The 56,395-nt window shown below is 72.2% G+C and carries 55 protein-coding genes and 1 pseudogene (2 of these 56 only partly in view); 46 read left to right on the top strand and 10 right to left on the bottom strand.

All coding sequences use genetic code 11. The features are described from left to right. The 4 genes from KJS59_RS03245 to KJS59_RS03230 form a co-directional block, all read left to right on the top strand. A protein-coding gene (locus KJS59_RS03245) for an endonuclease/exonuclease/phosphatase family protein (RefSeq protein WP_213450708.1) crosses the window boundary here: on the top strand, positions 1–107 show its end. Its footprint begins 598 nt before the window's first position; 107 of the gene's 705 nt are visible here — the last part of the coding sequence; the start codon falls outside the window, past its left edge; its stop codon occupies positions 105–107. A 47-nt stretch (positions 108–154) separates the two neighbouring features. Beyond that, complete coding sequence (locus KJS59_RS03240; RefSeq protein WP_249713828.1) at positions 155–1,555, top strand: flavin-containing monooxygenase; 1,401 nt, start codon at positions 155–157, stop codon at positions 1,553–1,555. Beyond that, positions 1,552–2,364: an alpha/beta hydrolase gene (locus KJS59_RS03235; protein ID WP_213450706.1), complete on the top strand. Its 813-nt coding sequence runs from the start codon at positions 1,552–1,554 to the stop codon at positions 2,362–2,364. The genes KJS59_RS03240 and KJS59_RS03235 overlap by 4 nt, the downstream gene beginning before the upstream one ends. Before the next feature lie 85 nt (positions 2,365–2,449). Then, positions 2,450–2,914, top strand: a complete 465-nt coding sequence (locus tag KJS59_RS03230) for a hypothetical protein (protein ID WP_213450705.1) — start codon at positions 2,450–2,452, stop codon at positions 2,912–2,914. A gap of 104 nt (positions 2,915–3,018) precedes the next feature. On the opposite strand, the gene idi is transcribed toward KJS59_RS03230, so the two are convergent. Continuing rightward, entirely contained in the window at positions 3,019–3,555 is a 537-nt protein-coding gene (gene idi, locus KJS59_RS03225) for an isopentenyl-diphosphate Delta-isomerase (RefSeq protein ID WP_213450704.1), read from the bottom strand. A gap of 501 nt (positions 3,556–4,056) precedes the next feature. On the opposite strand from idi, the gene KJS59_RS03220 reads away from it, so the two are divergent. From KJS59_RS03220 to KJS59_RS03205, 4 genes are read left to right on the top strand one after another with little or no spacing between them, the layout of a single operon-like run. Continuing rightward, positions 4,057–6,450 (top strand): sensor histidine kinase, encoded by a 2,394-nt coding sequence (locus KJS59_RS03220; RefSeq protein ID WP_249713827.1) that lies wholly within the window; start codon positions 4,057–4,059, stop codon positions 6,448–6,450. Beyond that, positions 6,447–6,881, top strand: coding sequence for a roadblock/LC7 domain-containing protein (locus tag KJS59_RS03215; protein WP_249713826.1), 435 nt, complete (start codon positions 6,447–6,449; stop codon positions 6,879–6,881). Before KJS59_RS03220 ends, KJS59_RS03215 begins: the two co-directional genes overlap by 4 nt. Continuing rightward, a complete protein-coding gene (locus tag KJS59_RS03210) occupies positions 6,871–7,236 on the top strand; it encodes a DUF742 domain-containing protein (RefSeq protein WP_213450703.1) in 366 nt (121 codons plus the stop codon). Before KJS59_RS03215 ends, KJS59_RS03210 begins: the two co-directional genes overlap by 11 nt. Before the next feature lie 17 nt (positions 7,237–7,253). Continuing rightward, positions 7,254–7,805 carry a GTP-binding protein gene (locus KJS59_RS03205; RefSeq protein WP_213450702.1) on the top strand — a complete coding sequence of 184 codons (552 nt, stop codon included), beginning with the start codon at positions 7,254–7,256 and terminating at the stop codon, positions 7,803–7,805. Between the two features lie 108 nt (positions 7,806–7,913). On the opposite strand, the gene KJS59_RS03200 is transcribed toward KJS59_RS03205, so the two are convergent. Both KJS59_RS03200 and KJS59_RS03195 read right to left on the bottom strand, forming a co-directional pair. Next, a complete protein-coding gene (locus tag KJS59_RS03200; protein WP_213450701.1) occupies positions 7,914–9,323 on the bottom strand; it encodes a tryptophanase in 1,410 nt (469 codons plus the stop codon). 18 nt (positions 9,324–9,341) lie between these two features. Continuing rightward, positions 9,342–10,478, bottom strand: coding sequence for a tryptophan dimethylallyltransferase family protein (locus KJS59_RS03195; protein ID WP_213450700.1), 1,137 nt, complete (start codon positions 10,476–10,478; stop codon positions 9,342–9,344). A 513-nt stretch (positions 10,479–10,991) separates the two neighbouring features. Between KJS59_RS03195 and KJS59_RS03190 the strand changes: the two genes are divergently transcribed. Next, the gene (locus KJS59_RS03190) at positions 10,992–11,663 is read left to right on the top strand and encodes a hypothetical protein (protein WP_213450699.1); all 672 of its coding nucleotides are present in this window, start codon (positions 10,992–10,994) and stop codon (positions 11,661–11,663) included. An 83-nt stretch (positions 11,664–11,746) separates the two neighbouring features. Here the strand turns inward: KJS59_RS03190 and KJS59_RS03185 are convergent, their stop codons facing one another. Continuing rightward, complete coding sequence (locus tag KJS59_RS03185; protein ID WP_213450698.1) at positions 11,747–12,826, bottom strand: MMPL family transporter; 1,080 nt, start codon at positions 12,824–12,826, stop codon at positions 11,747–11,749. Between KJS59_RS03185 and KJS59_RS03180 the strand changes: the two genes are divergently transcribed. The 4 genes from KJS59_RS03180 to KJS59_RS03165 all read left to right on the top strand — a co-directional run bounded on the left by KJS59_RS03180 (position 12,801) and on the right by KJS59_RS03165 (position 16,097). Then, positions 12,801–13,376, top strand: coding sequence for a hypothetical protein (locus KJS59_RS03180; RefSeq protein ID WP_213450697.1), 576 nt, complete (start codon positions 12,801–12,803; stop codon positions 13,374–13,376). The two genes, KJS59_RS03185 and KJS59_RS03180, sit on opposite strands and share 26 nt — an antisense overlap. A gap of 95 nt (positions 13,377–13,471) precedes the next feature. Then, positions 13,472–14,596, top strand: a complete 1,125-nt coding sequence (locus KJS59_RS03175) for a sensor histidine kinase (RefSeq protein WP_213450696.1) — start codon at positions 13,472–13,474, stop codon at positions 14,594–14,596. Next, positions 14,584–15,234 carry a response regulator transcription factor gene (locus tag KJS59_RS03170; RefSeq protein ID WP_213450695.1) on the top strand — a complete coding sequence of 217 codons (651 nt, stop codon included), beginning with the start codon at positions 14,584–14,586 and terminating at the stop codon, positions 15,232–15,234. The genes KJS59_RS03175 and KJS59_RS03170 overlap by 13 nt, the downstream gene beginning before the upstream one ends. 83 nt (positions 15,235–15,317) lie before the next feature. Then, positions 15,318–16,097 (top strand): DUF4097 family beta strand repeat-containing protein, encoded by a 780-nt coding sequence (locus KJS59_RS03165; RefSeq protein ID WP_213450694.1) that lies wholly within the window; start codon positions 15,318–15,320, stop codon positions 16,095–16,097. A 22-nt stretch (positions 16,098–16,119) separates the two neighbouring features. On the opposite strand, the gene KJS59_RS03160 is transcribed toward KJS59_RS03165, so the two are convergent. Next, a complete protein-coding gene (locus tag KJS59_RS03160) occupies positions 16,120–16,842 on the bottom strand; it encodes an ABC transporter ATP-binding protein (protein WP_213450693.1) in 723 nt (240 codons plus the stop codon). A gap of 146 nt (positions 16,843–16,988) precedes the next feature. On the opposite strand from KJS59_RS03160, the gene KJS59_RS03155 reads away from it, so the two are divergent. The 4 genes from KJS59_RS03155 to KJS59_RS03140 are packed head-to-tail and all read left to right on the top strand — an operon-like array spanning position 16,989 to position 19,174. Beyond that, positions 16,989–17,498: a hypothetical protein gene (locus KJS59_RS03155; RefSeq protein ID WP_213450692.1), complete on the top strand. Its 510-nt coding sequence runs from the start codon at positions 16,989–16,991 to the stop codon at positions 17,496–17,498. A gap of 5 nt (positions 17,499–17,503) precedes the next feature. Next, positions 17,504–18,517 (top strand): ABC transporter permease, encoded by a 1,014-nt coding sequence (locus tag KJS59_RS03150; RefSeq protein ID WP_213450691.1) that lies wholly within the window; start codon positions 17,504–17,506, stop codon positions 18,515–18,517. Next, positions 18,411–18,755, top strand: a complete 345-nt coding sequence (locus KJS59_RS03145; RefSeq protein ID WP_213450690.1) for an FtsX-like permease family protein — start codon at positions 18,411–18,413, stop codon at positions 18,753–18,755. Before KJS59_RS03150 ends, KJS59_RS03145 begins: the two co-directional genes overlap by 107 nt. After that, the gene (locus KJS59_RS03140; RefSeq protein WP_213450689.1) at positions 18,755–19,174 is read left to right on the top strand and encodes a S26 family signal peptidase; all 420 of its coding nucleotides are present in this window, start codon (positions 18,755–18,757) and stop codon (positions 19,172–19,174) included. The genes KJS59_RS03145 and KJS59_RS03140 overlap by 1 nt, the downstream gene beginning before the upstream one ends. A gap of 51 nt (positions 19,175–19,225) precedes the next feature. Here KJS59_RS03140 and KJS59_RS03135 read toward each other — a convergent pair whose 3' ends face one another. After that, the gene (locus KJS59_RS03135; protein WP_249713825.1) at positions 19,226–20,275 is read right to left on the bottom strand and encodes a class I SAM-dependent methyltransferase; all 1,050 of its coding nucleotides are present in this window, start codon (positions 20,273–20,275) and stop codon (positions 19,226–19,228) included. Between the two features lie 103 nt (positions 20,276–20,378). Here KJS59_RS03135 and KJS59_RS03130 point away from each other — a divergent pair, with 103 nt between their 5' ends. The 21 genes from KJS59_RS03130 to KJS59_RS03030 all read left to right on the top strand — a co-directional run bounded on the left by KJS59_RS03130 (position 20,379) and on the right by KJS59_RS03030 (position 45,109). Then, complete coding sequence (locus tag KJS59_RS03130) at positions 20,379–20,804, top strand: TOBE domain-containing protein (RefSeq protein ID WP_213450688.1); 426 nt, start codon at positions 20,379–20,381, stop codon at positions 20,802–20,804. Positions 20,805–20,861: 57 nt separating this feature from the next. Further along, positions 20,862–21,629, top strand: a complete 768-nt coding sequence (modA, locus tag KJS59_RS03125) for a molybdate ABC transporter substrate-binding protein (protein WP_213450770.1) — start codon at positions 20,862–20,864, stop codon at positions 21,627–21,629. A gap of 7 nt (positions 21,630–21,636) precedes the next feature. Continuing rightward, positions 21,637–22,488 carry an ABC transporter permease gene (locus tag KJS59_RS03120; RefSeq protein WP_213450687.1) on the top strand — a complete coding sequence of 284 codons (852 nt, stop codon included), beginning with the start codon at positions 21,637–21,639 and terminating at the stop codon, positions 22,486–22,488. Then, positions 22,485–23,588: an ABC transporter ATP-binding protein gene (locus KJS59_RS03115; RefSeq protein WP_213450686.1), complete on the top strand. Its 1,104-nt coding sequence runs from the start codon at positions 22,485–22,487 to the stop codon at positions 23,586–23,588. The genes KJS59_RS03120 and KJS59_RS03115 overlap by 4 nt, the downstream gene beginning before the upstream one ends. 99 nt (positions 23,589–23,687) lie before the next feature. Continuing rightward, positions 23,688–24,425, top strand: a complete 738-nt coding sequence (locus KJS59_RS03110; protein ID WP_213450685.1) for a hypothetical protein — start codon at positions 23,688–23,690, stop codon at positions 24,423–24,425. 187 nt (positions 24,426–24,612) lie between these two features. Continuing rightward, positions 24,613–25,119, top strand: a complete 507-nt coding sequence (locus tag KJS59_RS03105) for a hypothetical protein (RefSeq protein WP_213450684.1) — start codon at positions 24,613–24,615, stop codon at positions 25,117–25,119. Further along, positions 25,119–26,159 carry a phosphate ABC transporter permease subunit PstC gene (gene pstC / locus KJS59_RS03100; RefSeq protein ID WP_213450769.1) on the top strand — a complete coding sequence of 347 codons (1,041 nt, stop codon included), beginning with the start codon at positions 25,119–25,121 and terminating at the stop codon, positions 26,157–26,159. Before KJS59_RS03105 ends, pstC begins: the two co-directional genes overlap by 1 nt. Beyond that, the gene (pstA, locus tag KJS59_RS03095) at positions 26,156–27,448 is read left to right on the top strand and encodes a phosphate ABC transporter permease PstA (protein WP_249713823.1); all 1,293 of its coding nucleotides are present in this window, start codon (positions 26,156–26,158) and stop codon (positions 27,446–27,448) included. The genes pstC and pstA overlap by 4 nt, the downstream gene beginning before the upstream one ends. Continuing rightward, entirely contained in the window at positions 27,441–29,147 is a 1,707-nt protein-coding gene (locus KJS59_RS03090; RefSeq protein WP_249713822.1) for a phosphate ABC transporter substrate-binding protein PstS, read from the top strand. The genes pstA and KJS59_RS03090 overlap by 8 nt, the downstream gene beginning before the upstream one ends. Beyond that, positions 29,144–31,753 (top strand): hypothetical protein, encoded by a 2,610-nt coding sequence (locus KJS59_RS03085; protein ID WP_213450683.1) that lies wholly within the window; start codon positions 29,144–29,146, stop codon positions 31,751–31,753. Before KJS59_RS03090 ends, KJS59_RS03085 begins: the two co-directional genes overlap by 4 nt. Positions 31,754–31,941: 188 nt before the next feature. Further along, the gene (locus tag KJS59_RS03080; protein ID WP_213450682.1) at positions 31,942–33,099 is read left to right on the top strand and encodes a hypothetical protein; all 1,158 of its coding nucleotides are present in this window, start codon (positions 31,942–31,944) and stop codon (positions 33,097–33,099) included. Between the two features lie 88 nt (positions 33,100–33,187). After that, a complete protein-coding gene (locus tag KJS59_RS03075; protein WP_213450681.1) occupies positions 33,188–34,855 on the top strand; it encodes an Ig-like domain-containing protein in 1,668 nt (555 codons plus the stop codon). 156 nt (positions 34,856–35,011) lie between these two features. Next, complete coding sequence (locus KJS59_RS03070; protein WP_213450680.1) at positions 35,012–35,899, top strand: sortase; 888 nt, start codon at positions 35,012–35,014, stop codon at positions 35,897–35,899. 67 nt (positions 35,900–35,966) lie between these two features. Further along, the gene (gene pstB / locus KJS59_RS03065) at positions 35,967–36,881 is read left to right on the top strand and encodes a phosphate ABC transporter ATP-binding protein PstB (RefSeq protein ID WP_249713821.1); all 915 of its coding nucleotides are present in this window, start codon (positions 35,967–35,969) and stop codon (positions 36,879–36,881) included. Positions 36,882–37,052: 171 nt separating this feature from the next. Next, a complete protein-coding gene (locus KJS59_RS03060) occupies positions 37,053–38,243 on the top strand; it encodes an Ig-like domain repeat protein (RefSeq protein WP_213450679.1) in 1,191 nt (396 codons plus the stop codon). A 121-nt stretch (positions 38,244–38,364) separates the two neighbouring features. Then, positions 38,365–39,390: a WxL protein peptidoglycan domain-containing protein gene (locus KJS59_RS03055; protein ID WP_213450678.1), complete on the top strand. Its 1,026-nt coding sequence runs from the start codon at positions 38,365–38,367 to the stop codon at positions 39,388–39,390. 606 nt (positions 39,391–39,996) lie between these two features. Beyond that, on the top strand, positions 39,997–41,043 hold the full coding sequence (locus KJS59_RS03050) for a multicopper oxidase family protein (protein WP_213450677.1): 1,047 nt from the start codon (positions 39,997–39,999) through the stop codon (positions 41,041–41,043). 116 nt (positions 41,044–41,159) lie between these two features. Next, positions 41,160–42,584: a multicopper oxidase domain-containing protein gene (locus KJS59_RS03045; RefSeq protein WP_213450676.1), complete on the top strand. Its 1,425-nt coding sequence runs from the start codon at positions 41,160–41,162 to the stop codon at positions 42,582–42,584. Then, entirely contained in the window at positions 42,581–43,048 is a 468-nt protein-coding gene (locus KJS59_RS03040) for a hypothetical protein (RefSeq protein ID WP_213450675.1), read from the top strand. Before KJS59_RS03045 ends, KJS59_RS03040 begins: the two co-directional genes overlap by 4 nt. Positions 43,049–43,066: 18 nt before the next feature. Continuing rightward, positions 43,067–43,759: a helix-turn-helix transcriptional regulator gene (locus tag KJS59_RS03035; protein WP_213450674.1), complete on the top strand. Its 693-nt coding sequence runs from the start codon at positions 43,067–43,069 to the stop codon at positions 43,757–43,759. 144 nt (positions 43,760–43,903) lie between these two features. Continuing rightward, complete coding sequence (locus KJS59_RS03030; protein ID WP_213450673.1) at positions 43,904–45,109, top strand: low temperature requirement protein A; 1,206 nt, start codon at positions 43,904–43,906, stop codon at positions 45,107–45,109. Positions 45,110–45,148: 39 nt separating this feature from the next. Here the strand turns inward: KJS59_RS03030 and KJS59_RS03025 are convergent, their stop codons facing one another. Continuing rightward, positions 45,149–45,988 carry a class I SAM-dependent methyltransferase gene (locus KJS59_RS03025; RefSeq protein ID WP_213450672.1) on the bottom strand — a complete coding sequence of 280 codons (840 nt, stop codon included), beginning with the start codon at positions 45,986–45,988 and terminating at the stop codon, positions 45,149–45,151. 136 nt (positions 45,989–46,124) lie between these two features. On the opposite strand from KJS59_RS03025, the gene KJS59_RS03020 reads away from it, so the two are divergent. From KJS59_RS03020 to KJS59_RS03010, 3 genes are all read left to right on the top strand, one after another. After that, complete coding sequence (locus KJS59_RS03020) at positions 46,125–46,823, top strand: winged helix-turn-helix transcriptional regulator (RefSeq protein ID WP_213450671.1); 699 nt, start codon at positions 46,125–46,127, stop codon at positions 46,821–46,823. A gap of 90 nt (positions 46,824–46,913) precedes the next feature. Next, the gene (locus tag KJS59_RS03015) at positions 46,914–48,518 is read left to right on the top strand and encodes a GMC family oxidoreductase (RefSeq protein ID WP_213450670.1); all 1,605 of its coding nucleotides are present in this window, start codon (positions 46,914–46,916) and stop codon (positions 48,516–48,518) included. Then, complete coding sequence (locus KJS59_RS03010; protein ID WP_213450669.1) at positions 48,515–48,997, top strand: hypothetical protein; 483 nt, start codon at positions 48,515–48,517, stop codon at positions 48,995–48,997. The genes KJS59_RS03015 and KJS59_RS03010 overlap by 4 nt, the downstream gene beginning before the upstream one ends. A gap of 71 nt (positions 48,998–49,068) precedes the next feature. On the opposite strand, the gene KJS59_RS03005 is transcribed toward KJS59_RS03010, so the two are convergent. Continuing rightward, the gene (locus KJS59_RS03005) at positions 49,069–50,016 is read right to left on the bottom strand and encodes an EamA family transporter (protein WP_249713820.1); all 948 of its coding nucleotides are present in this window, start codon (positions 50,014–50,016) and stop codon (positions 49,069–49,071) included. A 40-nt stretch (positions 50,017–50,056) separates the two neighbouring features. On the opposite strand from KJS59_RS03005, the pseudogene KJS59_RS32100 reads away from it, so the two are divergent. The 3 genes and pseudogenes from KJS59_RS32100 to KJS59_RS02990 all read left to right on the top strand — a co-directional run. Next, positions 50,057–50,335: pseudogene (locus KJS59_RS32100) on the top strand (LysR substrate-binding domain-containing protein); the annotation flags it as partial. Between the two features lie 277 nt (positions 50,336–50,612). Further along, the gene (locus tag KJS59_RS02995; protein ID WP_376771111.1) at positions 50,613–51,455 is read left to right on the top strand and encodes an SAM-dependent methyltransferase; all 843 of its coding nucleotides are present in this window, start codon (positions 50,613–50,615) and stop codon (positions 51,453–51,455) included. 292 nt (positions 51,456–51,747) lie between these two features. After that, positions 51,748–52,074 (top strand): DUF4190 domain-containing protein, encoded by a 327-nt coding sequence (locus tag KJS59_RS02990; protein ID WP_249713835.1) that lies wholly within the window; start codon positions 51,748–51,750, stop codon positions 52,072–52,074. A gap of 84 nt (positions 52,075–52,158) precedes the next feature. On the opposite strand, the gene KJS59_RS02985 is transcribed toward KJS59_RS02990, so the two are convergent. After that, positions 52,159–53,466, bottom strand: a complete 1,308-nt coding sequence (locus KJS59_RS02985) for an ABC transporter substrate-binding protein (protein WP_213450667.1) — start codon at positions 53,464–53,466, stop codon at positions 52,159–52,161. Between the two features lie 160 nt (positions 53,467–53,626). Beyond that, complete coding sequence (locus KJS59_RS02980) at positions 53,627–54,688, bottom strand: LacI family DNA-binding transcriptional regulator (protein WP_213450666.1); 1,062 nt, start codon at positions 54,686–54,688, stop codon at positions 53,627–53,629. Positions 54,689–54,859: 171 nt separating this feature from the next. Between KJS59_RS02980 and KJS59_RS02975 the strand changes: the two genes are divergently transcribed. Next, positions 54,860–55,810 (top strand): carbohydrate ABC transporter permease, encoded by a 951-nt coding sequence (locus KJS59_RS02975; RefSeq protein ID WP_213450665.1) that lies wholly within the window; start codon positions 54,860–54,862, stop codon positions 55,808–55,810. Positions 55,811–55,854: 44 nt separating this feature from the next. Continuing rightward, positions 55,855–56,395: the 5' portion of a carbohydrate ABC transporter permease gene (locus KJS59_RS02970; protein WP_249713819.1), read on the top strand. 353 nt of this gene lie beyond the right edge of the window; the window shows 541 of its 894 coding nt (coding positions 1–541); its start codon is at positions 55,855–55,857; its stop codon lies beyond the right edge, outside the window.

Raw genomic sequence — 56,395 nt, 5'->3', positions numbered from 1 at the left:
TGCGCGGCTACCGGGTGGTGGACACCCCGGCGGCCCGCCGGGCCAGCGACCACTTCGCGATCGTGGCCGATCTCACGCTGCCCGGCCCCGGCGCGAATCCGGCGTAACGGGAGGGGTGGACAACCGCGCGGCGGAACGGGAAGGATTCCGGTCCGTGAGTACGGACCCCGGGTACGACGCCAACGGAACCCTCCCGCTGACCCGGGACGGTCGCGCGGTCTCGGACCGCGGCGGCACCGTGTGCGTGATCGGCGCCGGCGCGAGCGGGCTGGCCGCCGTGAAGAACCTGCTCGAGCACGGCTTCGGGGTGGACTGCTACGAGCGGGAGACCGGCGTGGGCGGCGCCTGGAACTGGCGCCACGACCGCAGCCCGGTCTCCGCCGGCACCCACCTGATCTCGTCCAAGCCGATGAGCCAGTACCCGGATTTCCCGATGCCGGACGCCTGGCCGGACTACCCGGCGCACGGCCTGGTGCTGTCCTATCTGGAGCGGTACGCGGAGCATTTCGAACTCAAGCCGCACGTCTGGTTCGGCACCGAGGTGGTGCGCGTCGAGCCGGCCGGTGGCGACCGGTGGGACGTCACCACCCGCAGCACCGGGGGGTGCGGCTCCCAGCGCACCTCCCGGTACGCCGCGGTGGTGGTCGCCAACGGGCACAACTGGGCGCCGCGGATGCCCGCGTACGAGGGGCAGGAGAGCTACCGGGGCGAGATCATCCACGGGTCCGCCTACAAGGAGCCGAACCAGGTGCGCGGCCGCAAGGTTCTGGTCGTGGGCGGCGGCAACACCGGCTGCGACATCGCGGTCGAGGCGGCCACGCACGCGGCGCGCTGCTGGCACTCCACCCGCCGCGGCTACTGGTACGCGCCGAAGTACCTGATGGGCCGCCCCACCGACCAGGTCAACGCGGGCGTCCTGCGCTGGCGGCTGCCGCTGTGGCTGCGCCAGCGGCTGATGCACCGGGTGCTGCGGCTGGTGGTCGGCGACCTCACCCGGTTCGGGCTGCCCCGGCCGGACCACGGGGTGTTCCAGTCCCACCCGATCGTCAACGGCCAGCTGCTCCACCACGTGGGGCACGGCGGCATCCGGCCGGTGCCGGAGGTGGCCCGCTTCACCCGGCACTCGGTGATCCTCACCGACGGCCGCGAACTGGATCCGGACCTGGTGGTGATGGCGACCGGGTACGAGCCGAGGTTCGAGTTCCTCGACCCCGGCCTGCTGGACCGCGACGCGGACGGGCGCCCGCGCCTGTACCTGCACACCTTCCCGGCCGCCCAGCCGACGCTGGCGGTCGCCGGCCTGGTCCAACCGGACAGCGGGGTGCTGCCGCTGGCCCATTGGCAAAGCGTCGCGTTCGCCCGCTGGCTGCGGCTGCGGGAGGCCGCGCCGCAGCGGGCGGCCAGGTTCCGGGAGCGGGTCAGCGGCGGCGCCCGCGGCAGGTGGAAGGACGCCACCCCCACCGACTCGCCCCGGCACTGGTTCGAGGTGAGCCACGACGTGTACCTGCGCGAGTTGCAACGGGCCCTGGACGATCTGAAGGCGGTTCCGGCATGAGCGGCGGCACTCGGATCATCCGGTCCCGGGAGTGGGCGCGGCCCCCGGCGCCGGTCCGGCGGGAGGTGCGGCGCGCGCTGCCCGCCGGGGACGAGGGCAAGCCGCCCCTGTTGTTCGTCCCCGGCTTCGGTTCGGGCGCCGGCGCGTTCGCCGAGCACTGGCTCGACCACGCCGCCGGCCGGGGCTTTCCGGCGTACGCGGTCAGCCCGCGCGGGCACGGCCTGAGCGCGCCCGGTCCGGGGGCGACGCTGCGCGAGTACGCCCATGACGTGGTGCAGGAGGCGGCGGCCCTGCCGCGCCGCGCGGTGCTGGTGGGGCACGGCGCCGGCGCCCTGGTGGTGGCGTACGGGCTGGCTCGCTACCCGGCGCGGGCGGCGGTGCTGGTTTCCCCGGTGCTGGGCGGGTTCGGTCCGCTGCGCGCGGCGCTGGCCCGCAACCCGTTCGGTACGGTCCCGGCGCTGTTCGGCGGGCCGCTGCGGCTGTCACGCCGGCAGCTGTTCAGCCGCGAACTGCCCGAGCACCTGGCCGACGAGTACGCGGATCGTCGCGGTCGGGCCTCCGCCCGGGCGCAGTGGCAGTTGCTGCGGCACCGGCCGCCGGAGCCTGCCGTGGGTGACCCGCCGGTGCTGGTCGCCGGCAGCCCGGACGACCGGGTCGTCCCCGCGAAGGCGCTGACCGAGGCGGCCCGCCGTTACGGTGGTGCGCCGCTGCTGTTCCCCGGCATGGGCCACGAACTGATGCTCGACGCCCGCTGGCGGGAGCCGATCGACGCCATCCTGGACTGGCTGGACAAGGGGTCGGTCCTGTAGCGCGCGGCGCCGCGCTGCCGCACCGCAGGGAACCTACGGCCTCCATATTGGACGCCCGGAGCGCGGCGGGGGAGGGTGCGCCGATATGGGTGACCAACTGGTGGTCATGCGATGCGACGAAGCCGGTGGGCCGGGCACCGAGTTGCCGGTTGATGTCGTGGCCGGCAGATTGCGCGAGTTGTTCGGCGATGACCCCGAGTTGGACTTGCCGATGGTGGAAGGCGACATCGTCGAAGTCGAAGCGATGGGGGAGCGGACGAGCTTCGATGCGTTCGTCTACGCCGGGGTAAACGGAATCCAAAGAGTCGTCATCGAGTTCACCGACAACTCGTGGGATGAGCCGGTGCCCGAATTCCGGCACGAGATCGCGCGGGTGCTGGACGGGTTGGTCGCTCTTGCGCGCGAAACGGATGCGCGCCTGTTCGACGTCGCCGACCCCGACCGGTCCAACCTGACGGCGTCGCGGGCACTCGACCTGCTTGCGCCACCCGATTCGCCCGACGGGGTCGCGGCGCCGGGAGAAGTGCATCCCTCCACAATAGATAACTAAAGGCCGGAGAAGATCACCACTGCCGGTCCCCACGTATATCGCACCCGGGGTTTTGCCGCAAGGGTTCGGCGCGGCCTGAAGCACCGGGCCCGGGCGTCCGACGGTCATCGCGCGGATGACCGCCACGCGTCGAGGACCCCCGCCAGCCAGGGGGCGTAGCAGTCGGGACGGCGGGCGACCCGCGCGAACAGCTCCTCGGGGTCGACCCATTCGACGGTGGCCACCTCGGCGGGATCGATGGCGGGTGGCTCGCCGGCGAAGGTGCCGACCAGCACGTGGTCGTGCTCGAACTCCACCCGGCCGGTCGCGGGGTCCTCGGCCTGGTAGAGGTGCACGCCGACCTCGCGCAGGGGGACGCCCGTCACGCCCAGCTCCTCGGCCAGGCGCCGGGCGGCGGCGTCGGTGACCGTGTCGCCCGGCATGGGGTGGCCGCAGCAGGCGTTGGCCCAGCGCAGCGCGAAGCGGGTTTTCGTGGCGGCGCGCTGTTGCAGCAGCAGCCGGCCGTCGGGGGAGCGGAGCAGGACGGAGAAGGCCCGGTGCAGGCGCCCCGGCGCGCGGTGCGCGTCTTCGACGGTCATCTCGCCGATCGTGCTGCCATCGGCGCCGACGAGCTGGACGAGGTGGTGCTCCCGACTGTTCACGATGCTCCCGATTGTGCGCTTGTGGCGAGGCCGGTGAGGATCACAAGCACGGCGCCCCGCCAGTTGATCATCCAGGTGCTGACCATTGTGGGCCGGGGCGCCGCGGATCGGAAGGGGGCCCGCGCCTGTCCGACGAGGACGGCCGGCGCGGCCGCCGCATCCACAGCCGACAACCGAGCGTGAAGCGGGCCGGTGTCCGGATGGGAACCGAGGCGGCGTAACGACTTACCCGATGGGCTATGGTGCCATGCGGGTAGTGCTGAAAGCGGATGCAACGGTAGGGTCTGGACTCGCATCGGCGTTGGCCAGCAGTTGTCGCCGCCGGCTCCTTAGGCTGCTCTGATTGGATGAGTGTTGGTGCGAGAACAGCGCGACTCCGCGACCAAACAACGTGACCAAACTGACGGCGACCCGGCGTCGGCGTCGGGCCGCGGAGGCGGTCGACAGCGTTCCATCAAGCGGCGGGTCATCAGGCTGGTCCTCGTCCCCAGTGTCGTTGCCGTGGTCCTTTGGCTGCTGGCTTCCGGGTACCTCGTTTTCCAAGGGTTTTACAACCGGGAGGTCGCCAACGGGGTCCGCGAGGTATCCATTCCGGCGGTCTCCGCCCTGTCGTCGATCCAGCAGGAGCGGCGGCTGACGGTGGCCTACCTCAGCCAGTCCTCGCGGAGCATGCCCGAGCTGCTCGAACAGCGGCAGCAGACCGATCGGCGGGTGGCCGAGATGCGCACCGCCGCCGACGCCGTACTGGCCAGCGCTCCCGAATCCATCACCACCCGGTGGAAGGCCGTGGCGGACTACCTGGACCGGCTTCCGGGCGTCCGGAGCGGCGTCGACTCGAGGTCGTCCGGCCCGCTGGCCGCCTACGACTTCTACAACAAGCTGCTGGACGCGGCCAGCGCCCTGTTCGACACCCAGGCCCGGATCGTGCCCGACGCCGAGGCGACCAAGGGCGGCATCGCGGGGACCGAGGTGTGGCGGGCCAGCGACCGGATGTCGCGGGCCGGATCGACGATCGAGGCCGCGTTCGGCGCCCGCGCCTTCAGCCAGCAGGACCACCTCGCGTTCGTCAACCTGGTGGGCGCCTACCACATGGGCCTGACCACCGTCGCGCCACACCTCGAGCCGCAGGTCCGCCAGAAGTTCGAGAGCCTCACGGCGAGCGAGCCGTGGCGGCAACTCGTCGCCGCGGAGAACGCGATCATCAGCGAGGGCGCGTGGCACAACCGCGTCCCCCGTACCCTGTCGGTGGACGTCGCGCGCTGGCAGACGCTGACCCGCCAGGTGTCGGACGCGTTGATCGACCTGACCGTCACGCAGGCCGACCAGGTCTCGGCGCAGGCGCTGCGCACCGGTAACAACCAGCTGCTCATCGCGACGGTGGGCAGCCTGCTCGCGCTGGCCATCGCGGTCGCCGCGATCCTGTGGGCGGTCCGCCAGTCGCAGGTCCTGGTGGACCAGGCGCTGTCCGTCCGCCTGGCGCGGCTGGGTCGGGACGCCGCCGAAACGGTCGACCAGCGGCTGCCGGCCATGATGGACCGGCTGCGCCAGCGCGAACAGGTCGACATCGGGGTCGAGCTGCCGACCCGCGACTACGGAAGCGACGAGATCGGCCAGGTCGCCGAGGTCATCAACCGGTCGCTGCACGTCGCGGCGGGTGCGGCCGTCGACGAGGCCAGGACCCGGGCCGCCGGTCTCGCGATGCTGATGGGCGTGGCACGCCGCCCGCAGCGCCCGCTGCAGCGCGGCCTCAAGGTCGTGGAGGAGCTGCAGAACCGGATCGGCGACGACGAGCTGCTCCGGCAGCTGTTCGACATCAACCACCAGCTCAACCAGACCCGGCGCTTCCTGGAGAACCTGGTCATTCTGGCCGGTGGTCAGATCGGCCGTCGGTTCAAGAACCCGGTGCCGCTGCGCCGGGTGCTGCTGGCGTCGTTCGCGGAGACGCAGCATTACCAGCGGATCACGCTGCGGGGCGCTCCCGATGTGGCCCTGGTGGGGCCCTCGATCGCCGGAACCATCCACCTGCTGGCGGAGCTGCTGGACAACGCGCTCGCGTTCTCCCCGCCGAAGACGACGGTCTGGGTCACGTGCATGGAGGTCCGGCACGGCGTCGTCGTGGAGATCGAGGACGCCGGCGTGGGCATGAGCCCGGAGGCCGTGGAGCGCGCCAACAAGCTGCTGGCCACGGCGCCCACGCCGGACGTGACCGAGCTGAAGGGTGGCGCGCAGGTCGGCCTGTACGTCGTCGCGGAGCTGGCCAAGCGCGAGGGCGTTCAGGTGAGCCTGCGCAGGTCCGCCTACGGCGGCCTGCTGGCCATCGTGCTCCTGCCTGAGCGGGTGCTCGCCATCGAGCCGATCCAGCCCACCCAGCCCGAGTCCGTCGACTCCGCGCCCGTGCTTGCCGACAGCGAGCGGTTGGGCACCGGTCTGGTGGCTCCGCCCGCCCCGGCGACGCCGCCCGACGCCGCCCGGCGCGTTGCCACGGGGGTGGCGACCGTACCGAACGGGTCGGTCTCCGGGCTGCACGACATCCTCGCGGCGGGCCGCGGACCCGAACCTACGGGTGACACGATGAGCGAGCACCGCACCAACGGCAGCGCCCCGGTTGCCCGGCAACCGGACACCTCCGTCGCGCCCGCCGGCGGCGCCGACTCGCCCGTCCCGCAGGCCGACGGACGTCCGGCCCTGCCACACCGCCAGCCGCAACAGCACCTCGTGCCCGAGCTGCGCGAGGAGGACGCGCCGAGCGCCGGCACGCCGGAGGACGCGGCTCGCGCGAGGTCGCCGGAAGAGGCCCGGGATCGGTATGCGAGGTACCAACAGGGCCGGACCCACGGTCGGGGCGCGAACAACGACAGCGCACTAACGAGAGCTGATCAAGGCGGGAAAGCGTGAGCCACTCAACCCAGCACAACGATCTGGCCTGGATGCTAGATGGTCTCGTGGAGACTCCGCGGGTTGTCTTTGCGGTTGTCGTATCCACCGACGGGCTGATCGTTCAGAAGTCGACGTCGTTGCCCCAGGAGACCGCGGAGATCCTGGCGGCCGGCTCGTCCTCGATGTACAGCGTCGCCGCCGGAACGGGCCGGCGCATCGGCAGCGGAGCGGTGGAGCAGATCGTCGTCGAGTATCAGGACCAGATCCTGTTCCTCGCCGCCGCCGGGCAGCACGCGCGCCTGGCCGTCCTGTGCGAGCCGGGCGTCGACATGGGAACGGTCGCCTACGAGATGGGCCGGCTGGTGATCCGGATCGGTGAGTACCTCGGCACCGAGGCACGCCCGGCCCTGACCGGCAATGGCCAACCTGGCGGGGGCCATGGCGTATGACGTGTGGGACGGCGATGACGAGTTCGCGGCGGGGCGACTGGTCCCGCTGTACATTCTGGTCAACGGCCAGACCAGCCCGCGCAACACGAGCCTGGATCTGGCCACGCAGGTGGTCGCCCTCCCCCGTGACCTGAACCGGCTGGAGCCGGAGTACCAGGACATCGTCGGCCGGTGCGGCGCCTGGGTGTCCATCGCCGAGCTGTCTGCCTTCCTGCACCTCCCGCTCGCCATCATCAAGATCATGGTCGATGTGCTCCTCGAGCAGGGGTACCTGGGCATCGGTGCTCCGGCCCAACAGCAGATCCAGGATCTTCGGTTGCTGGAAACGGTTCTCGCCGGCCTGGAACGACTCTGAGCAAGGGGACTGACAACGTGGATCGTAAATCGGTCAAGGTCGTGGTGGCGGGCGGCTTCGGGACCGGCAAGACCACCCTGGTCGGATCGGTCAGCGAGATTCCGCCGTTGACGACGGAGGAGATCCTCACCCAGGCGAGCGTCGGTGTGGACGACGTGACCGGCGTGGAGGGCAAGACGAACACCACCGTCGCCCTGGACTTCGGCCGCATCACGATCAGTCCCGACGTGGTGCTCTACCTGTTCGGTACGCCCGGTCAGGACCGGTTCTGGTTCATGTGGGACGAGATCGCGCAGGGCGCGGTCGGTGCGATCGTGCTGGTCGACACCAGGCGACTGGGCACGAGCTTCCCCGCCGTCGACTACTTCGAACGGCGCGGCCTGCCGTTCGTCGTGGCCGTCAACCGGTTCTACGGTGAGTGCCTCTACAGCCAGGAGGAGATCCGCGGCGCCCTGGAACTGGATCCGTCGGTTCCGCTGCTGTGGTGTGACGCCCGGGACAGGGATTCGAGCAAGCAGGTGTTGATAACCCTGGTCCGGCGCGCGATGTCACGGCTGCCGGTCGGCTGATCGGCCGTTCCACGGGGCCCAGCGTCGTGCCCCGTGCGCCGCCGGTTGTTCAGGCGGCAGCGCACCGTGCGAGCGCGCTGCCCCCGAAGCAACCCGGGTGAGCGTCACTCAGGCGGACGTCACCCCGGGCCCCGCCGGCAACGGCTCCAGGCGCACCTTGAAATGGCGCAGCAGGGGCGGCGAGGAGAGGATCCGGTAGCCGCGGACCCGCTCGGGTGCCTTGGCGATGCCGGCGAGCACCGTGGCCACGTACTCGAAGTGCGCGTCGGTGTAGACCCGGCGGGGAATCGCCAACCGCACGAGTTCGAAGGGCGCGGGGGTCACGAGCTGGTTCTGGTCGTCCATGCCGCCTAGGTAGAGCGACCCCAGCTCGGCGCAGCGGATCCCACCGTCGAGATAGAGCTGGCACCCCAGCGAGTGCCCCGGGAACTCCCGCGGCGACAGGTGCGGCAGCAGCCTGCCGGCGTTGAGGTACAGCGCGTGGATGCCGGCCGGCTGGACGGTGTCCACGCCGACATCGTTGATCATCTGGGCCAGCCGCGCGGTGGACGCGGCGCGGGACCGCAGGTAGGCCGGATCGACCACCTCCCGCAGCCCCTGCGCGAGCCGTTCGAGGTCGTGGCCGGCCAGCCCGCCATAGGTGGAGAACCCTTCGGTGGCGATCAGGTTCGCCTCGCACGCCCCGTGCAGGGCGTCGTCCCGCAGGGCGATGAGCCCGCCGATGGCCGTCAGCCCGTCCTTCTTGAGGCTCACCACGCAGCCGTCGGCGAGCTGGAACGCGCGGGTGGCGATCTGCCGGGGGCTCCGGTGGCCGTAGCCGGGTTCCCGTTCGCGCACCAGCCAGGCGTTCTCGGCGAAACGCGCCGCGTCCAGGAAGAACGGCACGCCGTGGCGCCGGCACAGGCGGCCGGCGGCCTCGATGTTGGCCATGGAGACCGGCTGCGCGCCGAGGCCGTTGTTGGTGATGGTCATCAGGACCAGCCCCACCCGGTGCCCCTCGGGACCGGACAGGAGCCGGTCCAGCGCGACGAGGTCGATGTTGCCCTTGAACGGCGCCCGGCTGTCCAGGTCGGCCGCCTCGGGGCAGGGCAGGTCCCGCGGCTCGGCGCCGGTCAGCCGCACGTTCGCGTGGGTGGTGTCGAAGTGGGTGTTGCTGACGCAGATCTGGCCGGCTTTGAGCAGGCTGCCGAACAGGATGCGCTCGCCGGCCCGCCCCTGATGGACCGGCAGGATGTGCGGGTACCCGGTCAGGTCTCGGACCTCGTCGCGGAACCGGAACCACGATCGGGCCCCGGCATAGGATTCGTCGCCGAGGGCGGCGGCGGCCTCCTGCGCGGCCGAGGTGGCGCCCGTGCCCGAGTCGGACAGCAGGTCGATGGTGATCTGGTCGGCGCGGAGGTTGAACGGGTTGTAGCCGGCCTCGGCCAGGGCCTGCCGGCGTTCGTCGGCGCTCAGGAAGGGGATCGGCTCGACGACCTTGATGCGATACGGCGGCGGCGTGATCGGATCCAGCGACATGTTCGCTCCTCGAACGTCTCAGGTTAGGGCGGCGGTCCGGGCGGCCGAACCGGTGGCCGGGGCGGGGATCACCGGCGCCTGTCGTGGCAGCGGCGGGCTGACCTGGTACGCCTCGGAGGACAGGTAGACGGTCACGCCCGGCCGGGGCGCACCCAACCGGAGCGAGACGTGCGCGATCAGCCCGACCCCGGCGCGAAGCGGACGCCGCGTCACCGCGGTGATCGCGCGGTCGACCGCCGCGCCGTCGAATCCGTGCCGGTCAAGCAGGCTCGCCACCCGGTCCCGGGCCTCCTGGTCATCGTGGACGTAGCTTCTGATCGGAACGTAGAGGCTGTAGCCGACCGGCTGGTCGGCGCCCTCGGTCAGGGTGTAGCTCGCCACAAGCGGCCGGCGGTCGAAAACGCGGGTGTCGCCCCCGGCCGTCGCGCAGAACTCGGCGAGCGCGTCTGGGTCGACGCCGTCGACGACGCCGGCCGCCCGGGCGATGTCCTGAACCTCGGCTTCGTGATGGCTGAGGTAGAGCTTCACGCGGGCCTGCGGCTCGTCGTACAGGTCCAGGGCGAAGAACGTGAGCCGGTCCCGCCGTCCCAGCTCGCCGGGTCGGACCGCGTGGTCGAGCATCGTCCGGTACGACGCGCCCACCCCGAGCCGGTGCAGCGCCTCGGCCACCAGTTGCGGCGCCTGCGCGATCCCCTTGACCTCGGGATTGAAGTACACCTTGAACTCGGGCCGCCGGCGGGCGCGGAAGACCAGCGAGAACCACAGGGCGAACTCGCCCTGCGGGGCGTCGGTGGCGAAGACGTTCCGCACCCGGTCCAATCGGGACGTCGACAGGCCGGACCGGTGCGCCTGGGCGCGGAGCAACCGGTGCGCGGCGGACAGGTTCGCCCGGGCGCCGGGCGGTGCGCCCAGTGCCTCGCCCAGAATCCGCAGCGAGGGCGGCTCTGCGCGGTTGTAGGCGACGGAGAACTCGACGGGTGTGTGATCGTCCGCGATGTCGGACGGCCAAGCCGGCGGCTCGGACAGCCGGCGCGATCCGGTGGGGCCGAGCAGGTCCCGCAGCAGCTCGATGGGTGCGTCCGGATCGACTCCGACCACCTCGCACAAACGTGCCAACTGGCCATTCGTGTGTTCGAAGACAGATAAGGCGCCCATTCAGGCTTTCCTCCCGGGTTTGATCAGTCGACGGCTGCGGCGCACCGTCGCCGCACGGCGCCGGTGGCTTTCTCGATTGATCCCGTCTGCTGCTCTGGTGCTGCTACGCCAGGGGCGTCCCGTGGGGACCCAGCGGTGTAGGCGGTGGCTCGGCATCAACTCCGTCGACAGGAAAACGATCATCCTTCCCAACATCGTGGCCCATCGATTATCCGGAGTCGAGTGAGACATAGATCACACTGTGACACGCTGATATCGCGCAGAGTTACATCTAAAAATGTAAAGAATTAGATCAATAGTTGATCTTGTCGGGTTGAACTGCGGCAACGTGGCCAACAATGCGGCCCCGTACCAGCCCCGGACAGTGACCCCGACCGGCAGGTTCGCCCAGCCACGATGAGAAAAGCCGCGGTCGGCGCGGGCGGGATGCGTGAGCTAGCGTCCTGGTGGCCGCGCCGTGCGTTGTCGGCGCCCGGGGGCTGCCCCGGCAGCTGAGTGCGAGGAGCGCCAAAGATGGCATCTCGGGAGGGCGACCTTCTCGCGAAGGTTCTGCTGGTTGCGATCTTTGCCGGGGTAGGGCTCTTCTGCCTGGCCGCGGCGACGGTGCTCGCAGCGGCGGCCTACCGGAACGGGGTGTACGACGACGGGCGGTTCGTGGAGGCCCGGGTCCTGACGGTGGTGCACGGGAAACCCCGCGAGGCGCAGGTCGAGTACGTCGTCGACGGCGAACGCTACCGGCGGTGGGTCTCCTGCGACACCTCGTGCCCGAAGGTGGCCGAACTGTACCGGGTGGAATACTCTGCCAAGGATCCCGGGCGGGTGGTCCGCGACAGAACCGGGCCGCCCCCGAGGATCGCCGTCGCCGGCCTGGTCGCCACGGCGGTTGCCATTCCAACCTTCGCGTTGCTGCTGCGTCGACAAATCAGAACCACGCTGGCAAGAATCCATTCGACCCGCCCCGGGGCTGGTCGGCCCGCTGCTCAGCGCCCTCCTCGCCGCACCGACCTGGTCCGTTTCAGAAACGGGGCCGGATTGATCGCCGTCGCGTCCGGCATGGGCGGGGCGGTCACCATCGGCACTCGGGGGGCCGCGGTCCCGGGCATTGCGCTTCTGGGACTGTGCGCGATCTTCGTGGTGGGATTCTTTTGGCTCGCCTACCGGGTCGGCGGAGCGCCGAGGGAATAGTGCCGCCGCGGAACCCGTCGCGCGTGGACAGTGCACCGCGCGCCGCGGCCCACGGTTCACTGCCCACGCGATGGGAGTGGGGATCAGGCGGGGACGGGGGCTTCGCGGAGGCCGAACCGGGCGTGGGCGCGGCGCAGGAACGGCGGCGCCCACCAGTTCCAGCGCCCCAGCAGCGTCATCGTCGCCGGGACCAGCAGGCACCGCACGAGCGTCGCGTCGACGAACACGGCGACGAACAGCCCGAGCCCGATCTGCTCCAGGTCGCCGACCTTCGCGGAGGCGAAGAACCCGAACACGATCAGCATCAGCAGCGCGGCCGACGTGATCACGCGGCCACTGATCTGCAATCCGTTCCGGACGGCCGCATCGTTCGGCAGCCCGGCGTCGATGCCCTCCTTGATCCGGCTCAGCAGGAACACCTCGTAGTCCATCGACAGGCCGAAGCCGAACGCGTACACCAGCACGATGACGAACGGGCTCAGGCCGCCGACGGTCAGCGTGTCCAGCGGACCCGACAGCGTGCCGTGCTGGAAGACGGCGACGAGCACGCCGAACGTGGCGCCGAGCGAGACCACGTTCATCAGCAGCGCCTTGAGCGGCACCACGATCGAGCCGGTCATCAGGAACAACAGCACGAGCATCGCCAGCACGGCCACGCCGGCCGCCAGCGGCAGCCCGGCCTTCAGCTTCGCCGTCAGGTCGATCAGGACCGCGGCCTCGCCGGTCACGTACGAGCCCGGCTCGCGGTTCGCGCGTAGGTCCCGCACCAGCCGCTGGGCCGCCGCACCCTGCGGGTCACCGTCCACGGTGTACTGCCTGGTCGTGACCGTGCCGTCGGCGGACTCGGTGACGACCCTGACCGTCGACTCGCGAACCTGCCCGTAGCGGGACTCCATCGCCTGCGCGACGCGCACCGCTTCGATCGTCGTGGGCAGACCGGAGTCCTGCGGCAACCGGAGGTTGGCACCGAGCAGGGGTGCGCCCGCGCCGATGAGCACCGCGGCCACCCCGATCGTCACCAGGACCGCGTGCCGCTGGGTGAATCCGGCCAGCCGCGAGAAGAAGCCGTCCCGGGCGATCCGGCGGCGCGAGGGCCCGATGCGCCGGCGGGCGGCACCGAGCAGCGCGGCCGTCAGCGTGAGCGCGCTGAGCAATGCCATCATCGCGGCGGAGATGCCGGACGAGCGTCAGCGGCAGCGACTTCAGCTCGGCCCCGTTGAGGTCGGCGGCCACCGCCTCGTTGATCTGATCCCCTTCGACCGCGTCGCCGCCCAGGCTCACCCGCGTACCCGGAATCAGCGACGGGACGTCGCGGAGCAGCTCGGTCGCCGGGCGTACCGCGGCGTCGGAAAGCGTGACCACGAGCGCGACGCCGCGGCCGTCGACGGCCGCGACCTGGTCGACGGCCGTCACGCCCGGCACGGCCCGGACCCGGGCGCGGACCTGGTCCGCGGCGGACGTCCCCTCGACCTGGGCGATCAGGTGAACGTCCGGGTGCTGCCCGCGCAGCAGGGCGTTCGCGTGCCCGGATTCGGTGTCGCGGAGCTGGTCGCCGTCGCCCATGCCCTGGAAGACGGGCCCGGCGGCCAGCCCGCCGGCGACGACGGCGGCGAGCCAGAGGGTGAGCACCGTCCAACGGTGCCGGAAGCAGAATTGGCCCCAGCGAGAAATCATGGTGCCGAGCCTGGCGCCGCGGCCGGGCGAAGTCAGTAGCCCAGGGCGCCGGTGCCGGGGTGGTGCCAGCCTCACCACGAGGCCGGATCCGGGCCGGATCGCCAAGGGCGGCGGCCGGTACCTAGCGTGGTGTCATGCGTTTGCTGATGCGGATCTGGCGGTCGACGGTGCTGGCCGCCACCGGACCCGCGATCGGGCTGGCCGGCTGGATCGCGGTCCTCACCGCCGGCTGGATCGTTCCCGGTGCGGTCGCGTCGACGGTGTCGGGCTGGTACCGCTTCCGGTACGCCGACCTGCTGGACGAGCCGCTGGCCGTCCCCGCACCCGGCCGCGACCTGGCCCGGCAGTTCGCGTTCATCGGGCTGGCCGGCCTGCTGGCGCTGCTGTCGTTCGCCGTCGTGGTCGGCTGCTGGGCGTTCTCGATCGCCGGGTTCGGTTGGCTCTCCTTCGGCTGGGCCGCCCGCGACCAGTTGCTGACCTACGGCGACCCGGTCGCGATGAGCGTGACGCCGATCGCCGCGAGCCTGCTGATCCTGCTCGCCCTCGCGCTCCCGCTCCGCTTCGCCTCGTGGGAAATCGGTATGGCTCGCGCGCTGTTGCAGCCCAGCCGTACCGCGGAACTGTCGGAGCGCGTCGACGCGCTGACCGGCAGCAGGGCCGACGTGGTGGACGCGGCCGACGCCGAGCGGCGCCGGATTGAACGCGATCTGCACGACGGGGCGCAGCAGCGGCTGGTATCGCTGGCGATGAACCTCGGGCTGGCCCGCGCCACCCTCGCGGACACCGACCCCCGGGCGCTGGACGCCCTCACCGCCGCGCACGAAGAGGCGAAGCTCGCGCTCACCGAACTGCGGGATCTGGTCCGTGGGCTGCATCCGGCGGTTCTCGACGACCGGGGCCTCGATGCCGCCCTGTCCGGGGTCGCCGCCCGGTCTCCGGTGCCCGTAGAGCTGTCCGTATCGGTTCCCGAGCGTCCTTCCCGGACGGTCGAGGCCGTCGCGTACTTCGTGGTCGCCGAGGCACTGTCCAACATCGCCAAGCACGCCGGCGCGTCCGCTGCGACCGTCGCGGTGTCCGCCTTCCACGGACGGCTGCACGTGGTCGTCACCGACGACGGGTGCGGCGGTGCCGACCCGTCCCGGGGGACCGGGCTGCGCGGGCTGGCCCAGCGGGTCGGCTCGGTCGACGGGACACTGACCGTGTCGAGCCCCGAGGGCGGGCCGACCGAGATCCGGGTGGAGCTGCCATGCGAGTCGTGATCGGCGAGGACTCGGTCCTCCTGCGCGACGGCCTGGTCCGCCTGCTGACGGCGCACGACCTCGACGTCGTGGCCACCGCCGGGGACGCCGAGTCGTTCCTGCGCCTCGTTTCCGAGCACCGCCCGGACGTGGTGGTGCTGGACGTGCGGATGCCGCCGTCCTTCACCGACGAGGGCCTGCGGGCGGCCCTGGTGCTGCGCCGGCAGTACCCGGAGATCGCCGTCCTCCTCCTGTCGCAGTACGTCGAGGAGCGGTACGCCACCGAACTGCTGTCCGGGCCGCCGAGCAGGGTGGGCTACCTGCTCAAGGACCGCGTCGCCGACGTCGGGGACTTCGTCGAGGCGCTGCGGCGGGTCGCCTCGGGCGGCACGGCCCTGGACCCGGAGGTGGTGTCGCAACTGCTGCTGCGGCGCCGCCGCGATCCGCTCGAACGCTTGACGCCCCGGGAACGGGAGGTGCTCGGGCTGATGGCCGAGGGCCGCTCGAACTCGGCCATCGCCGTCGCGCTGTGCGTCACGGACAGCGCGGTCGGCAAGCACGTGAACAACATCTTCGCCAAGCTCGACCTGCCCCCTGCCGACAACGACCACCGGCGCGTCCTGGCAGTCCTGCGGTTTCTGGGCGTCGGCAAGGCGTGACGGCGCCGGGCGACTGGACCGCCCGCCGGCGCTGTCTCCGGCTCGCACCATGACGCTCGCACCTGACGGAGGATCGGTTCTTCATGCGTACCAATCGTTGGCTGCCCATCGGTGGTCTGCTGACCGTGCTCGTCGTGCTGGTCGGCGCGTTCGTCGCCTGGCGGATCATCGGCCGCCCCGCCTTCCACCACGAGACGCAGCACCAGACCTACAACCGGCAGATCTCACGGATCGTCTTCACCAACATGCGCAGCAACGACATCGTCCTCAAGGGACGGCCGAGCGGCTCCGGGGTCGCGGTGCAGCGGCGGCTGCGCTGGAGCGGCGCGGAGCCGGCCGTCCGCGAGGTGTGGCAGGGCGACACTCTCACGATCGACGTCAGCTGCCCGCGCTCGGGCCTGGGCCTCGGCTGCTCCGTCGACTTCACGGTGGACCTTCCGGCGAACGTCGCGGTCGACGCCACCGCCACCTCGGGCGACATCACGCTGGTGGGCATGGCCGGCGGGGCTCACGTCAGCACCACGTCGGGCAACGTCAAGACCCGGGGGCTGGACGGGGACTCGCTGGACGTCCGGTCGACCTCGGGCGACCTGGCCCTGGACGGGCTGTCGGTCACGACGTTGACGGCGACCGCCACCTCGGGGGAGATCGACGCGACGTTCAGCGCCCCACCCAGCACTGTGGACATCAGGGCGACCTCCGGTGACGTGACGATCGCCGTGCCGCGTGGCGGCATGACGTACCGGGTCCTGTTGCGGGCCTCGTCCGGCGCCATCAAGAGCGACATCAGCAGCACGGACTCCGGGCCCGGCGCCATCTCGGTCCGCACCACCTCCAGCGACATCACCCTCCACCCGGCGTAGCGCCCCCGCGTCTGACGCTCGGTCAGGACGCCGAGTCCTCGACCACCCGGCCGTCGCGCAGGCGTACCACCCGGTCGCAGCGCCGCGTCACCGCGTCCTCGTGCGTGGCGACGACGACGGTCATCGGATACCGCTGCCGGACGCCCTCGATCAGATCCATGATCTCGGTGCTGGTGGCGGAGTCCAGATTGCCCGTCGGCTCGTCGGCCAGCAACAGCGCGGGCCGGCTCAGCAGCGCCCGCGCGATGGCGACCCGCTGCTGCTGCCCGCCGGACAGGTGCGCCGGCAGCGAGCGCTCGCGTCCGGCGAGGCCGACGGCATCCAGCAGCTCCCGGGCGCGGGCGACACGGTCAAACCGAGTGTGATACGGCAACGTCGGGGCGATGACGTTGTCCAGCGCGGTCAGTGTCGGCAGCAGGTGGAAGCGCTGGAACACGAAGCCGATGCCGCGGCGGTAGTCGGCCAGCCGGGCGCTACGCTGCCCGGTGAGCTCCTGTCCGTCCACTGTGATCGAGCCCGCGTCCGGGATCTCGATCGCGCCGATCAGGTGCAACAGCGTCGACTTGCCGGAGCCGGAGGCACCGGTCAGCGCGGTCATCGCGCCCGGTTCGAACTCGAGACTGACACCGTCGGTCGCCGTGATCTCATCGGCGCCCAGGGAGAACCTCTTGTGCAGGTCGCGGACGACGATGTGGGCGCCCACCCGAGCGCCGGACCGCGGTGAGTCGGACAGCATCGACGTCATCGTGGTGCTCCTTGCAGAGTCGGTGGTGTGGATAGCTCGGCGTCGTCGGCCTTTCCGATTACCCGCCGAATGTCGCGGGACCAAAACATAAATACAACCTGGTCGCGGCCAAGCCGCAGATCGACCGGGAGCTCGACTACCGCGTCGTGCGGCTGGATCCCTCCGCCGCGGCGATCGTTGCCGCACGCGGGGACGCCGCGCAACTGGAGAACGCCGGCAACCTCTTCGACCGTCAGCTGCCGGAGTTCTTCAGCACCGGTGCGGTCGGCTACCTCCCGACCGGCAACGGCCTGGCCCCGCGGCGTGTCGACGTGGACCGAACCGCGGTCTGGAACAGCGGCGTCGAACGCGGCGCCGAGGGCTGGGCGGACATGCCGGAGGAGGCCGCCGACCCGATGTTCCGCGGCATCGTCGGCCACCGCGCCATCGCCGGCGAGAACGCGCAGCGGCGCAACGCGCTGCTGCTGTCGCCGGTCGGCCGCTTCGACGTGACCCGGCTACCGGCATGGAGCGAGCTGTCGGCGGTCCCGATGGAGACCTACTTCGCTGCCGGCGCCGCGCCCGGCGACGAGGCCGCCCGCACCGCCCTGCGCGGCCACGACCTGCTGCCCAACGCCAACTTCGGCGGCTTTCTGGGCCAGGCCCCAGCATCCTGACCACGATGGACGCGCTGCCGTCGTTCCTGGACGCGAGCCGGTTCACCAATATCGACCAGGCCTGGACCGCGGCCCCGATCAGCGTGATCCGGGTACGCCTGGCCGGTGAGCTCGGGCTCGATGACACGTCCCGGGAACGGGTGCGCCTGGTCGCCGAGCAGATCGCCACCAGCACCGGTCTCGAGGTCGACATCATGGTCGGCTCCTCGCCGACGCCGATGCCGATCGCGCTGGACGCCGGCACGCACGGCCGCCCCGCGCTCGCACTCACCCAGTCCTGGGCCAAGAAGGGTGTCGCGGTCAGCATCGTCAACGCCGTCGATCGCAAGAGCCTGCTGCTGTTCGTGCTGATTCTCGCGGTGTGCACGCTGTTCGTCACCAACGCCACCGCCGCCGCGGTCCAGTCGCGACGGCTGGAACTGGCCGTGCTGTCCTGCCTCGGTTGGCGTCCCGCCGCGCTCTACCGGCACATCATCGTCGAATCGGCGCTGTACGGCCTGGTGGCGAGCCTGCTCGGGGTAGCCGCCACGCTGCCGGTCGGGTCGCTGCTCGGGTTGCGTCCCGACCCGCGCTGGCTGCTGGTCACCGTGCCGGTCACCACCGCGCTGGCCGTCGTCGCCGCACTCGGCCCAGCGCGCCGAGCGGCGCGCAGCGACCCCGCAGCCGCCATCCGTCCCTCGGCGTTGGTGCCCCGCAGGTCTCGCCCGCCGCGCTCGGTCGCCGCGCTGGCGCTGGCCAACGTCACCCGGCTGCCGGGACGGACCCTGCTGGGTGCCGCCAGCCTCGCGATCGGGGTTTGTGCGCTGACCCTGCTCGCCGCGATTGCCGTCGCGTTCCAGGGGGCGGTCGTCGGCACCCTGCTCGGCGACGCCGTCTCGGTGCAGGCCCCGAGCCGGGGACTTCCTCGCCGCGGTGCTCACCGTCCTGCTCGGCACCGCCGCCGTCGCCGACGTCGTCTACCTCAACACCCGCGAGCGCGGCGCCGAGTTCGCTACGCTGCGCGCCTGCGGCTGGCGTGAACGCGAGCTGGCGCGGGTGGTGGTGTACGAGACGCTGCTGATCGGAGCGCTCGGCGCGGTCCTCGGCGTGGCGCTGGCGGTGGTGTTGCTGGCCGCGTTCACGGGCGTGCTGCTCGCCTCGGTGTGGCCGGTCGCGGTGCTCGTCGCCGCCGGCGGCATGGTGCTCACCGCGGTGGCCTCGGTTCTGCCGCTGGTCGCCGTACGTCGGTTGCCCACCGCGGCGCTATTGGGCGAGTAATGTTCGTCTATGCCGTACTGCTCGCAGCCACCGCGGTGGTGGCCCTGAGCTGGCTGGCCAGGCGGCTGCTGGTGGTGGTGACCGTCGACGGTCACAGCATGGCCCCGCAGTACCTGCCCGGCGACCGGCTGTTGGCGCTGCGCCGGGCCGGTCGGGCGGGGACCGGGGACGTGGTGGTGTTCGCCTGGCTCAGAGCCGGGGTGGGCCCGCTGGTCAAACGCGTCGCGGCGATGCCCGGCGAACCCGTGCCGCAGCCCGCCCGCGACGCCTGCGGGAGTACGCCGGTGCCGTCCGGGCACGCCGTGGTCATCGGTGACGGGCCGGGCAGCGTCGACTCGCGGGAGTGGGGGCTGTTGCCGCTGGACCGGATCACCGCCGTCGTCGTCATCCGGCTCGGTGGTCCGACGGACCCGCGCTGACCCGCGTCGGGGAGGAAACCAAACCCATGGCGCGAGCGTGTGACCCGTGGACTACTGGCGGGTGGCGGTGGCGAGAAAACGGTGTGGAGGGTCGTCGTAGCTGGTGAGGCGCCAGCCGGTGGCTTGCATCGCGAGGCGGAGGCGGGTTTCGCTGAGGGGTTCGTCGGGGCGCAGGGCGCGGCCGTGGCGGGCGGCGAGGGCGGCGCGGCCGGAGGGGTGGAACAGGACGAGCCGGCCGCCCGGTCGGGTGACGCGGGCGAGTTCGCGCAGGCCGTCGGCGGCGTCGGGCAGGTGCGTGATCAGGCCGGCGGCGAAGACGGCGTCCACGGCCGCGTCGGGCAGGGGGAGCCGGCGGGCGTCGGCGAGGATGAGGCCGGCGTGGGTGGCGTCGGCGCGGGGCCGGGCCACGTCGAGCATCTGTGGGGTGAGGTCGATGCCGAGGACGGTGCCGGTGGGGCCGACGGCGTCGCGGAGGGCGGGTAGGGCCCGGCCGGTGCCGCAGCCGACGTCGATGGCCACGCCGCCGCCGGGTATCGCGCTCTCGGCGATGGCGGCGGCGTAGGCGGGCAGGTCGTCGCCGAACCTGGTGTCCCAGGTGGCGGCGCGGTTGGCGAAGAACGCCTGGGCTTCGGTGCGGTACCAGGCGTTGGTGGGGGCGAACCACCCGTCGATGTGGCGGATGACCGGCCAGGTGGGGTCGTGCAGGTCGACGACGATGTCCGCGCCGTCACCCCGGTTACCGTTGCCGGTGCGGGTGGCGGCGCCGCGGACCCAGACGCGCAGCTGCCACTGCTCCGCCGGGAGGTGGTCGCGCCAGCGGGAGCCGTCGGCGATGACGACGGTGCCGGCGGCGCGGCCGTGGCGGGCGTCGGCGTGGGTGTTGCAGGTCGCCTCGGTGAGCCGCACGCAGGGGCGGCCGGCGTCGCGCAGGGTGGCGGCGAGCCGGTCGGCCACCAGCGCGGCACCGTGGTCGTGCCCCTCGACGAGCACGGACGGGGAGTCGGCCGGGATCGCGCTCGTCAGATAGCGCAGGACGGTGACCCATCGATGCCGCTGGTCGCCGGTCATGGTGGCCCAGTGGGCGGCCAGCTGCGCGGTCATCCTCTCATCATGCAGATGCGGCGCCTTCCTGGCTAGAGGTGTGGCACCCACGAGGTGAGGTGTCCATTTCCTGCCGCAGATGCGTGCCGCTATGGTGCTCGGTGTGACGGTGTTTCGGATCGGTGAGGCGGCGGAGCTGCTCGGGGTCAGCGCGGACACGGTGCGCCGCTGGGTGGACGCCGGCCGGCTGGTCGCCGGGCGGGACGAGCACGGGCACCGGGTGATCGACGGGGTCGACCTGGCCGGGTTCCTCCGCGCCCAGGCCGGTGAACCGGGCGCCGGGTCGGAGGAGTCCTCGGCGCGGAACCGGCTGCGCGGCATCGTCACCGCCGTGGTCAAGGACACGGTGATGGCGCAGGTGGACATCCAGGCCGGCCCGTTCCGGGTGGTGTCGCTGATGAGCCGGGAGGCGGCCGACGAGCTGGACCTGCGGGTCGGGTCGGTCGCGGTCGCGGTGATCAAGTCGACCACGGTGGTGGTGGAGCGATCCACCCCGGCGGTGGCGCACCGGGCGCGGGTCGGCGGGTAGGGCAAGTGGCGCGAACTGAAGGGAAGACACGTGGGTAGACGTTTCGTTCGGACCGCGATGGCCGGATTGACCGCCGTGGCGCTGGCCGGGCTGGTCGGCTGCGGCGGGACCGATGACACCGGCGGCAACGCCGCGCCGAGCGCGGAGGTGACCGGCGCGGTGACGGTGTTCGCGGCGGCATCGCTGACGGAGTCGTTCACCCAGATCGGCAAGGACTTCGAGGCCGCGCACCCCGGCTCGACCGTCACGTTCAACTTCGCCGGCAGCTCCGCCCTGGCCACACAGATCAACCAGGGTGCGCCGGCCGACGTGTTCGCCTCCGCCGCCCCGACCAACATGGCGACGGTCACCGACGCCGGCAACGGCGACGGCACGGCGACCACGTTCGTGCGGAACCAGCTCGTGATCGCGGTGCCCAAGGGCAACCCGAAGGGCGTCAAGGGGCTGGCCGACCTGACCGGGGCCGGGGTGAAGGTCGCCCTGTGCGCGGAGCAGGTGCCCTGCGGCGCGGCGGCGAAGAAGGCCCTGTCCGCGGCGAACGTGGCCATCACCCCGGTCACGCTGGAGCAGGACGTGAAGGCGGCCCTCGCGAAGGTGCGGCTCGGCGAGGTGGACGCCGCCCTGGTGTACCGTACCGACGCGCACGCCGCGGCCTCCGATGTGGACGGTGTGGAGTTCGCCGAGTCGGCCGGCGCGATCAACGACTACCCGATCGTCGTGCTGAAGAACGCGCCGAACCGGGCCGGCGCGCAGGCATTCGTCGCCTACGTGCTGTCCGACAAGGGCCAAGCGGTGCTCACCGCGGCCGGTTTCCAGGCCCCGTAGCAGGATCATGGTTCGGATCGACGAGCGGAACGCGGCGGTTGAGCCTCGACCGGCCCGGCCGCCGCGCCGCCGTCACACCCAGCGGGTACCGGTGGCGCTGCTGCTGCCGGCCGTGGCGGGGCTCGCGTTCCTCGTGCTGCCCCTGGCGGGCCTGGTCGTCCGGGCCCCGTGGGCGACCCTGTGGCAGCGGCTCACCGAACCCGGCGCGCTGACCGCGCTGCGGCTGTCGCTGCAGACCGCCACCGTCGCCACCCTGGTGTGCCTCGCGCTCGGCGTGCCCCTGGCCTGGCTGCTCGCCCGCGTCGAGTTCCCCGGCCGGCGGGTGGTCCGCGCGCTGGTCACCGTCCCGCTCGTGCTGCCGCCGGTGGTCGGCGGCGTGGCGCTGCTGCTCGTGTTCGGCCGCAAGGGTCTGCTCGGTACCTGGCTGGACGCCGCGGTCGGCGTCACCCTGCCGTTCACCACCACCGGGGTGGTCGTCGCCGAGGCGTTCGTGGCGATGCCGTTCCTGGTCATCGCCGTGGAAGGCGCGCTGCGCGGCGCGGACACCCGGTTCGAGGAGGCCGCCGCCACCCTGGGTGCGGGTCGGTGGACCACGTTCACCCACGTCACGCTGCCCCTGATCGCGCCGGGCATCGCCGCCGGCGGCGTGCTGTGCTGGGCCCGCGCGCTCGGCGAGTTCGGCGCCACCATCACGTTCGCCGGCAACTATCCCGGCATCACCCAGACCATGCCGCTGGCGGTCTATCAGACCATGGAGGGCGGCGACCTGTCCGGTGCGGTCGTGCTCAGCCTGATCCTGCTGATCGTGTCGGTTACGATCCTCGCCGCGCTGCGCGACAAGTGGATCACCAGCGGATGACCGCGACGCGCCCCGAACCCGCGACCGGCCCGGTCCTCGACGCGCACCTCGCCGTGGACCGGGGCACCTTCCGCCTCGACGTGCGGCTGCGCATCGGCGCTGGGGAGGTGGTCGCGCTGCTCGGTCCCAACGGCGCCGGCAAGACGACCGCCCTGCGCGCCCTGGCCGGGCTCCAGCCCCTGACCGCCGGGCACGTCACGCTCGCCGGGCGCGACCTCGACCGGTCCGACGGTCGCCTGCGGACGCCCACCGAGCGCCGCCCGATCGGCGTGGTGTTCCAGGACTACCTGCTCTTCCCGCACCTGACCGCGCTGGACAACGTCGCCTTCGGGCCCCGCCGGCACGGCGTTGACCGGCGCACCGCCCACCGGACGGCCGCCGAGTGGCTGCACCGGGTCGGCCTGGCCGAGCAGGCCCGCCGCAAGCCGCGGCAACTGTCCGGCGGGCAGGCCCAACGGGTCGCCCTGGCCCGCGCCCTCGCGCTCGACCCGGTCCTGTTGCTGCTCGATGAGCCGCTGGCGGCGCTGGACGCCGGTACCCGCCTGGACACCCGCGCCGAACTGCACCGCCACCTCGCCGCGCACCCCGGCGCCACCCTGCTGGTCACCCACGACCCGCTCGACGCGCTGGTCCTGGCCGACCGGCTGGTCATCATCGAACACGGCCGGGTCGTGCAGGAGGGCGACGCGGCCAGCATCACCGCCCAACCGCGCACCGACTACGTCGCCCGCCTCGTCGGGCTCAACCTCTACCGCGGCACCGCCGACGGCCACAGCGTCCGCATGGGCTCCGGCTTCGCCTTGACGGCCGCGGATCGGGTGCACGGTGACGCGTTCGTCGCGTTCCCGCCCTCGGCGGTCGCGCTGCACCCCCACCGGCCGGACGGCAGCCCCCGCAACACCTGGCCGGCCACCATCACCGGGCTGCAACGCCACGGCGACAACCTGCGCGTCCAGCTCGCCGGGCCGATCGGGGTGGCCGCCGACATCACCCCGGCCGCCGCCGCCCACCTGCACCTGACCACCGGGCAGCAGGTGTGGGTCGCGGTGAAGGCCGCCGAAACCCGTGCCTATCCCGCCGACACCCGCCCCACCACCTAGCGCGGGAGCGCCGGCGATCAGGTCCCGTTCATCTGCTGTACGTCCGTAGCGGGCGCCGGCGTGCGGCGGCCGTCGTCGCGGTCGCCTAAACCCGGTGGCGTGATCCGACACCGCACCTTGGCGGCCGCCGGCGCGGCCCTGTTGTCCGCCGCGACCGCGGCGATCCTTCCGCCGTCCCCGGCCGCCGCCGCGCCGCTGGGCACGATCAGCCTCACCCAGACCAGCGGCACCGTCGACGCGACGCCGATCTTCCGGGTCGCCACCACGGCGCGGCCCTGCCCCGCCGGCTACGGCGCCGACGCCCAGTTGCGCGTCGGGCGGCCGGGCGGGCCGTACAGCAACCTGGCCCGCCCGATGACCGCGGGCGGGTACGACAAGGCTCCGGTGACGGGCCAGCCCAACCGGTCGTTCGCGGCGGCGCTCGGCGGCGCCCCGGCGGACGGCGAGTGGTGGGTGGTGGTCGAGTGCCTCAGCCAGACCGAGGGCGTCCATCCGGACCGGTTCGTCACCGAGATCACCGTGTCCGGCCGGCAATGGCGGACCGGTCGGCCCGCCGGAGCGGCCCCGCCGGTGGACCCCGCGTCACCGCCCGACCCGGCCACGGCGACGGCCGGCGACCCGACCGGCACGCCGGGCGCGACGGCGCTGGGTGCGGCGCCCACCGCGTCGGCCGGTACCCGGCTGACCGGCGGTCTGCGCCTCGGATCCGCGTCGCTGGCGAACGTCTGGTGGATGCTCGGCCTGGTGGGCGTGCTGGCCGTCGTGGGGGTCGTCCACCTCGCCGCCGGGCGGCGGCGCGGCCGACGTGGCCGTCCGGCCGGGCGCCGGCAGGGATGAACGGCGACCCCGGGTAGCCGGATGGTGGATGAGCGGGCACGCGTTATTCAACTTCTGCATGTCTGGCGTGAGTGAACGGCTGCTCGTCGAGTCATCGTGCCTGCTGAGGCTGTTGTGGTCCGCCGAGATGGGTCGGCACCGGGAATGACGTGCACGGGCCTGGCGCACCGCACGGGAGGGGAGCACGGTGCAACGCCCCCGTTTTGTGTTCCTGACCGCACCGGCGCTGCGGGTGCCGGACCGGCCCGTCGGCGACGGGATCCTGTGGGTACTGGTCTCGCCGAACAACCGTCAGCTGGGGCGGGGCGCCGACCTGCACGGGACGTACGCCGCCTGCCGCCAGGCGGTTCTCGACCTTCGGGGCAGCTACCGGCGAGCCGTCGCCGTGGAGCTGACCCTGGGCACCACCGGCCAGTGGAGCTGGCGGGTCGAAGTGGACGGTGTGCCGGTCGCCGTCGCCAGTCGCCTGTACCTGCGCGGCCGGGAGTGTTCGTACAACCTGGAGCGGTTCCTGGAGGCGGTGCCGGCCGCCGACGTGACGGCCGGGGTCCGGATCGCCCGCCGGGGCCGGCCGCGGGCCGTCGAACCCGAGCCGATTTCCCGGACCAGGGCGACCGGCTCGGGGTCGTGGCGCCCCACCCCGGGGCCGCCGCGCCGGCAGCCGCGGACACCGCCCCATCAGGTCGGTCAGTGATGGCCCGGCACCGCACGGCCGCCGCCGCTTCGTCCGTCGACACGGACGCCCCGCGGCGGGCCCGGCAGCGCCGTACCCCGTCGGATCTGGTGTTCCGGGGAATGAGCCGGACCGCCGGGCTGATCGTGCTCGCGATCATGCTGGTGGTCGGCGTCTTCCTCGCCGTGCGCGCCACGCCGGCCCTGGACCTGATGGGGTGGCGGTTCCTCACCGCGCAGACCTGGGACCCGGGTGGCGGCGTCTTCGGCGTGGCGGGTGTGCTCACCGGCACGGTACTGATCGCCGCCGTGGCGATCTGCGTGTCGGTGCCGCTGGCCACCGGCGCCGCCCTGTACATCGCCGAGTACGCCCCGCGCCGGGTCGCGCCCGCGCTGGTGAACCTGGTCGACCTGATGGCGGCCGTGCCGAGCGTTGTCTACGGCATCTGGGGATTCTTCCTGTTGCAGCCGCATCTGCTGGTGGCCGGGGACGCGGGTGAGGGGTTGCCGCGCTGGCTGACCACCTACTTCGGCTGGATCCCACTGTTCAAGGTAGACGGTTACGACCCGCGGGATCCGATGGCCAACGCCACCGCGCTCACGTCGTCCACGTTCATCGCGGGCGTGATCGTCGCGATGATGGTGACGCCGATCATCGCCTCGGTCATGCGCGAGGTCTTCGCCCAGGCGCCGGTCGGCGAGCGCGAGGGTGCGTACGCCCTGGGGGCCACGAAGTGGGGAATGATCCGCACGGTCGTGCTGCCGTTCGGCCGGGGCGGAATGATCGGCGGCACCATGCTCGGGCTCGGCCGGGCCCTCGGCGAGACGATCGGCGTCTACCTGATCCTCTCCGTCGTCTTCGTCGTCCAACCGCACATCCTGCAGAACGGCGGCGGCTCGATCTCGGCGCTCATCGCCCTGCGGTACGGCGACTCGACGCCGATCGGCATCGCCGCCCTGATGGCGGCCGGGCTGGTGCTGTTCGCGATGACCCTGCTGGTGAACGTCATCGCCGGCATCGTGATCAGCCGGAGCCGGTCCGGCGCGGCGAGCGAGGCATGAGCATGTCCGTCGGCGTGGAGCGGATCGCGGAGTCGCGGCCGGCGGTGGCCGCGACCGGCGCGGAGCAGCGCACCACGGTGCCGGTACGCCCCACCGATCCGGGGCACGAGGCGCCCCGGGCGATCGTGACCGCCCGCCGGACCGACATCTTCGCGCTGCTCGGCGCCGCCGTCGCCGCCGTCTGCCTGACCAGCCTGCTGTTCACCCGGTTCCTGCCCTTCGACGGCGTCCTCGGCTTCGTGGCGTGCGCCTACCTGCTGTTCCTCGGGCTGTACGCCGCGCTCGTCGGGCTGGACGAGAGCGGGCCGGCGGTACGCGACCGGCTGGCCGCGGTGTTCGTGCACACCCTGGCGATCGCGATGCTGGTGGCGCTCGTGGTCGTGGTCGTCTTCACCTTCTGGCGCGGCCGGGACGCCCTCGCGATGGGCAACTTCTACTGGCAGGACATGCGGGACGCGGGCCCGTTGCAGCCGCTGAGCATCGGCGGCATCCGGCACGCGATCGGCGGCACGCTCGAACAGATCGCCATCGCGCTGGCCGTCACCGTGCCGCTCGGGCTGGTCTGCGCCGTCTTCCTCAGCGAGGTGCCGGGGCCGCTCAGCCGCGTCGTGCGGGTCGTCGTCGAGGCGATGACGGCGCTGCCGTCGATCGTGGCCGGCCTCTTCGTGTACGCCACGGTGATCCTGACCCTGGGCCTGCCCAAGTCGGGGTTCGCCGCCGGGCTGGCGATCAGCGTGATGATGCTGCCGATCGTGATCCGGGCCGCGGACGTGGTCCTGCGCCTGGTGCCGGGGACCCTGCGGGAGGCGTCCCTCGCGCTCGGCGCGTCCCAGTGGCGGACGGTCTGGCACGTCGTGCTGCCCACCGCCCGGTCCGGCATCACGACGGCGATCATCCTGGGCACCGCGCGTGGCGTCGGCGAGACCTCTCCGGTGCTGCTGACGGCGGGCTTCACCGCCATCACCAACCTGAACCCCGGCGAGGGCCCGCAGGTGTCGCTCCCGCTGTTCGTCTTCGACGCGGTCCGGCGGCCGGATCCGGCGATGATCGCGCGGGGGTTCGGCGCCGCGGCCGTGCTGATGGCCCTGGTGCTGCTGCTCTTCGTGCTCGCCCGGTTGGCCGGTGGGCGACCGGTCGGCCAGCTGAGCCGCGGCCAGCGGCGGCGCCGCGCGGCGGCGTCGCGCCGGGACGCGCGCCGGTTCGCCGCGGCGGCCCGGGAGCGGGCGGCGCGACGGGCGCGGCAGGACAGCGGGCAGATCCGACCCGATCCAGAGGTGGACCATGTGTAGACAGTGGACCCGCGAGCACCGCGGCGGCGTCCCCGGCCGGTCGGTGGTGCGCGGACTGGCCGCGTCGCTCGCCCTGCTCGTCGCGGTGCTCTCCGCGCCGGCTCCGGCGCTCGCGGCACCGCAGCTCGTGAAGATCAGCGGCGCCGGTTCGACCTGGAGCTCCAACGCCATCGACAACTGGCGGCGGAACATCCAGCAGCGCAAGATCTACGTCAGTTACGCCGCCACCGGATCGAGCGACGGGCGTACCCAGTTCACCAACGGCACCGTGGACTTCGGCGTCTCCGAGATCCCGTACGGCTTCCAGGACCGCTTCGCCGGGCCGGATCCGCGGCCGCCGCGCAGCTTCGCGTACATGCCGATCGTCGCCGGTGGCACGGCCTTCATGTACAACCTCAAGATCGGTGGCCGGCAGGTGACCAACCTGCGCCTCTCCGGCGAGGTGCTCACCAAGATCTTCACCGGGGTCGTCAAGCGATGGGACGACCCGGCGATCAAGGCCGACAACCCGGGCCTGGTGATGCCGGGCCGCCGGATCGTGCCGGTGGTCCGGCAGGACGGCTCGGGCACCAGCGCGCAGTTGACCCTGTGGATGAGCAAACAGCATCCGGGGCTGTGGGACGCCTACTGCGCGAAGTTCGGCAAGGCGGCGCCGTGCGGGGTCACCTCGAACTACCCGTACCGCTCGCAGGACGGCTTCGTCGGGCAGAGCGGGTCGACCGGGGTCGCCGGCTACGTCGGACAGTCCAATGCCGAGGGTGCGATCACCTACGTCGAGTACTCGTACGCGATAAACCAGCGGTTCCCCGTGGTGAAGGTGCTCAACGCCGGGGGCTACTACGTCGAACCCACCGCCAAGAACGTGGCGGTCGCCCTGACCAGGGCCCAGATCAACCAGGACCGGAACTCGCCGGACTACCTGACCCAGGTGCTCGACGAGGTGTACCGGTTCACCGACAGCCGGACGTACCCGCTGTCGTCGTACTCGTACATGATCATTCCGACCGCGGCCGAGCTGAACATCACCGAGGACAAGGGCTACACCCTCGCCCGGTTCGCCAACTACTTCCTCTGCGAGGGGCAGCAGCAGGCCGACGTGCTCGGCTACTCCCCGCTGCCGAAGAACCTGGTGGAGGCGGGGATGGCGCAGGTGCAGAAGATCCCCGGCGCGCCGAAGGCGGACATCGTCATCGCCAACTGCAACAACCCGACCTTCTCCCGGGACGGCACCAACACGCTGGCCAAGACGGCTCCCAAGCCGTCCGAATGCGATCGCAAGGGCAGCCGGCAGAGTAGCGCCGGAACGGGCGGCGCGACCCAGGCGACGCCGGTCGCCGCAGCCGCCCGATGCGCCGGTGAGCCGGCCGCCGGCGGTCCGACCGGGAGCAACACCGCGGGCGGCACCGGGAACGGCGGAACCGCGGCCGCCCCGTCCGCCGGTGCGGTTGTGGACCCGGACACCGGACAGGTGATCGGTCCGGACGGATCCGCGGCCGGCGGCGACGACGGCGCCGGCGGAGGCGGTGGGGAAGCGGTCGCCGCCGTGCCCGTGTCGCTGGCCGGGACCGGCGGCTGGCAGCTGCGCCACACGATCATGGTGATCGCCGCCGTGCTGCTGCTCGCGCTGGTGCTCGGGCCGCCGCTGCTGGCCCAGTCGCTGCGCCGGCGGCGGGGCGGCAACGGATGGGAGGCGTCATGACCGCCCGGGGGATCGGCCGGCGGCTGCTCAGCGGCTCCGCCGCGCTGCTGGCGGCCGGTGGGCTCCTGGTCCTGGCCCCCGCCGGGCCGGCCCGGGACCGGGTCGAGGCCGCCACGGCGACCGGCAGTGGTTCGGCGGTGACCGTGCACGGCGCCCAGCGCGGCAACGAGGACTTCTCCCAGTTGGCGATCACGGTCTCGCAGACCGGGCAACTGGTCAACCAGGCGATCACGATCTCCTGGACCGGCGGCGCGCCCACCCCCCGCAACCGCGAACTCGGCGTCGACTACCTGCAGATCATGCAGTGCTGGGGCGACCCACGCGACCCGGCCGACCCCGACGGCCTGCGGTTCCGGGAGACCTGCCAGTTCGGCCTCAACCTCGACATGCCGCGACCCGCGCAGCTGGGCAGCCCCAGCACGCACGCCGGCGACCGGGTGATCGCCACCCGGCAGCTCGGCGCCGGCTATCCCGACTGGGACCCGGGCGAGACGCTGCCCCGGGGGACGAACGACCAGCAGACCGTGCCGTTCCGCACGGTCGGCGGGGCGTACAGCAACGACGGCGGCCCGGACCGGCCGTACAAGCGGATCCCGCTGCCGAACAATCCACAGCAGACCCGCGAGGAGACGCCGACCGAGGCGCTGCTGCCGTACTTCGGCCCGCAGACGACCAACGAGTACCCGTACGCGCTGACGTCGGCCGACGGCACCGGCCGGGTCGCCTTCGAGGTGCAGAACGCGGCGCTCGCCCCGTACCTCGGCTGCGGCGCGCCGTACACCGACGCGAGCGGGGCGCAGCGACCCGCGCGGCCCTGCTCGCTGGTCATCGTCCCCCGTGGACACTTCCACCCGTACGCCGACCCGCCCAAGGACGTGCGTCCCAGCCAGCACGCGGTCGACGGGTCGCCGTTCCTGCCGGCGCTGTGGCAGCACCGCATCGTGGTGCCGCTGGACTTCGACCCGGTCGCCGGCTTCTGCCCGCAGGACGCCGAGGAGCGCCGCACGGCCGGGTCGGAGCTGATCGCCGAGGCCATCACGGCCTGGCAGCCGGCGCTGTGCGCGGGCAACGGGCCGGTCTACGGCTACTCCACCGTCGGCGACGCGGAGGCGAACCGCCAGGTCCTGCTCACCGATCCGGGCGCACCCGGGCTGGTGTTCACGGCCGATCCGGTGTCGCCGGCGGCCGGGCAGCCGAGGGTCGTGCACGCGCCGGTCGCGCTCAGCAGCGTGGTGCTCGCCCTCAACGTCGACGCCAACATCACCGATCCGTCCCTCGGCAGCGTGCCGCCGGAGATCCAGCAGGTGACCGGCTCGGCGCTGCGAACGGTCAAGCTGACCCCGCGGCTGGTGGCCAAGCTGCTCACCCAGAGCTACAAGCGGGACGCCAAGTCGCCGCTGCCGAGCACCAACCCGGACAGCGTCCGGTTCGACCGGGAGTTCCTCGATCTCAACCCGATCTTCGCGTACTGGGACACCAGGCTCTCGGCCACCCTCGACGGGCTGATGGTCTCGGCCGGCAGTTCCTCGGCGGCGCGGCAGGTCTGGCAGTGGATCCTCGCCGACCCGGAGGCGCGGGACTGGCTGACCGGCACGGCCGACCAGTACGGGATGGTGGTCAACCCGAGCTACAAGATCTTCGGCAGCGCCCCGGTGGACTACTTCCCCAAGGCGGACGCCTTCTGCACCACCACCACCTTCCAGGAGCGCGAGTACAAGCACTGCACCCTCGACTACCGGCCGTACCAGGGTTCCTTCGAGGAGGCGGCGCTGCAGACCCTGCGGGCCGACACGAAGGGCAGGGACCCGCTGCTCAACACCATCGACCTGGCGAACGGCCTGGCGCAGTACCCGCGCATCCCGCGCCGGACGCCCGGCTACCGGTTCGCCATGTCGGTGACCGCCTCCTCCTCGGCGGCCCGGTACGAGTTGTTCACGGCGGCGCTGTGCAAGCCGATCCGCGACTCGGCGGGCCGGTACCTGGACACCGACTGCCGGTCACCCGACCCGGCGGCGATCAGCGCCGCCGCGGCCACCGCGACGGCCGGTGCGGTTCCCGGCGTCCGCGCGATCGACCCGGCCAGGGCCTGGGCGGCCGGGGCGTACCCGCTCACCGTGCTCACGTACGCCGTGGCGAACACGGCGCAACCGGCCGACGCGCGCCGCGACTACGCCCGCCTCATCCGGCACGCCGCGGGCCCGGGGCAGGTGTCGGGACCGGCGGCGGGCCAGTTGCCGGCCGGGTACGTCCCGTTGCCGCAGGACCTGCGCAACCAGGCCCTCGCCGCCGCCACGACGCTGGAGAACTGGGTGACGCCGACCACCCCCGCGGCGAACGGTGGTGGCGCACCCCCGCCGGCCGCGCCGCCCGCCGCCGGTCCACCGGAGGCGCCGCCCTCGGCCGGCAGCGCGCCCTCCCCGGCGCCGCAGGCAACCTCGCCGCGGCCGCAGACGGTGGGCTCGACCACGCTGACCCCGGCGGACCGGCTGGGCGCGCTGCGCTACCTCCTCGTCGGTCTGCTCGGCGTCGGTTTGCTCAGCGGAATTGTCGGACCGGTCCTGCGGCGAATTGGTTCGGGGTCGCGGGCATCCGGCGGGGAATCATGACAATCGGGCGGCCCCGGCGGCGATTCGTCAATTTCCGTTCATCCGGCCTACGTGCGGGCGGAAGACAGCCGGCAGAAACGTTCGTTTCGGCGCGGTGTCGGCCGTCGCCAACCACCGGTGACGATGGCCGTGGCCCGTCGATTCTGCGGACGAGCCGGTTGTCATGCCTCGCGGAAAAGGGAGTAAGCATGCAGTTCCCGTCCCTCAGTAAAATCGCCGCGGCCGGGTTCGCCGCGCTGGTGGCGGTCGGCGTCTCGGCCGCGCCGGCCTCGGCCGATCCCGCCCCGGTCACCGACTACCGCGTGCTGGCGGGGGTCGGCTCCGACACCACCCAGGACGTCATGAACGGCATCAGCAACGTCGTCACCTCGGGTGGCAACAAGGTCATCGCCTCCTGGGACGCCCGGGGCAGCGACCTGATCAAGACCAGGTCCGCCGGCTGCCAGTTCAGCCGGCCGAACGGTTCGGGGAACGGCCGGAAGGCGCTGCGTGCCTCGGAGAACGAGAACACCGGCGAGGGCCCGGGCGTCTGGCAGGGCGTGAACGTGGCCAACTGCCTGGACTTCGCCCGCTCCTCCGCCTACGGCGGCACGTCGCCGTCGACCTCCGGGACCTACACCTACATCCCGCTCGGCGTGGACGCGGTGAGCCTGGCCATCAACAAGAACGGCGACCTGCCGACGAACATCTCGTTCGCCCAGGTGCAGCGGATCTACCGGTGCCTGGACAGCAGCGTCGGCGGCACGCCCGTGACCCCCCGCATGATCCAGGCGGGCTCGGGCAGCTGGGACTTCTGGCTCAGCAAGATGCAGATGACCGAGGTGGAAATCAACTTCGGTGACTACCCGTGCCTCGCCAAGATCCCGACCGGCGGCGACACGGCCGTGCCGAACCTGCCCCGGGTGCAGGAGCACGACGGCACCATCCTCAACGGCAACCTCTCCCACGTCGTGCCGTTGTCGGCGGCCCAGTTCATCGCGCAGAGCAACGTGGCCAGCATCAACGCCCTCACCGGGGTCGCGGTCGAGGACCGGCGCGGCGACGCCCGGCTCGTCGGCATGCGCCTGCCGGGCCAGGCGATCCAGCAGCCGATCGTCGGCGGCGTCCTGAACATCGACTTCCCGCTGCGCCGGGACGTCTACAACGTGGTGCCGACCGCGGACCTGGGTGTGCCGGTCGTGGCCACCACGTTCGTGGGGGCCAACTCGCAGGTCTGCACCGCCACGGTCAGCGACGGCGGCGTCCAGCGCGGCGTCATCGAGCTGTTCGGGTTCGGCAAGCGCACCACCACCGCGAACCTGCTCGAGGCCGCCTGTGGCGACCCCAGTCTCAAGGCGAACGGCTGACCAGGACACGACCCGGTGCCGGGTGGGCTTCCGGCCCGCCCGGCCCGCTCGTCGCCGACATCCGCCGACCATCCCGAACGGAGTGCAGATGAACAGCCCGAGACGCGTCCACGTCGCCGTGCTCGCCACGGTCTTCGTGCTGTCCGTGGTGGCGGTGGCCGGCGGGATGCTGGCGATCCTCGCCGGGCCCGCCGCCGCGGCGTCGCTCGGCGCGGTGGACGTCCGGGGCGCCGGCGGCGGGCCGCAGCAGGGCGGCCTGGTCACGGACAACCCCATGTTCGCCGAGGCGCGCAGCGCGGCCTGCCCGAAGGGCTACGGGGAGAACGCCAACCTTCGGGTGGGTCGTCCGGGTGGTCCGTACTCGAACCTGGCTCCGGTGTTGGGTGGTGGTGGTTACGACGAGGGGCCGGTGACGATCAACCCGAACCGTTCGTTCACGGCGGCGCTGGGTGGTGCTCCGGGCGAGGGTGAGTGGTGGATCGTGATGGAGTGCTACAGCCTCACCGAGGGTCGGCACGTCGACGAGTTCCGCACCTCGATCGTCGTCTGCGCGGACACCTGGCAGGCCCGCGCGACCTGCGGCCCGGAGGCGACGCCGACCACCACGAAGCTGCGCATCGAACCGTCCGGCTCGGTCGAGGTCGGCACCCCGGTCACCATCACCGCGACCGTCGAGCCGGCCGCCGCCGGAAAAGTGATCTTCAAGCGGCGCACGCCCGTGGTCAACGGCACCGAGACCGCCGACCTCGGCGAGGTGCCGGTCACCGACGGAACGGCGGTCCTGACCGTCTCGGACCTGCCGAGGAACATCGACGGCGCCAAGCACCAGATCCACGCGACGTTCGTGCCGGCCGACGAGGCGCACCTGGGTTCCTCCGCGGACCCGCCCGGCGAGATCAACGTGCGGGACGTGGGCGACGCGGTGGCCACCACGGTCACGGTCTCGCTGGACAAGCAGAGCCCCCAGCCGGCCGGCACGAAGGTCACGATCACCGCCGCGGTGGACCACACCGAGGCGGCCGGCACGATGCGCTTCGAGCTGGCCGACCAGGCGCCGGGTAAGCCGGTAGTCACGCTGGGTGAGGTCACGGTGAGCGCGGGCCCGGCCGAGTACACCACCGGGCCGCTGAGCTCCGGTTCGTACGTCTTCCGGGCGGCCTTCGTCCCTGACGACCCGACCGCGTACAAGCGGTCGGCGCCGGCCTCGACCCCGACCTTCCAGATCGGTACGGGTGCCGGGCCCGCCACGTCCACCACCACGACGCTCACCGTGTCCCCGGACGGGTCGCAGCAGGAGGGGACGCCGATCACCCTGACCGCGACGGTGTCGCCGGCGGCGGCCACCGGGGCGGTGCGCTTCCTCGACGGCGCCACGGAACTCGGCAGCACGCAGCTCAGCGGCGGTACGGCAACGCTGATCACGTCCACGCTCGCCGTCGGCGACCACCAACTCAAGGCGGTGTACGTGCCGCAGACCCCCGATCACGTCGCCTCCGAGTCGGCCGTCGCGTCGCTCCAGGTCACCGCGGCCGACGACGGTGACGATGACGGCGATGACGACGGCGATGATGACGACGACGGCGACGGCGGTGGGGGAGGCGGCGGCAAGCTCCCGCGCACCGGTGCCCCGCTGGTCGCGATCGGGTTCGTCGGGCTCGCCCTCGTGGGGGTCGGGACGGTCGCCATGGTGGCCGGTCGCCGCCGGTCGCCCGCCGAGCCCGTCGCCTGGCCGGACGCCGCCGGCAGCGGCACCTGAGGAAAGAGAGCCACGGACATGGCAACGGCGACGACCGAGCCCCGACCGGCGCCGCCGGATCCGCCGGCGGGACCGGTCCCGGCCCCCACCGGCGGATCCGGTCCACCGCCGGCCGCCGCACCGGTTCCGCCGTCGGACGGTGGATCCGACCCGCCGGTGCGGGCCGCCGGCGGTCCTCGGCTCGCCCTCGTGCTGCCCGGCGCGGCGGTGACCATCCTCGCCGTGCTCATCCTCGCGCTGGTGGCGCACCTGACGGTCATCTCGCAGTTGCAGTACCAGCGGACGCAACAGGTCGCGTACGCGGACTTCCGCGCCGAACTCGCCCGCGGCACGGCCCCGGTGGGGCAGACCCGGGTGGACTTCGCCACCGGACGGGAGAAGCTCGTCGACCCGGGTACCGCGGTCGCCGTGCTCGACGTGCCGGCCATCGGGCTGCACGCGGTCGTCTTCGAGGGAACCAGCGGGGACGTGCTCCGGTCCGGACCGGGGCACCGCCGGGACACCGTCCTACCCGGACAGGCCGGTGCCAGCGTCGTCATGGGTCGCCGGGCGGCGTACGGCGCCCCGTTCCGGGACCTGGACCTGCTGCTGCCCGGCGACCTGATCTTCGTGACCACCGGCCAAAGCGACGAGCGGCACCAGTATCGGGTCATCGGCCCGCGCCGGCCGGGTGATCCCGTCCCGCAGCCCCCGGCGGCGAACGCGGGCCGGCTGACCCTCATCACCGCGCTCGGGCCGGCCTTCATGCCGGAGGACAGCCTCCGCGTCGACGCGGACCTGGTGTCGCCGGTGCGGCCGGCCCCGCGCCGAGTCTTCGGCGCGGCGTCGCTGCCGGCCGCCGAGCAGGTGATGGGCACCGACCCGGGCGCCTGGACGCCGCTCATGCTGTGGGGCCAGGCGCTGCTGCTGGCCGCGCTCGGGCTCACCTACTTCCGGCTCCGGTGGGGCCGGTGGCAGACCTGGCTCGTGGGCGTGCCGGTGCTGGGGGCGCTCGCGCTGGCCGCCGCCGACCAGGCGGCCGGTCTCCTGCCGAACCTTCTCTGACCGCCGGACTTTGTCTGGGCATCGAACCCCTGTGGGCGTCGAAGCGAGTATCGAAGGGCAAGCCACCATGACCAGCGACACCGACGTGACCCCGCCGACACTGGCCGACCTGGCACCGGTCGGCGCGGCGACCCGCCCGCCGCCGACGGTCGGGGTGGCGGCCGCGACCGCCCCGGCCACCGCCGGGGCGGCGGCCGCGGCGACGCCGCCCGCCACGCTCGACGCCCGGTCGATCACCGCCTGGTTCGGTGACCGCAAGGTGCTGGACCGAGTTTCGCTGACCATGCCGGCCGGCCGGGTGACCGCGTTGATCGGCCCCTCGGGCTGCGGCAAGTCGACCTTCCTGCGGATCCTCAACCGGATGCACGAGCTGGTTCCGGGTGCGGCCCTGGCCGGTGCGGTGCTGCTGGACGACCGGGACCTGTACGCGCCGGAGCGGCGGATCACCGACGCCCGCCGGCAGGTCGGCATGGTGTTCCAGAAACCGAACCCGTTTCCCGCGATGTCCATCTACGACAACGTGGTGGCCGGCCTGAAACTGACCGGTACCAGGGTGACCCGGGCCCGGCGGGACGAACTGGTCGAGGAGACGCTGACCAAGGCGGGCCTGTGGAAGGAGGTCCGGGACCGGCTCCGGCAGCCCGGCGGCGCCCTCTCCGGTGGGCAGCAGCAGCGGCTGTGCATCGCCCGGGCGCTGGCGGTGCGCCCCCGGGTCCTGCTGATGGACGAGCCGTGTTCGGCCCTCGACCCGACGTCGACCCGCCGCATCGAGGAGACGATCGCCGAACTGGCCCCCGAGGTCACCATCGTGATCGTGACCCACAATATGCAACAGGCCGCCCGGGTATCCGACCGGTGCGCCTTTTTCCTGGCCGCCCACGGAACCCCCGGGGTAATTGTCGAACACGGCCCCACGGCGGCGCTCTTCGAGAACCCGCAGGATCAGCGGACCCACGATTACGTGACCGGACGGTTCGGGTGATGCGCCATTTCGCGCCGGCCATTCGGCCGACCCGCGAACACCGGAAATTCGCCTGCCGCACGTTCGGCGGAGGCATTGGCCTGCATGCCGGGTCATGGCCGGTCAGGAGCCTGTTTCCGGGTCGGGCCGTGCTGGCTCGGCCGGTATCACCCGCATAGAGGAGAGTGATCCATGAAGAAGCGTGCGCTCGCTCGCGCAGCAGCGCTGCTGGGGGCGGCCACGGTGTCGGCCGGGGTGCTGGTCGGTGTCGCCGCCCCGGCCATGGCCGCGTCGCTCGGCGATGTCGTGTTGAGCGAGACCAGCGGCTCGGTCAGCGCCAGTCCCATGTTCGCCGAGGCGCGCAGTTCGGCCTGTCCGCAGGGTTATGGCGAGAACGCCAACCTTCGGGTGGGTCGTCCGGGTGGTCCGTACTCGAACCTGGCTCCGGTGTTGGGTGGTGGCGGTTACGACGAGGGGCCGGTGACGATCAACCCGAACCGTTCGTTCACGGCGGCGCTGGGTGGTGCTCCGGGCGAGGGTGAGTGGTGGATCGTGATGGAGTGCTACAGCCTCACCGAGGGTCGGCACGTCGACGAGTTCCGCACCTCGATCGTCGTCTCCGGTGACACCTGGCGGGTGCCGGTGGCCGAGGAGACCGCCACCAGCCTCGCCGTCGCGCCGGCCGGCCCGGTCGACCAGGGCGCCGAGGTCACCCTCACCGCCACGGTGACCCCGGCCAACGCCGCCGGCACGGTGGAGTTCCGCCGCGGTGCCAACGTGCTCGGCTCGGCCCCGGTCAGCGACGGCGTGGCCACCTTCGCCACCACCGCGCTGCCGGTCGGCACGGTCAACCTGTCCGCCGCCTTCTCGCCGAGCGACGCCACCGCGTTCAAGGCGTCGGCGTCGGGCACCGTCCCGTTCACCGTCAACCAGCCCGCCGGCGCGATCAGCACCGATGTGGAGATCGTCGCTGACGTGGACCCGGGTGCGTTCTCGCTGGCCGTGGCCAGCCCGACCACCTCGCTCGCCGGCGGCACCGTCGGCGGCACCGCCACCGGCGCCCTGCCGGCGGCCACCGTCACCGACCTGCGGGGCACCAACCTCGGTTGGAACCTGACCGGCCAGCTGGCGGACTTCGCCAGCGCTGGCAACACGATCGCCAGCGGCAACCTCTCGTGGAACCCGTCCGCGGCCAAGACCAGCGGCTCCGGTGCGGTGACCGCGGGCGCGGCCGCCAACCTGGGCGACACCCGGACCCTGTGCTCGGCCACCTTGGGCACCAGCGCGGGCGTCTTCACCTGCGGCGCCGACCTCAGCCTGTCGATCCCGGACGACGTCCCGCCGGGTGAGTACGCGGCGACCCTGACCCTGACCCTGGCCTGATTCCAGGCGTGACCGGAGCCGGACCGATCCGGCTCCGGAGCCTGGGGCGGAGGTACCGCGGGATGGACTCCGCGGCACCTCCGCCACACCTCGTTCAGCGATCGACCCACCGGAGCCAACCATGACCCGTTCCCGCCGCACCTGGGCCGGCGCCCTGGCCGCCGCCGCCATGCTGGTCACCCTGGCCCCGGCCGCACCGGCCAGGGCGGCGCCCGCGGGTGACGAACTCAAGTGGAGCGTCGTGCCATCGAGCCCGAGCGGTCCCAGGGGGCGCCAGCAGTTCGACTACCAGCTCTCCCCGGGCGAGCAGATCACCGACTGGGTGTCGGTGCGCAACCTGGGCGGCAAGCCGCTGCGGCTGAACCTGTACGCCACGGACGCGTTCACCGCCACCGACGGCGGGTTCGCCCTGCTCCCCGCCGACCGGCGGCCGGCGGACGTGGGCACGTGGATCACGTTGCCGGCCAGGGAACTGGTCGTTCCCGCCGGCAAGCGGGCGGAGATCCCGTGGCAACTGGCCGTGCCCCGCAACGCGCCAGCCGGCGACCACATCGGCGGCCTGATCGCCTCGGCGACCGAGGACGCCGTCAACGAGAAGGGGCAGCGGGTGAGCGTCGAGCGACGCGTCGCGGCCCGGGTGTACCTGCGGATCCCCGGGAAGCTGTCGGCGGCCACCACCATCAGCGCCCTCGACGTGCGGTACGACAACCCGGTCGTACCGGTGCCGGGTGGCCGGATGACGGTGACCTACCGGATCGCCAACACCGGCAACATCCGGGTGGCCGGCTCGGCCCGGGTGCAGGTGACCGGTCCGTTCGGCGCGCGGGTGGCCAGTAGCGAGACGATCGACATCCCGGAGCTGCTGCCGGACTCCGAGGTGCGCCTCACCCGGACGCTCGACTCCGTGTTCCCGGCCGGCCGGCTGACCGTGGTGGTCAACTTCATTCCGCGCACCACCGACCGGGAGTTGGAGCCGGTGTCCCGGTCGGCGGGGGTGTGGGCGCCACCCTGGATGGTCCTCGCCGCCGTCGGACTGCTCCTGATCGGGCTGGTGGTGTGGCTGCTGCGGCGCCGCCTCAGGCGCGCGCCGGCCGAGCCCTCGGGCGGCCTGTGGACGGATGCCCCGGCCGCGGCGGTCGGGAGTTGACCGTGCCCGGGGGACCCGATGCCTGGGCAAGGCGGAGCACCCGACTGGCGGTGGCGGTGGGGTTGCTGCTTTCGGTCCTCGTGGTCGCCCCGCCGGCTCTCGGGGCACCGGGGCCGGCCGCCCAGCCCACCTCGTCCCGGGACGGGTCATCGGTCGAACTCAATGTGGTGATCGCCCCGTCGCCCGGCGGCACGCCACCGACCCCGTCCGCAACGCCGACCCGGACCGCGTCGTCGGCGCCGTCGCCGAGCCGGACGGAGCCGGAACCGACGCCGAGCGGCTCGCCCCCGGGTAAGCCTGGGGGCCCGTTGGCGCGGACCGGCACGGCCACGGTCCTCATCGTCCTGATCGGTGTCGCGTTGGTGGGCGCCGGCCTGGCGCTACGCCGCCTCGGCCGCCGGCGGTCTTCGCCCCGCTGAAACCGGCACTCGCATGGTGGCCGGGGTCCGACGCGTCGGACCCCGGCCACTCCCGTTGGGAAGCGGGACAGCACCGGTGGCGACCGTCCGGTGTGCGCGATGTGTGACATCCGCCTCCTTCACTTTTAACGATCGGCGTAGTAAAAACGAGCCGACTGGTTAAAACGCCACCAGAGAGGGTGTCATGGTGAGAAGACAGCTCTTGGCGATGGCGGTCGCCTTCGCCACCGCCCTCGCGGTCCCGGTCTGGCTCGCCCCGCGCGAGGCGACCGGCGCGTCCGGGGTGGCCGACACCGCCGCGGCGGCCGGCACCGAGTCGTCCTCGACGGCGGGAACCAACCACTCGGACCACGGCGGAGCCGTGGACTGGCAGACCATGGACGAGCAGATGGCCAAGCGGGACAGATCGTTCCCCGCGGCCACCCGGGGCGAGGGTGGCAAGGATCTCACGCCCACCGTGCTCGCCGACGGCACCAAGGAGTTCCACCTCACGGCCGCGCCGACGACCTGGGAGACCGAGCCGGGCAAGACCGTCGAGGCGTGGGCCTTCAACGCGACGGTGCCGGGCCCGACGATCCACCTGAACGTCGGCGACAAGGTCAAGATCGTGGTCGAGAACAAGCTGCCCGAGTCGACCAGCGTGCACTGGCACGGCATGCAGGTACCCAACGACATGGACGGTGTGTCGGGCATGACCCAGGACCCGATCCCGCCGGGCAAGAGCTACACGTACACCTGGGACGCCACCCGGCCGATGGTCACCTGGTACCACTCCCACCACGACGGCACCAAGCAGGTGACCAGCGGCCTGTACGGGGCCATCGAGGTGGGTGAGATCCAGACGCCGAACGACATCAAGCCGAAGCAGGTCGTGCTGATGCAGTTGCAGGACGCCGGCACGATGGGCATGACGATCAACGGGAAGTCGTTCCCGGCCACCAAGCCGGTCGACGCGCACCTCGGCGACTGGGTCGAGATCACGTACATCAACGTGGGCACCATGGAGCACCCGATGCACCTGCACGGGCTCGATCAACTGGTGATCGCCAAGGACGGGTTCCCGCTCCCGGCGCCGTACCGGGCGGACACCGTCCCGGTGTCGCCCGGCGAGCGCTACACGGTTCTGGTCAAGGCCGACGCCAAGGGCATCTGGGCCTTCCACTGCCACATCTTCCCGCACGCGGAAGGGTCGGAGGGAATGTTCGGCCTGGTCACCGCGATGCGCGTCTCCTGACCCCGCGGTACGGGTCCGTCGCTCCCCTTCCTCGTCCCCGCTGTTTCTTCGCTCCCACCGTGGCGTGGCGTGCGATTTGGAGGTCCACCGTGCTCAGCAACTCAGCAAACACTCCGGTGCCGGACTCCCCGGAACCGCCACCCCCAGGCCCGGCCGGTCGCGGTGGCATCGCGGCGTGGTTCGGCTCCCTGTTCCCGATGCTCACCGGCGGCGTCGCGCTCGGCCTGCTCGTCGGGTTCGCGCTCATCGGATTCGCCCCGGGCAGCGGCCTGACCATGGCCGCGTCGGGGCAGACGTCCGCCGCCGGCGCCGCCGCCCCGGGCGCCGGAAAGAAGCTCAGCTTCGACATCGAGCTGGGCGACATGTACGTCAAGCCACCCTCGATCAGCGTGCCGCGCGGCGCGGACGTGACGGTCAACGTCTTCAACAAGGGAAATCAGCAGCACACGCTCGCACTGGAGGGCGCGGACACCCCGCTGCTGGACCCGGGCGAGTCGGCGACCTGGCACTGGGGCGTGATCAGCAGGTCCACCCAGGCGTGGTGCCTGGTGGCGGGCCACAAGGACGCGGGCATGCTGCTGCCGATCACCATCGAGGGCGAGCCGGCGCAGGCCGTGGCCGCCCGCGGCGCGGCGGACGGCACCGGCAGCAACGACACGACGATCGATGCCAGCGCCAAGCCGGCGGCCGACTGGAAGCCCGTCGACCCGACGCTCCAGCCCGCCGAGGGCGGCACGACGCACGATGTCACCCTGCGCGTCCAGGAGAAGATCCTGGAGGTCGCGCCGGGCGTCAAGCAGGTCCGGTGGACCTACAACGGCACCGCACCCGGCCCGGTCCTGCACGGCAGGGTCGGCGACGTGTTCACCATCCACCTGGTCAACGACGGCACGATGGAGCACTCCATCGACTTCCACGCCTCGAAGGTCGCGCCGAACGTCGAGATGCGGACGATCAAGCCGGGCGAGTCGCTGGACTACCAGTTCAAGGCCCAGTTCGCCGGCATCTTCACGTACCACTGCGGGGCCGACCCGATGATCTACCACATGGGCAACGGCATGTACGGCGCCGTCGTCGTCGACCCGCCGAAGCTGGCCAAGGTGGATAAGGAGATCGTCCTGGTCCAGTCCGAGTTGCACCTCGGGCCGCAGGGCCAGCCCGGCGACCTGAAGAAGATGCTGGCCGGCGACCAGGACGCGGTCGTCTTCAACGGCTACTACAACCAGTACGCCCTCGCCCCGATCAAGGTCGCTCCCGGTTCCCGGGTGCGGGTCTGGCTGGACAACGCCGGCCCCAACGAGAACATGGCCTTCCACGTCGTCGGCACGATCTTCGACACCGTGTGGAAGGAGGGCGCCTACCGGTTGCGCCCCGGCAACGCCGAACAGGGCGGTTCGCAAACCCTCGACCTGCAGCCCACCCAGGGCGGCTTCGTCGAGTTCACCCTGCCGGACGCCGGGAGCTACCCGTTCATCACGCACAAGATGATGAACATGTCGCACGGCGCGCTCGGCATCTTCGAGGTAGGAGGCACCAGGTGAGCGCCACGACGCACCCCACCGGCACGACCGCGGCGACGGTTCCGGCCGTGCCGGCCACCGCCCCGCGCGGCACCACGCTGTTCGCCCTCGCCGCCGTATCCTCCGTGCTGGCCGGCTTGATCCACTACGCGGTGGTGCCGGAGCACCGGACCGAGTGGGTCGGCTATGCGGTGTTCTTCACCCTGCTCGGGGCGTTCCAGTTGATCTGGTCCGCCGCGGTCTGGGCCGACCCGCGCCGGTGGCTGCTCATGCTCGGCGCGGCGGTGAACGCCGCCGCGATCGGCCTGTGGGTCCTCAGCCGTACCGCCGGCATTCCCCTCGGGCCGCGGGCGGGCGAGCCCGAGGCGGTCGGCTCCATCGACGTGTTCTGCGTCCTCGCCGAGGCGGTGGCGATCATCGCCGTGGTCGCGGCGCTGTGGGCCGCGACCCGACGGCCGGCGTCGTCCCCGGTTTCTACTAGTTAGCTCGGCTAAACTGGCCGCGTGTTAAAGCAGGCGTTGAACGACCCCGATCCGGCCCCGGTGCTGGGCGACAGCCGCGGTCGGGTGCTGGAGGTGCTGCGGGCGGCCGGGGAACCGGTGGCGGTCCAAGAGGTTGCGCAGCGTAGTGGCCTGCATCGGAACACGGCCCGGTTCCACCTGGACGGGCTGGTCGATGCGGGTCTCGCCGAGCGGGAGACCGAGGATCGCCGCCTGCCCGGCCGTCCCCGGATCGTGTACAGCGCGGTCGCCAGCAACGTGCCGGCGGGCCAGCGCAGCTACCGGCTGCTGGCCGAGATGTTGACCAGCGTCGTCACCGAGGCGCTTCCCGAGCCCGCCCGGGCCGCCGTGACGGCCGGTGAGGCATGGGGGCGCTACCTGGTGGACCGGCCGGCACCGTCGCAGCGGGTCGACGCGGCGGAGGGCGTGCGCCGCCTGTCGACGGTGCTGGCCGATCTCGGGTTCGATCCGGGTGAGCCCGGTGATCCGGCGAACCCGGTGATTCCGCTGCGGCACTGCCCGTTCCGGGAGGTCGCCGAGGAGCACCGCGAGGTGGTGTGTTCGTTACACCTGGGTCTGATGCGGGGGGCGCTCGCGGAGACGCGCGCCCCGTGGGTCGCCGACCGGCTGGAGCCGTTCGTGCAGCCCTCGCTGTGCCTGGCCCACCTGCGTCCCCGCTCCGCGCCGGCCGGCTGACGCGGGCCAGCTGCCCGGTTGTCCCGCACGGTTCTTCTCCGCGGTCCGTCGGTGTGAGTCCGCCCGGTTTGGTCGGCACCGCCGCCGCGGCATGGCAGTGTGACCGCTTGACGGGTCGGCGCAGAGGCAGAGTGGGCTGGCGACATGGCAGGCAGGTCGGACCTGCTCAGGAAAGGTGAGAGCCCACAGCAGGCGACGTTCCTGGAACTCTTCTTCGACCTGGCCTTCGTCTTCGTCATCCAGCGGGTCGGGTTGCGGATCACCGCGCAACTGGAACGCCCCGGCATCGCGGAAGGATGGGGCGTCCTCCCGGGGGTGGGCCAGACCCTGCTGTTGCTGATGCCGCTGACCTGGGTGTGGACGCTGACCGCGTGGACCACCGCCCGGTTCGACCCGCGCCGCCTGCGGGTGCAGGCCGTGGTCATCGGGACCGTGTTCGGCGTCCTGATCATGTCGGCCGCGCTGCCCACCGCGTTCGGCACCGGCGGGCTGGCCTTCGCCGTGGCGTACGTCGTCATTCAGGTCGGCCGGTCCCTCGTCTTCGTGGTCGTCCTGCGCGGGCACGAACACCAGCGGACCTCGGCGCGCGAACTCGTCTGGTTCGCCCTGACCGGCGCCCTGTGGCTCGCCGGTGCGGTCGCCCCCGACCCGACCCGGGTCTGGCTCTGGATCGCCGCCGCCGCCGGGGACTACCTGGCGGCGCGGTTCGGGTGGCCGGTGCCCGGGCTCGGCCGGCTGCGCGTGACCGTGTGGGCGTCCGCCCCCGCGCACCTGGCCGACCGGTACCGCCAGTTCCTCCTGATCGCCCTCGGTGAATCCGTCCTGGCGCTCGCGATCGCCTACACCCGGGGCCTGTACGACGTGGAGTCCACCTCCGCGTTCGTGATCGGCTTCGCGACCACCGTGCTGCTGTGGCGGATCTACTTCTACCGGGCCGGGCAGATTCTCGCCGACGCCATCGCCGCGTCCCAGAACCCGACCCACCTCGGCCGGGTGGCCGCCTTCACCCACGGGATCATGGTCCTGGGCATCATCATCACCGCCGTCGGCTACGAACTCGTCATCCCCAGACCGCTCGGCCACATCGAGGACGCCTGGATCGTGGTCATCCTCGGCGGTCCCGCCCTGTTCATCGCCGGCCGCGCCCGCTTCGAGTACGTGGTGTTCGCGCGGGTCTCCCGCCCCCGGGTGATCGGAATCCTGTTGCTCGCGCTGGCCGCCCCGCTGATGGTCTTCATGCCACCCGTGCTCGTCGCCCTTACCGCGGCGGTGATCCTGGCCGGGATCGCCGCCACGGACGCCGCACGGGCCCGCAAGAAACCACTCGAAGCTCCCACCCCGCCCGTCTGACGACCCGCACCCGCCCGGGCGGCGGTGGACGCCCCGGCGTCAGCCGCGCTTGCGCGCCGTGACGAGCAGGTACTCCCACCGCATGACGGTCTTCCCCGTACCCTCGTCGTGGCGCCGGGCCAGCTCGGCGAGGTCGCGGTCCAGCGCGGCCACCCGCTCGGGGTCGCCGGCGAGCCCGGCGTACGCGGCGGCCGTCGGCCCGTAGTTGGCCTTGAAGTAGTCACGGAACCCGGCGGGATCGGCGAACCGGTCCACCGTGAGGGTCTGCCGGCGTGTCGCGACGTCGCTGACCTGGTCGTCGAGCAACGCACGGACGTGCTCCTCGCTGCCCCACAGCGGCGGGGGCTGCGCGCCGGGCGGGGGTGGGGGCACGTACTGCTTCATCGTCGCGAACAGTTGGCCGATGAACCCCTCCGGCGTCCAGTTGAGCAGGCCGATCGTGCCGCCGGGGCGGCAGACCCGCAGCAGTTCACGGGCGCTGGCCCGGTGGTGGGGTGCGAACATGACGCCGACACAGGACAGGACGGTGTCGAACTCGCCGTCGGCGTACGGCAGCGCCTCCGCGTCGGCCGGCTGCCACTCCAGGTGCACACCGCGCCGCGCGGCCACGGCCTGCCCCGCCGCCAACAACTCGGGGGTGAGGTCGCAGGCCACCACGCTCGCGCCGGCCACGGCGGCCGGTATGGCGGCGTTGCCGGAGCCGGCGGCCACGTCCAGCACCCGGTCGCCGGGGCCCACCCGGCACGCGTCGACGAGGATCGCGCCCAGGTCCGGGACGATCTCGGCGGCGACGGTCGGATAGTCGCCTAAGGCCCACATGGCGCGGTGCTTGGCCTTCAGCGTCCGGTCGGCGGCCACCGCGAGGTTCTGTGTGGTCATTCCAGCTCCTTCGTCAGCACGGAAGTTCGAGCCGACGCTACGAAGGCGGCCGGGGCGCCACCTAGTACAGGATCTGTACCGGCAGGCTTGGCCGAACCCCTGGCCGCGCTGCCGGTCGGGGCCCTAGCCTCACGCCATGGGGTCGTCCTACTACCAGTTCTGCCCGGTGGCCAAAGCCATGGAACTGCTCGACGAACGCTGGACGATGCTGCTGGTGCGCGAACTGGTCGTCGGCAGCCAGCGCTTCAACGACCTGCGCCGCGGCCTGCCGCGGATGTCGCCCACGCTGCTCTCCCGGCGGCTGCACCAGCTCGTCCGCGCCGGCATCGTTCAGCGGCGCGTCGAGGGCAACGAGGTGCGGTACGTCCTGACCCGGGCCGGTGACGAACTGCGCCCGGTGGTCGAGGCGCTCAGCGTCTGGGGTGTGCGCTGGATCGGCGAACTCGGCGACCAGGATCTGGATCCCAGCCTGCTGCTGTGGGACATGCACCGCAACGTCGACCGCGCCGTCGTTCCGGACGGGCGGACCGTGGTGCAGTTCCGCTTCCCCGACGCGCCGGCCGGTACCCGGAACTGGTGGCTGGTGATCAGCGGCGACGGGGTCGACGTCTGCGACGCCGACCCCGGCTTCGACGTGACCGTCACGATCACCGGCGCCCTGCGCAGCATGGTCAGAATCTGGAACGGCGACCTGGCGTGGAGCGACGCGCTGCGCGGCGACGTGATCGAGGTGCTCGGCCCCTCGGCGCTGCGCCGCGCGGTGCCTCGATGGTTCACCCTGCCGGCATACGCCGCCGTACCCCGGCCCGGTGGCCAGCGCTCTGTTCCGTCGTGAGTACGCCCCCATCGCCCGAGCGGGCGACGGGCGCGCCCCGCTGGACAGATCGGACCTTCCGGAGCCCGGTGGTGTGCCAGCGTCGGGAAGATGGCAGAACCGGATGCGGACGTCGTGGTGGTGGGGGCCGGACCCGCGGGCGGGGTGGTCACCTGCACCCTGGCCAGGCGCGGGTTCCGGGTCGTCTGCCTGGAGCAGGGCGACTGGGTGCGCCCCGCCGACTTTCCCGCCAACGGTCCCGAATGGGAACTGGAGATCCAGCGCCGGTGGGCGCACGACCCGAACGTCCGCCGGCTGCCGTCGGACTACCCGCTCGGGGTGGACGGTGCCGAGCTGTCCCCGGTGATGTTCAACGCGGTGGGCGGCTCCAGCTTGTTCGCCGGGATGGAGTGGCCGCGGCTGCTGCCGTGTGACTTCCGGGTCCGGTCGCTGGACGGGGTGGCCGACGACTGGCCGATCGGCTACTCGGATCTGGCGCCGTACCACGACGCCATCGACCGCTTCGTCGGCGTGGCGGGCGTGGGCGGCGATCCGGCCTACCCACCCGGGTTGGACTATCCACTGCCGCCGAACCCCATCGGCGGGCCCGGGCGGAGGGCCGCCGAAGCGGCCAACCGGCTGGGGTGGCACTGGTGGCCGGGCACGAACGCCATCCCGAGCCGGCGGCACGGGGAGATCGCCGGGTGCACCCGCTGGGGTACCTGCGAGTGGGGCTGCCCGGAGGGCGCCAAGGCCAGCGCCGACCTGGCCTACTGGCCGCCCGCGTTGCGGGCGGGCGCGACGCTGGTCACCGGCGCGCGGGCCCGGCGGGTCGAGACGGGCCGCGACGGCCGGGCGACGGGCGTGGTGTGGCTCGACCGCGCCGGGGTGGAGCACCTGGCCCGGGCCCGCGCGGTGGTGCTGTGCGCCAACGGCGTCGGCACCCCGCGGCTGCTGCTGCTGTCCGCCGCCGCGGCCCACCCGGACGGGCTGGCGAACTCCTCCGGCTTGGTCGGCCGGAACCTCATGCTCCACCCGAACTGCAGCGTCACCGGCTTCTACGACGAGGACCTGGCGAGCTGGCTGGGCCCGGCCGGCCAGCTCGTCTACAGCATGGAGTTCTACGACACCCGGCCGGAGCACGACTTCGTCCGCGGGATCAAGCTGCACGCCCTGCCGACGCCCGGCCCGCTGAACGCGGTCGAGGCGCAGCGCCGCCTCGGCTACGACGCCGCGTGGGGGGCGAACTTCCTCCGGGCCGCCGGCGCGCACGCCGGGGGCATCCTGTGGGCCGCGAACACGGAGGACCTGCCGGAGGAGTCGAACCGGGTGACGCTCGACCCCGACCGGAGCGACGACAGCGGCATCCCGGCGCCCGCGATCCACTACCGGATCAGCGAGAACACCCGCAAGCTGCTCGGGTTCGCCGTCGCCCGGATGGAGCAGTTGCACGCGGCGGCCGGCGCGGTGCGTACCGTGCCGGTGGAACTCTGGACCGACCAGCCCGGACACCTGCTGGGGACGGCGCGGATGGGGAGCGATCCGCGGCGGTCGGTGGTCGACGCGTTCGGCCGCGCCCACGACGCGGACAATCTGTTCATCGCCGACGGCAGCATCTTCGTCACCGGCGGGTCGGCGAACCCGACCAGCACGATCACCGCGCTGGCGCTGCGCGTCGGCCGGCACATCGCGGACACCGCCCGGAGCGCGCGGTGAGCGGGTTGCCGGAGCGGCTGTCGGTTCCCCCGCCCGCCCGTCCGCCGCGCCCGCTGACCGAGGCCGAACAGGCCCGGTACGTCGCGGTCGCCGACGCGCTGTGCCGCGGCGACCAGCGGGTACCGCCGCCGAGCGGGTGCACCGAGTTCCCGCGGCGGCTGCACCTCGCGCTGGCGTTGCGCGCCGAGGCGTTCGACGCGATCGTCCGGGCGCTCGCCGCGGTACCCGGGACGGCGGAGGAGCTGGAGCCGTGGCTGCGCCGCCTGCACGACGAGGACCCGGCGATGTTTGCCGCGCTGTCGACGGTGGCGGCGGGCGCGTACCTCCTGGAACCGGCCGTGCGCGCCGCCCTGGGCTACCCCGGCCAGCACCCGGATCCGCCGGCGCCCGACGAGGCGCTGCGGGAGATCGGCGACGGGATCCTCGACCCGGTGCGGCGGCGCGGACCCCGGTACCGGCTCCCGCCCGACGGGGTGTGAGCCAAGTCCTCCTCGTTGCGGCGGTCGAAGGATGGTCTGGCGGGATCGTTGCAACGGTGGCCGGCGGTGTGTCAGCGCGGTGCTGTTTGCGGTGCGGGCGTTGGGGCGGAGTTCCGCGAGCGGGTGGGTGCGGGCAGCTGCCCCGCGACGATCGCGGCGAGCGAGAGCGCGAACCCCACGAGTTGGACCGGGCCGAGCGTCTGCCCGAGCAGGACGGCGCCGAGAACGGCGGCGACCAGCGGTGAGAGCAGGGCGAGAACCGCGACGGAGCTGACCGGCAGGGTGGTGATGCCGCGGAACCACAGGACGTAGGTGATCAGCCCGCCGACCAGACCCAGCCAGAGGTAGCCGAGGGCGGCGGTCGGGTCGATCGCGGGCGGCGTTCCCTCGACGAGGAACGTGACGGGCACCAGGAACAGACCGCCGGCGGTGAGCTGCCAACCGGCGAAGGCGGTGGGGCCGACCCCGGCGGGCCGTCCCCAGCGTTTGGTGAGCGTCACGCCGAGCGCCATCGTGGCCGCGCCCACGAGACCCGCGACGATGCCGGTGGCGTCGAGCGCCGCGTCCGGCCCGATCACCACCAGGCCGACGCCGGCGGCGCCCACCGCGCCCCAGCAGAGGCGCCAACCGGACAGGCGCTCGTGGAGCACGGCCACGGCCAGGACGGCGACGACGAGCGGCTGACCCGCCCCCAGGGTCGCTGCGACGCCACCCGGGAGGCGCTCGGCCGAGATGAACAGCAGCGGCAGGAACAGCCCGATGTTCAGCACGCCGAGCACCGCGGCCTTGCCCCACCACCGTCCACGAGGGAGCGTCCGGGTGATCGCCAGGGCGACCAGGCCGGCGGGCAACGCGCGCAGCAGCCCCGCGAACAGCGGGTGCCCGGGCGGGAGGAGTTCGGTGGTGACGACATAGGTGGTGCCCCACACCGCGGGGGCGAGCGCGGTCAGGGCGGTGCGGGGCAGGTTGCCGGAGCGAATACCGCCGCCGGCGCCCATCTGCGCTGCTGGACTTGTCACGCCGGAAGTCTCACCCGGCGGTGATCTATGAGTCCAACACATGTTTGTCAATCGAACGAGCTCGCTCCAAGATTGGTCCGTGGAACTCCGGCAGCTGCGCTACGGCCGGCTCGCCGTCGGCCTGATCCCCACGGTTGCCGCGGCGGACGTCCCGGGCTCGCTGCGCGCGTTCCACCAGCGGTACCCGCACGTGCGCATCAGCCTGCGGGTCGGCGCGAGCGAGGAGCTCATCGAGCAGGTCAGGCAGGGCGTCCTCGACGTGGCCTTCCTCGGGCTGCCGACCGCGGCGCGACCCCACGGTGTCGCCGCGCACGAACTCGCCCGCGACCCGGACTTCATCGACCGGCTCGTCGGGCAGAACCTCGGCGTGGCCATGCTCCCGCTCGCCTACACGCCCCAGCTCACGGGCGTCGTCACGATCGAGGTCACGGACGCGCCGGCCGGGTCGAGTACGTCGTGTGGGGCCGGTTCAGCCGCACGCCGGCGGCGACCGCGTTCCTGGCCATCCTTGACATCTCGACCGGGCCCGACCCGAAAGGCACCGCGAGGGCCTACGATGCCCTTGTCCAAAGCGGTCATCAGGGTGGGAGCAGGGCATGTCAAGCACGGACTGGATGAAGCCGGACCCCGATCACGCCGACCGGCCGGCGGTGGACCTGCGCACCGACCGCCCGCATCCCGCCCGCGTCTACGACTTCCTGCTCGGCGGCAAGGACAACTTCTCGGCCGACCGGGCCGCCGCCGAGCAGGGCATGAAGGCGAACCCGAACAGCCGGATCCCGCCGCGGGAGAACCGGGCGTTCCTGCGCCGGGCGGTGCGCTACCTGGCGGCCGAGGCCGGGATCCGGCAGTTCCTGGACATCGGCACCGGCATACCCACCTCGCCGAACGTGCACGAGGTGGCGCAGTCCGTCGCGCCCGATTCGCGGGTCGTCTACGTGGACAACGACCCGATCGTGCTGGCGCACGCCCGGGCGCTGCTGGCCAGCAGCGCCGAGGGCCGCACCGAGTACATCGACGCGGATCTGCGCAATGTGGACCAGATCCTGTCCTCACCGCAGCTGCGCGAGACCATCGACCTGGACCGCCCCGTCGGCCTGCTGCTCATCGCGATCATGCACTTCGTGGGCGACGCGGACGAGCCGTACCGGCTGGCGCGGGAGCTGCTGGCCGCCCTCCCGTCCGGTAGCTACCTGGCCCTGTCCCACCTCACCGGCGACTACGACCCGGCGGCCTGGGAGGGCGTGGCCGCGGTGTACCGGCGCACCGGGGTGACCATGCAGGTCCGCTCGAAGGCCGAGATCGAGCGGTTCTTCGACGGCCTGGAGTTGGTCGATCCCGGCGTGCAGCCGATCGCCCGGTGGCGGCCGGAGCCGGGCACCGACGAGGTCGACGACGCGAAGGTCTCCGTCTACGGCGGGGTCGCCCGCAAGCCCTGACCGGCACCCGCCGCTCGCGCGCCGCGGGCCGCGAGCGGCGGTCCGGCCCGCTACGCAACGCGCCGCCCTCCGGGACCGCCCACTGTGGAGTTCGTACGGTCGTGGCGGACCGGCGCGACACGCACTGGGCTTGCGGGCCGTTGCGACACTGGGCGCACCATTGCCGCACGGGGAGGTAGCGATGACTGACCAGCCGCCGACGGGCCAGCCGGGCCAGCCGCCTTTGCCGGCGCAGCCGTGGTCCGCCCAACCGTCAGCGGAGCCGGTCGTGGCCGCGCCGCCGGCTCAGGCCCTGGGTCCAGCACCGGGTCCGAACCCGTCGTACGGCCCACCACCGTATGCGCCCTACGCGTACCCGTTCCCGTATCCGGCGCCGTACAACACGTACTCGATTCTGGCGCTGGTGTTCGCCGTGGCGGTGTTCCCGCCGCTGGGCATCTACTTCGGACGCAAGGCGCGGCAGCAGATCGCGCAGACCGGCGAGCGGGGATCCGAGCTGGCCACCGTGGGAATCGTGGTCGGCTGGGTCTTCACGAGCATCTACGGCCTGTTCATCCTTCTCTGGTGCGGCATGGCGGCGACCATGTTCGCCTCCGTCCCGTGGACCGTCACCCGGTAGACACCGAGGCGCCGCCGGTACGGGGTGTACCGGCGGCGCCGTGGTGTGCCGGGTGGGCCATTCGCGGCGGCACCCGGCGCGCGATCAGGAGTTCGCGGCCTTCGAACTGGTCATCTGCTTGATCCACTCGGCCGCGGCCTGGGCCGGCGTGAGCTGGCCGAAGAGGACCTGGCTGTCGATGGTCTGGGTGATCCGGTTGACGTCGGTCGCCCAGGACGGCGGGACGAACGACGGCCCGAACCTGTCGTTGTTCTTGTCGATGAACGTGGCGGCCCGCTGGTCCTCCGGGCTGAGCAGCGGGGCGATCGCCGCCCGCACCTTGGGGTTGGACGGCAGGCCACGGTCGGCGAGGATGAGCTTGCCGGCCTCCTCGTCGTTGACGAGGAAGTCGACGAACAGGGCGGCCTGCCGCTGGTACTTCGAGCCGCCGTTGACGGTGTAGTACTGCGACGGCAGCAGCGACGTGCCCGGCTTGCCGTACTGCGACTCGCCCGGGATGCGCAGCAGCACGATGTCGTTGCCGGAGGCGGCGGCGTACGTGCCGACCTGGTTGGTGTAGCCGAAGAACATCGCGGAGCGGCCCTGGCCGAACAGGGTCTGCGGGGCCTCGACCGTCATGACCTGCTGAGTGAGGTCGGCGGGCGGCATGGCGCGGGCGGCGAGCAGATCCTTCTCCAGCTCCCACATCGTGGTCAGGGTCGCCTCGGTGACGGTGAGGTTGCCCTTGTCGTCGTAGAGCGGGGTCTGCTGCGCGGCGTAGGCGCCGATGTAGTCGTAGGAGCGCAGTTCGGCCCCGTAGGTGCCGGATGGCGCCTTGGTCGAGATCTCCTTGGCGAGGGCGGTGAACTGCTCCCAGGTCCAGGTGTCGTCGTTGGGCAGGGCGACGCCCAGCTTGTCGAACAGGGACTTGTTGGCCATCAGGGCGATGGCGTTGCCGCCCGTGGGCACACCGTAGATCTTGTTCTCGTAGGTGGAGGCCTGGAGGATCGACGTCGGGAAGACCTTGGTGTCGAGTTCGCCGCCCAGCGTGCCGAGGTCGGCGAGGTTGCCGTCCGCCGCGTAGCCCAGCACGTAGGCGCCGCCCATCGTGATCACGTCGGGGGCGTCGCTCGCCGCGAACTTGGTCGAGAGGTTCGCGAAGTAGTTCGCGAAGTCCTGCGGCTCGCCCTTGACGTGGATGAACGGGTACTTCTTCTCGAACAGGTCGATGACCTGCTGGGTGGTGGCGGCGCGTTCCGCGCTGCCCCACCACCAGAAGGTCAGCTCGACGCTGTCGGTGGGCAGGGGGCCGGCCCCTGGGGTCTCGTCATCGCCGCCGCCGCAGGCCGCGGCGAGCATCATGACGGCCGCGGCGGTCGCGGCGACCACCGCGCGCCTTCTGAAACCTTTCATTTTTCGGACCTTCCTTGTCCGTGAGCGAATCAGGTGGCCGGTACCGCTGGGCTGTCGAGTGGACGGGTCTTGCGTGGGTGGCCCGTGCGTGAAACCGCTTTCTCCTCCGTGCCGAGGGGATTGCCAAGTTAAGAGGAGGTTGCCTGTCTGTCAAGGTTGGTCAGCGGCGCCTCCCCGGGCCGGCCGCGGCCGGCCCGGTTCGGTCGGCGGACGGCGGTACCGGAGGGGGTCCCGTGGACTCGCGCCGCTGCAATCGTGGCTGGAAGATCACGTTGTGTGACGGAACCTCGCCCCGCATCAGCGCGTGCAGCCGCTTCCACGCCTCCGCGCCGAGCGGTCCATAGGGTACAGACACCGTGGTGAGGCGCGGCGCGATGTAGCTGACCATGGGGATGTCGTCGAAGCCGGCCACGGAGATGTCCGCCGGCACCGTGACGCCCTGGTCCGTCAGGGCGCTCATCAAGCCGACCGCGACCAGGTCGTTGTACGCCAGGACAGCCGTCGCGCCGGTCTCCCGGACGCGGCCCGCCCCCGCGTACCCGTCCGAGGACGAGGAGCCGGCGGCGATGTGGTCGACCCGCACGTTGCCGGCCCGCTCGGCGAAGGACCGGAGCCCCTCGACGCGGGACCGGTTGGAGGTGCTGGGCGCCGGGCCCTCCAGGTACGCGAAGTGCCGGTGCCCGAGGCCGTGCAGGTGCTCGGCGAGCTGCTGGATGCCGACGCCGTAGTCCACCGAGATCGACGGCGCGTCGAGCCGGGTGCTGCCGCGGTTGATGAGCAGCACGGGCCGCAGGACCGGCAGCAGCGCCCGCAACCGCTCGTCGGGCATGCGGGGCGCGCAGAGCACCAGCCCGTCGCAGCCGCGGCGGGTCTCGACCGCGAGCACCGCCTCCTCCTCCGGATCCTCGGCGGAGTCGGCGACCAGCACCCGGTAGCCGTCCGCGGCGGCGCTCTTGGAGAGGCTGCTCAGCATCGCCTGGAACGTGGGGTTCGCGATGTCGGGCACGACGAACGCGACGGTGCGGGTCTCGCCCAGCGCGAGGCTGCGCGCCAGCGGGCTGGGCGAGTAGTGGAGTTCCTCCGCCGCCCGACGCACCCGGTCGGCGACCTCGGGGGCGCCGGCGAACCGGCCGTTCATCACCCGGGACACCGTCGCGGGCGAGACCTCGGCGCGGCGCGCCACCTCCGCGATCGTGACGGCCCGCTGCCTGCCGTTCCTCATCCTTTTCGCTCCCGCGCTGCCGTGGCACCATGCCGCCGGATCGCCGGCGGCGGACCGATTGACCCCCCGGAGCGGGGTCGGTTAGCATCCCCGCCGAGAAACCGCTTTCACGCTACACGGCCTCGTGACCCGAGCAGTCGGACGCGAAGCGTCGAGGGGAGGGAGCCGGGAATGAGCGCTCTGGGGGAGCTGCGGACGCTCGCCCGCGGCCGGCCGAAGGGCCCGCCCGGACTCAGGAGCCGCAAGCCGCGCAACGAGTGGGTCGGCTACCTGTTCCTCACCCCGTGGATGGTCGGCATCCTCGGCATCACGGTCATCCCGATGCTGGCGTCGCTCTACCTGTCCTTCACCGACTACCGCCTGACCCGCCGCCGCAGCCCGCGATTCATCGGCTTGGACAACTACGAGCGGATGTTCACCGACGCGAACTGGCTCGACGCGGTCGGCGTGACGCTGCGGTACGTGGTGTTCTCGGTGCCCCTGCAACTCGCCGTGGCGCTGGGCCTGGCGCTGCTGCTGGACCGCGGCCTGCGCGGCCTTCCGTTCTACCGGTCGGTGTTCTACCTGCCCTCGCTGCTCGGCGGCTCGGTCGCGGTGGCGATCCTGTGGAAGCAGGTCTTCGGCTACGAGGGCCTCTTCAACGCGTTCACCGGGCTGTTCGGCGTCGCGCCCAAGGGCTGGGTCTCCAGTCCCGACACCGCACTGTGGACGCTCATCCTGCTGCACATCTGGACCTTCGGCGCACCGATGATCATCTTCCTGGCCGGGCTGCGGCAGATTCCACGGATGTACTACGAGGCGGCCGAGGTGGACGGTGCCGGCCGGTGGCGGCAGTTCCGCTCCATCACGCTGCCGCTGCTGAGCCCGATCATCTTCTTCAACCTGGTGCTCCAGGTGATCGGCGCCTTCCAGTCGTTCACGCAGGCGTACGTCATCTCGGGCGGTGCGGGCCTGCCGGCGAACTCGACCCTGTTCTACTCGCTGTACCTCTACCAGCAGGGGTTCGGCTCCTTCCAGATGGGCTACGCGTCGGCGATGGCCTGGGTGCTGCTGCTGACGATCGCGGCGGTGACCGGGCTGTTCTTCGCCACCTCCCGGTTCTGGGTCTTCTACGAGGACTGAGGCGACCGATGACTCTCCCACCCGCGGCTCCGCCCGCACCACCGGTGACCGATCCGCCGGCGCCGCAGACGCCCGGCCCGCCCCGACCACCGGCCCGGCGGCGCCGCCACCGCGGCACCGTGCGCGCCGTCCTCAAGCACGTCTGGCTCATCGCGCTCGCTATGACGATGATCTATCCGTTGATCTGGCTCGTGGTCAGCTCGTTCAAGCCGACCGACACCATCTTCCGGAACATGAGCATCATCCCGGACGAGGTGACGCTCGCGAACTACACCAACGGCTGGCACGCCTTCGCCGACCCGTTCAGCACCTTCCTGTGGAACTCGGTGTTCATCGCGTTCTGGGCGATCGTCGGCAACCTGCTCACCTGCTCGCTGGCCGCCTACGGCTTCGCCCGGACGCGGTTTCGCGGGCGCGGCATCATGTTCGCGGTCATGCTGCTCACGCTCATGCTGCCGTTCCAGGTGACCGTGGTGCCGCAGTACATCGTGTTCAAGGAGCTCGGCTGGGTCAACACGGTCCTTCCGCTGATCGTGCCGAAGTTCCTCGCCACGGACGCCTTCTTCGTCTTCCTCATGGTGCAGT

The organism is Rhizomonospora bruguierae (genome assembly GCF_018397995.1).
GTDB lineage: Bacteria > Actinomycetota > Actinomycetes > Mycobacteriales > Micromonosporaceae > Rhizomonospora > Rhizomonospora bruguierae.
Note: the sequence above shows the minus strand (reverse complement) of the source record. Positions and strands in the feature narration are given on the sequence as shown.

Coding starts and splice junctions, on each gene's coding strand:
- KJS59_RS03235 (WP_213450706.1), top strand. CDS start 1,552: ATGAGCGGCGGCACTCGGATCATCCGGTCCCGGGAGTGGGCGCGGCCC.
- KJS59_RS03230 (WP_213450705.1), top strand. CDS start 2,450: ATGGGTGACCAACTGGTGGTCATGCGATGCGACGAAGCCGGTGGGCCG.
- KJS59_RS03210 (WP_213450703.1), top strand. CDS start 6,871: ATGGCGTATGACGTGTGGGACGGCGATGACGAGTTCGCGGCGGGGCGA.
- KJS59_RS03200 (WP_213450701.1), bottom strand. CDS start 9,323: ATGTCGCTGGATCCGATCACGCCGCCGCCGTATCGCATCAAGGTCGTC.
- KJS59_RS03195 (WP_213450700.1), bottom strand. CDS start 10,478: ATGGGCGCCTTATCTGTCTTCGAACACACGAATGGCCAGTTGGCACGT.
- KJS59_RS03190 (WP_213450699.1), top strand. CDS start 10,992: ATGGCATCTCGGGAGGGCGACCTTCTCGCGAAGGTTCTGCTGGTTGCG.
- KJS59_RS03185 (WP_213450698.1), bottom strand. CDS start 12,826: ATGATGGCATTGCTCAGCGCGCTCACGCTGACGGCCGCGCTGCTCGGT.
- KJS59_RS03175 (WP_213450696.1), top strand. CDS start 13,472: ATGCGTTTGCTGATGCGGATCTGGCGGTCGACGGTGCTGGCCGCCACC.
- KJS59_RS03170 (WP_213450695.1), top strand. CDS start 14,584: ATGCGAGTCGTGATCGGCGAGGACTCGGTCCTCCTGCGCGACGGCCTG.
- KJS59_RS03165 (WP_213450694.1), top strand. CDS start 15,318: ATGCGTACCAATCGTTGGCTGCCCATCGGTGGTCTGCTGACCGTGCTC.
- KJS59_RS03160 (WP_213450693.1), bottom strand. CDS start 16,842: ATGACGTCGATGCTGTCCGACTCACCGCGGTCCGGCGCTCGGGTGGGC.
- KJS59_RS03150 (WP_213450691.1), top strand. CDS start 17,504: ATGGACGCGCTGCCGTCGTTCCTGGACGCGAGCCGGTTCACCAATATC.
- KJS59_RS03140 (WP_213450689.1), top strand. CDS start 18,755: ATGTTCGTCTATGCCGTACTGCTCGCAGCCACCGCGGTGGTGGCCCTG.
- KJS59_RS03135 (WP_249713825.1), bottom strand. CDS start 20,275: ATGACCGCGCAGCTGGCCGCCCACTGGGCCACCATGACCGGCGACCAG.
- modA (WP_213450770.1), top strand. CDS start 20,862: ATGGCCGGATTGACCGCCGTGGCGCTGGCCGGGCTGGTCGGCTGCGGC.
- KJS59_RS03120 (WP_213450687.1), top strand. CDS start 21,637: ATGGTTCGGATCGACGAGCGGAACGCGGCGGTTGAGCCTCGACCGGCC.
- KJS59_RS03115 (WP_213450686.1), top strand. CDS start 22,485: ATGACCGCGACGCGCCCCGAACCCGCGACCGGCCCGGTCCTCGACGCG.
- pstC (WP_213450769.1), top strand. CDS start 25,119: ATGGCCCGGCACCGCACGGCCGCCGCCGCTTCGTCCGTCGACACGGAC.
- pstA (WP_249713823.1), top strand. CDS start 26,156: ATGAGCATGTCCGTCGGCGTGGAGCGGATCGCGGAGTCGCGGCCGGCG.
- KJS59_RS03090 (WP_249713822.1), top strand. CDS start 27,441: ATGTGTAGACAGTGGACCCGCGAGCACCGCGGCGGCGTCCCCGGCCGG.
- KJS59_RS03085 (WP_213450683.1), top strand. CDS start 29,144: ATGACCGCCCGGGGGATCGGCCGGCGGCTGCTCAGCGGCTCCGCCGCG.
- KJS59_RS03080 (WP_213450682.1), top strand. CDS start 31,942: ATGCAGTTCCCGTCCCTCAGTAAAATCGCCGCGGCCGGGTTCGCCGCG.
- KJS59_RS03075 (WP_213450681.1), top strand. CDS start 33,188: ATGAACAGCCCGAGACGCGTCCACGTCGCCGTGCTCGCCACGGTCTTC.
- pstB (WP_249713821.1), top strand. CDS start 35,967: ATGACCAGCGACACCGACGTGACCCCGCCGACACTGGCCGACCTGGCA.
- KJS59_RS03060 (WP_213450679.1), top strand. CDS start 37,053: ATGAAGAAGCGTGCGCTCGCTCGCGCAGCAGCGCTGCTGGGGGCGGCC.
- KJS59_RS03055 (WP_213450678.1), top strand. CDS start 38,365: ATGACCCGTTCCCGCCGCACCTGGGCCGGCGCCCTGGCCGCCGCCGCC.
- KJS59_RS03030 (WP_213450673.1), top strand. CDS start 43,904: ATGGCAGGCAGGTCGGACCTGCTCAGGAAAGGTGAGAGCCCACAGCAG.
- KJS59_RS03025 (WP_213450672.1), bottom strand. CDS start 45,988: ATGACCACACAGAACCTCGCGGTGGCCGCCGACCGGACGCTGAAGGCC.
- KJS59_RS03020 (WP_213450671.1), top strand. CDS start 46,125: ATGGGGTCGTCCTACTACCAGTTCTGCCCGGTGGCCAAAGCCATGGAA.
- KJS59_RS03015 (WP_213450670.1), top strand. CDS start 46,914: ATGGCAGAACCGGATGCGGACGTCGTGGTGGTGGGGGCCGGACCCGCG.
- KJS59_RS02995 (WP_376771111.1), top strand. CDS start 50,613: ATGTCAAGCACGGACTGGATGAAGCCGGACCCCGATCACGCCGACCGG.
- KJS59_RS02985 (WP_213450667.1), bottom strand. CDS start 53,466: ATGAAAGGTTTCAGAAGGCGCGCGGTGGTCGCCGCGACCGCCGCGGCC.
- KJS59_RS02980 (WP_213450666.1), bottom strand. CDS start 54,688: ATGAGGAACGGCAGGCAGCGGGCCGTCACGATCGCGGAGGTGGCGCGC.
- KJS59_RS02975 (WP_213450665.1), top strand. CDS start 54,860: ATGAGCGCTCTGGGGGAGCTGCGGACGCTCGCCCGCGGCCGGCCGAAG.